Raw genomic sequence first — 57,671 nt, 5'->3', positions numbered from 1 at the left:
ATCACCGGCACAGCGGGTTTCGGGTTCCGCACCGGCGAAGTGTGGTCGGTGCACACTGCCTTCAGTGGCAACCACGTGCACCTCGCCGAGCGACTTCCCGAGCGGGCCGGGCAGGCGTCCGGGGTGATCGGCGGCGGTGAACTGCTCGAACCGGGCGAGATGGTGCTCGCTCCGGGCGCCACCTACACCGGGCCCGCCGTGCATTTCGTGTACTCCGCCGACGGCCTCGACGGCTCCGCCTCGGCTCTGCACCGGTGGCTGCGCGCGCGGCCGACGCACCCGTCCACGCCGCGGCCGGTGGTGCTGAACACCTGGGAGGGCGTGTATTTCGACCACGACCTCCCCCGCCTCCTGCGGCTGGCAGAGGCGGCGGCAGATGTGGGCGTCGAGCGGTTCGTGCTCGACGACGGCTGGTTCCGCGGGCGACGCGACGACACCGCGGGCCTCGGCGACTGGACCGTGGACCCCGACGTGTGGCCCAACGGGCTCACCCCCCTGTTCGATCACGTTCGGGCGCTGGGCATGTCGCCGGGACTGTGGGTGGAGCCGGAGATGGTGAACCCGAACTCGGATCTCGCCCGTGCCCACCCCGACTGGCTGCTGTGTGCGCCCGGTCGCGAGCCGCTGCTATGGCGGAGCCAGCACGTGCTCGACCTGGCGCGGCCCGAGGTGACGGAGTACCTGCTCACCCACCTGGACGCGGTGATCACTGCCGAGAACCCGGAGTACCTCAAGTGGGACCACAACCGCGACCTTCTGGTTGCGGTCACCGTCGGCGGTCGCGCGGGTGTCCATCGCCAGACCACGGCGTTGTACGAGCTGCTCGATGAACTGCGGGCCCGTCACCCCGGCGTGGAGATCGAATCGTGTGCATCCGGTGGTGCGCGGATCGATCTCGGCGTACTGGGGCACACCGACCGTGTGTGGGCCAGCGACACCAACGATCCGCTCGAGCGCCAGCGAATTCAGCGGTGGACGGGGCAGCTGATCCCACCGGAGTTGGTGGGATCGCACGTCGGCCCCGCGCTCTCACACACCTCCGGCCGGCAGTCGACGATCCAGTTCCGCTGCCTGACAGCGCTGTTCGGCCACGCGGGCATGGAACTCGACATCACCGAGGTGTCCGCGGACGAACGCGACGTGCTGCGGCGGTGGACCGCGTTGTATCGGCGGCTGCGTGGGCTGATCCACACCGGCGACGTGGTGCGCGCCGACCGTCCCGACGACAGCGTCTGGGTGCACGGTGTCGTCTCGCCGGAGAAGGATCACGCCGTGTTCGCGGTGGTGCGCATGGACACCTCCCCCGAGGACCGCACCGACCGTATTCGCTTCCCCGGTCTCGACCCCGCCGCGCGGTACCGCGTGACCGTCGAGCCGCAGATCAGCGAACTAGGACACGGCATCGGCCTTCCCGCCTGGGTCGAGGGCGGCGAGGTCGCACTCTCCGGAGCGGCGCTCGGATACGCGGGCCTGGCCATGCCCGTGCTCTACCCGCAGACGGGATTGCTGGTGGAGGTTGTCGCCGTCTGAACCGTGCCGGCGGCTCCACATGGCACACTGCACTCCATGGTCGGCGACTCACCCGGGGAGCGATCCGGACACCATCGCCCGACACCCGAGGACGGTCCGTTCACCCTCGAGGTCGATGGCGAAAGGTTCATCGTCGAGTTCCGCCCCGGAGACGCCACAACGATCGAGTACTCCTGGGTCTCCGGCCCGAACAAGGGCTACGGCTTCTCGAGTTCGCAGCGCGTCGCGTTCTTCAGCGTCGTGGACAAGGCGATCACCCCGTCCCCGATCCGGCTGCCCACCCTGGACGAGCACAGGGACAGCGTCCGGGACTTCCTCGGCGGCATCGACCCCGACACCGGCTACCTCGGTGACTGACCTGCGAGAACAGACCCACCGCAGCCCCGCGCCTACAGTGCGGGAGTGACCGCCTTCGCCCCGTCCTCCGGCCGCCTGCCGAACCTGCGGCTGCTGTGGAGCTACGTGCGCCCGCACCGCCGCGTGCTGTTCGTCGGTCTCGGGCTGGGGCTGGTGGTCACCGGGTCGTCCCTCGCGACACCGCTGGTGACCAAGCGCCTGCTCGACTCCTTCGGCGTGCCCGGCGCCACCACCTCCGCCGTCGCCCTGCTGATCGGACTGCTGGTCCTCGGGGTGCTGGTCGGCCTGATTCAACGGCGACTGCTCGGCGCCATGGCCGAACGCGTGGTGCTCGACGCGCGCACCTCGATGGTCGACCGCTTCTTCGGCAGCACCATCCGTGCGGTCACCGCACGGCCGACCGGTGAACTGCTCACCCGCGTCACCTCCGACACCCTGCTGCTGCGAGAGGCGTCGTCGTGGGCGCTGGTGGAGATAGTCAACGGCACCATCGCCATCATCGGCGTCATCATCGCCATGGCCACGCTGGATCTGCCCCTGCTGGGCACCGCGGTGGCGGGAGTTGCGCTCATCGCCGTCTCGGCCGGCACGCTGATGCCGAGGGTGGGACGCGCCCAATCCGCCTCGCAAGCGGCCATCGGTCGACTCGGCGCCATGCTCGAGGGTGCGCTGCGGGCGGTGCGCACCGTCAAGGCCAGCCGCGCCGAAGGCCGAGAGGGACAGCGCATCTCGGCCGAGGCACGAACGTCGGCGGAGTTCGGCATCCGCGCCGTCAAGCTCGAGGCGTGGGCGTGGACCATCACCGGCAGCGGCATCCAGCTCACCATCATCGCGGTGCTGGGTGTGGGGGCGTACCGGGTGAACGCAGACCTCCTCGAGGTGTCGAGCCTGGTTGCGTTCCTGCTGTTCTCGTTCCAACTCGTCGAACCCATCGCGCAGGTCACCCTCTACGTCTCCCAACTCCAGCGCGGCATCGCCGCCGCCTCACGCATCCGCGAGGTCCAGGGACTCGAACTCGAACTCCCGGCGCCCGCCGTCGTCGCCGACGTACCCGGCCCCCTGCCGTCGTCCGGTGCGGCGATCACCTTCGAGGCCGTCACCGCCGGCTACGGCGACGGGCCCGCGGTGAGGTCGATCGACCTGGCGATTCCCGCGCGGGGCCACACTGCGATCGTCGGCCCGTCCGGGGCGGGCAAGACCACACTGTTCTCACTGATCCTGCGTTTCCTCGAGCCGAGCGAGGGCCGACTGACCTTGGGCGGGGTGCCCTACGAGCTGCTCTCGCACAGCAGAATTCGCGGGGCCATCGGCTACGTCGAGCAGGCCACGCCCACCCTGCCCGGCACCATCGCCGCCAACCTCCGCCTCACCCACCCCGACGCCTCCGAGACCGAACTCTGGGCCGCACTGCGCCGCGTTCGCATGGAGCAGAAGGTGCGAGAACTGCCCGAGGGTCTGGACACCGAGCTGCGCGACTCCTCCGTCTCCGGTGGTGAGCGTCAGCGGATCGCATTGGCACGAGCGATCGTTCGCCAACCCGAGATCCTGCTGCTCGACGAGGCGACCGCGCAGGTGGACGGACGCACCGAAGCCGCGGTGCACGAGGTGATTCGCGACCTGGCCACCACCGGCGCGGTGATCACCATCGCCCACCGACTCTCGACCGTCATCGACGCCGACTCCATCGTGATTCTCGACCAGGGGCAGGTCCGCGACAGAGGCACCCACACCGAACTGCTGGCGCGCGACGACCTGTACGGCGAACTCGTTGCCGCACTGCGCATCGCCGTCTGATCGAGCGCACTTCGGTCGAGGCGGGCCCCGACTGAACACTTCAGTCGAGGCGGGCCTCGACTGAACACTTCAGTCGAGGCGGGCCTCGACCAGCAGAAACAGCGGGCGAGGGAAACGCTCAGTCCACGAGGGATCGTCAGCGATCTGCTCCGGCGACGGTCGCGGCTCGGAGACTCCGGTGATCACGAATCCCGCGGCGGTGATCATCCCGAGGTGCGCTTCGAGCGAGTACACCATCTGCACCGATGCCGCCGGTGACCGAACGGAGTCGACCTCGAAGTGCTGCTCCACCACTCGCCCTCCGACGTAGTCGGCGACGGTCGGCGCCGCTGACCGGGTGCGGTCCGCGCGTGAGGAGTAGAAGCACGGATGCTGACCGAGAACGATCAACCGTCCCTGCGGGCGAAGTACCCGAGCGAACTCGACGAATCGTCCTCCCGCGTCGGTCAATCCGTGGGGTAGCCGATTCGCCACGACGAGGTCGATGCTCGAATCCGGAAGCGGCATGTCCGCGACATCGGCGTGCAGGAAGGTGCACCGCGGGGTCGCCATGCGTGCGGCCGCGTCGACGAACGCGGCAGTGGTGTCCACTCCGACCACACTCGCCGCGCCGGTACCGCTGAGTCGGCGGGCGAGATACCCCTCGCCGCATCCGGCGTCGAGTATGTCCAGACCCTCGACCGACCCGATCGAGCGCATCAGCGCCGGGTCGGTGATCCCGGTGCGGAAGGGATCGGAGTCCGACCGGATCACCTCGATCCAGTACTGCGCGTTCTCGTCGTACGCCCGCGTGATGCGCTCGTCGCCGAGAATGCGCGTTTCTCGTCCGTCGTCTCGTCCGTGCGATGCGGGCATCGCTCGACCCTACGATCACCGCGGGCTCACCGGTGGGCGGCTCCGAATGCAGGCGGCTCCGAATACTGCAGGCAACAGACCCGGCCGAGAGGTACGACATGAGCTCTCTACCCACTCCCCCGCCCCCCACCGATGGCGACGCCGTGGTGGCGTGGGTGGCCGAGCACCTGGGCGACCTCACCCTGGAGGGGCCTGCCGACATTGCACGCGGCGGGTTCGTCGGTGGCCAGAGCGCCGCCGACACCGCTCTGGCCACCCTCGACATCACCGGGTACGCCCGCGATCGCAACAACGTACTCCCGGTTGCTCGCCGAGGTGCGTCCCGCATGTCGCCGTACATTCGCCACGGGCTGGTGAGCCTGCCGCAGGTGTGGGACGCGGTGGCCGACGCCCCGACCCGCGACCGCGAGAAGTACCGCGACGAGCTGCTGTGGCAGGAGTACGCCCGTCACCTCTACGCCCGCGTGGGCACCGCCACCGGTGCGGCCCTCGCCTACGACCAGCCGCCGAGCGGGCGCTGGGCCGGCGAGCCCTGGCGCCGCGACATGAAGTGCATGGATGTGGTGATGGCCGAACTCGAGGACGACGGCTGGCTGGTGAACCAGACCCGCATGTGGCTGGCCTCGCAGTGGTCGGTGCGGGCCGGGGCGCCGTGGCGCGACGGCGAGGACGAGATGTTCGCGCACCTGCTCGACGGCTCCCGCGCGGCGAACCGGCTGGGGTGGCAGTGGACTGTGGGCACCGGCAGCGGCAAGCCCTACGGGTTCTCCCGCTGGCAGGTGAGCAAGCGGGCCCCGAAACTGTGCGGCACGTGCCCACTGAACTCGAGGTGCCCGATCGACGGGTGGCCGTCGGCCGATGCGGGTGGGCGGATCGACGGCCCGGACCTGGGCACCGGGCCGATCCCCGCGGGCCCGGCGGAGCCGTCGGGGTCGGCCGAGACGGTGTGGGTGACGGCGGAGTCGCTGGGCGATACCGATCCGGCGTTGGCCGCCGATCCGGCGCGTGGGGCGGTGTTCGTGTTCGACGAGCCGCTGTTGGACCGACTTCGCCTGTCCGGCAAGCGGTTGATCTTCCTCGCCGAAGCGCTCGGGGAGATGGCGCAGAGCCGACCGGTGGAGGTGCGGCGCGGCGTGGTCGCCCGCGAACTGGCGGGAAGGTCACTGGCGGCGACGTGGACCCCCGTCCCCGGGTGGGCACGCATCTCCGCTCAGCTCCGTCTGGACGAAGTGCACCCGTGGCCGTGGCTGGTGCGACCGGGCTCCTCGGCGCTGCGCTCGTTCAGCGCATGGCGACGCGGGCAGCGCGTCTGATGGCACACCGGGCCCGCACGAGCACGTCCGCACACCCCCCGGACAAGGTGTGCGCGACATGCGGTCGACGCATCGAGTGGCGAAAGAAGTGGGAGCGGGACTGGGACTCGGTGAAGTTCTGCAGCACCGGCTGCCGCCGCAACGCCGTCACCGATCGCGACCGCGACTATGAGGCCCGCATCCTCGACCTGCTCGATCAGCGGGCCGGTGGGGCCAGCATCTGCCCGTCGGAGGTGGCGCGAGCGGTGGCCCCGGAGCAGTGGCGGCCGCTGATGGAGCCCGTGCGCCAGGCGGCTCGGCGTCTGGTGGCCGCGGGGCAGGTGGAGATCACCCAGAAGGGGGCGGTGGTCGATCCGTCGACGGCCAAGGGCCCCATTCGCATTCGACGGGTGCGCTGACCTCAGGCCTTGTCGCGGGCCCGGTCCACCGCCGCGGCGAGCGAGCCCCGGTGCACGGGTCCGTGGCCGGGAAGAACCGTCTCGGCCGGCAGGTCGGCCAGGTGTGAGAGGGCGGCGATCTCACCGGCACGATCATGGGCGAAGAACGACGGGACCAGCTGCGGGCCGACATCACCGGACAGCGCGTGCCCGGTGATGAGTGCGTCTCCGGTGGCGACGACTCCGAGCTCGGGGAACAGATATGCCGTGTGTCCGGACGTGTGGCCGGCAGTGGCGACCGGAACCGGGCCGCCCGGGAGATCGAGTGGTCGGCCCGCAGCGGTATCGAACGGGCCGGCCGAGGGAATGCCGCCGGTGTTGGTCCCGCCCGCAGCAGTGATGCGCAGACTCCACGCCAACGCCCCGCGACGCCACAGGTTGCGCACCACGTCGGCCGGGCCGGCCTGCTCGAGGACGGTGCGGTGCGCGTGGGCGACCTCGGTGGGCGAGGTGAGGACCTCGGTGCCGAACTCGCTCGCGAACCGTATCGCCCCGCCGAGGTGATCGACGTGCGCGTGGGTGAGCAGGATCGCCCGGATGTCGGCCGGGGTGTGACCGAGTGCATCCAGCGAGGCGATCACCTGATCGGAGTGGGCGGGATAACCGCTGTCGATCAACGTCACGTCGGACCCCTCGGACACCACGATCCAATTGACGTCTCGACCCGACACCAGGGCGACGCCGTCGGCCACGGGCGTGATGGTGGGTGCACTCACCCGGCAAGTATCGCCTGTCCTCGCTCAGTGGGGTGCCGAACCCGCGCAGGCGACGATGACGGAGATCACACACCGACACCGGGCGGTGGGCCATCACCGTTGGGGGGTAATGTTATTGGACGTGATCGACGCGTGTACCAGCCCCTCGTCCCACTCCCATCGACCCGACCGGTTCGCTCGCGCCGAACTGCCGTGCGACTGGTGCGGTAGCACCGACGACGTCGTCGAACACGAGGGCCGCGAGCGGTGCGCGACCTGCCGCGACCACGAGGACACCGTGGCGGCGGCGCGCCGATTCATCGGGATGTACGGGCTGCGACCACTCGGCGGTTCCACGGCCTCGGACGACGACGAAGAGCTCGCTCATCGCGTCGCCGCCCGCTCCGCCCGCGCCGAACTCGATCGCACGCGACTGCCCGAGCGGCCCGCGAGATCCCGTCCGCGCCCTCGCGCCGACCAGCCCCCGGCGAAGGCCTCCGCGCCGTCGGGTCGGGGCCGGACCGTCACCACCGGCGTCGATCCCGTCGCCGCCACTGCGCGGGTGAGCGCGCTGCTGGCTCAACTGGGTGCTCTCGAGTCCGAACTCGACCAACTCGACGGCGCGCCGGGTCTGCCGGCGCGTGCTCGCCGCAGCGACCTCCAGCGCCAGCGCGCCGGCGTGCTGAGCACACTCGCCGCGCTCGAGAAGGCCCGCCGAGTCGGGCGCTGAGGGCCTCGCTCACGCAGGCACCGACCACGGCCGGAACCCTGCCAGACGGTCGGTGGCCACCTCGGTTCCGATCTCGACCCGCGCAGCCGGGTAGCGCACGTAGAAGTCGATCCAGGCCAGTAGGGCACCCGGATGAACATCGACCATGCGGCAGTCGATCCTGATGGCGCACGTCGGTGCGTGGTCGAAGCCGGACCTGCGCACGAACGTCTGGTGAACGATGCGATCGGAGCGGCGCGGGGTCACCGACAGAAGCGGAACCTCGGGGTGCGAGATCATCACCTGGCGAACGTCCTCCCACGCGATGACGGTGCGGAACGTCCAGCCCTTGTGCTCGATACCGGACCGCGTCAACCGCACGTGGCCCGCGGTGACCCGACCGCGCGCCACATCCGCCAGATGCCACAGCGACAGCGCCGCCGCCACCAGCGCAATACCCGCGAAGTGCACCTTCCCGGTACCGGCCACGCACATCGCACTCAGGACTGCGGAACCGTGCAGCACGATCAGGACGACGCGATGGCGCGGCTGATAGTGCAGGGTGGACCCGTCCTTCGGTGACCACGTGAGCGCGGAGCGCACCTCGTCGCCGACAGCGGTGGACGGGTTCACCGCGACGGCCGCGATCAGGACCATCCCGAACAACACGGCGACCGACAGCGAGCCGAGCAGGCCGAGCACGCTGCCGAGCGAGATACTGACCGCCACGGCGATGAGGGCGCAGAGTTCCAGCGCCGCCACGAACACGACCTTCAGCGCGTATGCGGCGCTCGAGTCACGCACCCCGAAGGTCAGCTGCGGGCGGATCTCAGAAGAACGCATCCCACGCCCCCTCCGCCAGATCCGCGACGGCGGAACCGGTCTCGACCAGCGCGGACCCGGCCCCGTCGAGCGCCCCGCCCAGTCCCTCGGTGAACATCGCGTCGACACCACCGGAGACGCCGATCCCGACGACGGTTCCGCAGACCGCGCCGACGAGCGTGCCGGGCCCGGGCAGCGCGCTGCCGAGTGCGGCACCCACGGCGACGGACGCACCGAACCCCGACAGGCCGGAGGTGACTGCCTGCACGGGAGGTGTACCGCGGGCGATATCGACGCCGATCCCGAGCGCCGCGGTGGCAGCACCGAAGCGGGAGGCGGCCCTGGTGGCGCGCGATGCGAGATCCTCTGCGGCCGTGGCGACCTCGTCGGCCGTGCGGGTCAGTGATCGCGCCAGGTCGACCGTGCGGTAGGCCTCCGCCGTCCCGGTCGGCGCAGTGCGAGCCGCCTCGAGCAGGTCGTCGGCGCGGGTGGCCAGCGACTGCGCCGCGGTGCTCATCGCGGCGGCATGCCGCACGGCGGCGTCCTCGAGCACCGCCCCGAGAATGTCGGCCAGGTGGAAGGCCCAGTTGTCGACCAGGTTGTTCCAGGCGGCGACCAGAGTCTCGAGTGCACGGCGTCGTTCGGCGTCGACGGCGTCACGAACACCCTCGAGTGCGGTCAGGGCGTGCCGCTTCGCGTCGTCGAGATGGTCGTCGATCGGATCGAGGACGACGCCGTCGATCACCGACAGCCCCGCGGCGATCGCATCGGCGCGAACCTGCTCCATCCGCTGCTGCTGCGACGCCAGTGCGGCGGCGAACCCCTCCAGCGCCTCGGCTGCGCTGCGCGCGCCGTCGGAGAGGGTCGTGGCGGCCCGTGCGGTGGCATGCAGTCGGTCGAGAGCCTTGTCCGAGGCGGGACCGTCCCATCCCGAGTCGACATCGACGCCGGCGCGGCGAACCGAATCAGCAGTGGCAGCAACGACTCCCACGTACCGGTCGCGAATCCAGGCCGCCACGGCCCGAATCGACTCAGGATCGCCCGGAACTCGTGTGTCGATGCTCATCTCGTCACCTCCCATTGCGCGGCATTGAGGGCGTCGGCCGAGTCGAGATCCTGCTCGCGGTAGCGCGTACTGCTCGCGGCCACCGCATCGGCGAGAGCGGCCAACCCACAGGCCAGATCACTCCCGGCGCGGGTGTAGGTCGCGAGAACGGTCGCGATCAGTGCGGTGGCGTCGCCGCCGTCGTACCCGCTGGGAATGCTGGGGGCCAGGGATTCGATATCGCCCGCCAGGGTCGCGAGAGTGTGCGACTCCGATTCCAGGACAGCCGAATCCACGCGGATGCTCATGACCTGGCTCCCGGTGGTCGACCTCGATGGTGTGCCGCCCTCATGTCGATCCCCCCTGACGTGACGATGCTGTCACTTGGGTTGGACGCGCCCGGCGCCCGATCGGTTCCACCCGAATCGACGTCGGCGGTTCTGCCCGTGGTCTACCGGGCGCGCACGAGGTGTACGGAGGCAGGTCCCACGCCGAGAGCGAGTGCACGCAGCAACACGGCGCAGCCCACGATCGAGAGCACCATGCTCACGGCGAACATCACCGGATAACCGAAGCTCTGCGCCACCACGGCCGCGGCCACACCCGCAATACCCTGCGAGAACACCACCGCGCAGGCGAGCAGCGTGTAGTCGGCACCGGCGTGGGCGCGCTCGGCGGCGTCCATCATCAACGAGAACACCACGACCGTGGCCGCGCCACCGAGAACATGCTCGGTGACGTTGGCGGCCACGATCATCGTCAGCCCACCGATGCCGAGCGCAGCCGCGACGTAGAACGCCAGCGCGGCGGACTGGCCGATACCGGCCACGAGCAGTGCCCGTCGACGCCCGAACCGGAAGGCGAACAGCGCTCCCACCGCCGCCCCCACCAGCGCGCCGATCGAGGACAGGGCTCCCTCGATGAACGCGATCAGACCGAGCGAGAGACCGGTATCGGACAGGAACGGGCCCACCAGTGCCGAACCCATCGAATTGCCGAACTTGTAACCGGCCACCAGCAGAACGAACGCGATCATCCCCGGCCGACGAAGACGCCGCCACCACATCGTGGCCAGTCGGCCGGGCTGCTCGGTGTGCCGGCGATCGACGTCGGCCGCGTCGAGATGGGTTCGATACAGCCACAGCGGAATCGACGACAGGAGCAGCAGCACCGCCATCACGACGAACAGCGCTCGCCACCCCGACCACGCGTACATCCACAGCAGCCCTCCACCGCCGACGATCATCCCGACGCGGTAGGCACCGACCTGGATGCCGTTGCCGATCCCGCGGTGGCGGGTGTCGAGCAAGCGCACGGCGACCCCGTCGGTGATCACGTCCTGGCTCGCGGCGAGTGCATTGACGATCGCAATTCCGACGAAGAGCAGAACGAACGTGCGGGAATAGTCGAGTGTCGCCAGGAGCAGTGCCACCGCGGCGGTGGCCGTTTGCAGTGTCAGGAGCCAGCGCCGGCGCGTGCCGTACCGATCGAGGTAGGGCGCCCACAGGAATTTCACGGCCCACGGCAGGAACAGCAGGCCCGTTGCACTGATGGACACCAGCGAGAAACCCGAGCGACGCAGCACCACGGGCAGCGCCTGGGTGAAGAACCCGAACGGCAAACCCTGCGCGAAGTACAGGCCGGTCAGGATCACGAAGGTCCCACCCACGGCGGGAGCAACTCGCGTCACCGTCGCGGCCGTTCGAGATCCGATCTCACCGGGGACACGGTAGAGCGTGCTCGCGCCCGGCGCACGATGCGACGGGCCGAACTCACCGCTCAGGAGCTGCAGGAATCGAGAACCCGCGCAATGGCGTCCTTCTCCGCTGCGGTGACCCACAGTCCGTACCGCGCCTTCACCTGCACCTGCCGGCTGACGAAGGTGCAGCGGTAGGACCTGTTGGGCGGCAACCATGTTGCCGCATCCCCGTCGCCCTTCGCCTGGTTCGTCGCGCCGACGGTGGCCTGAAGGTTGAGCGGGTCGTTCGCGAAGTTGCGGCGGGTGTCGGCGTCGAGTTGTGCAGCGCCCTTCTGCCACGCATCCGAGAGGGAGACCACATGATCGATCTGCACGTCGTTCGACGTCGCTTGCCCACGGGTGAAGGGGATTCGGGCTCCGGTGTACGGGTCGTCCAGGACTCCGGAGAGCACCACGCAGCCCCTGGTACCCGCCTTGATCACGGTATCCCTCAGATCGCGCCGCAGAATGTCGTTTCGTGTGTCGCATCCGTTGCGGCCGCCCTCGACGGTGACGTCGTCGGACCAGGTCTGGCCGAACTGCGCCCGGTCGTACCCGGTTTTCGGGGCCCGCCCCTTCACCGCAAGAGTGTCGAGGAGAACGCGAGCATCTGTTGCCGGTCCCGGCGCGGGAGCGGGCGGTGGCGGGGGTGCGGGCGGTGGCGGGGGTGCGGGCGGTGGCGGGGGTGCGGGCGGTGGCGGGGGTGCGGGTGGCGGCGGAGTGGTTCCGGGAACCGACTGGGTCGTTGCAGTCGACTCGGTACTGCGGCCGGCGGCCGTCCGATCCGGTGACGGGCCCCCGCACGCTGTGAGCACCACCACGAGCGCGAGGACCGCCACGAGGACGGGGGCGAGCACCTCGCAGCGTCGAACGGACCGCCCGACGTGGACATCTCGCTGCATGCAGGCGCCTTCCATGGATTCGACGCGCCCTCCTCGCGTAACCCATTCCTACCAGCCCGATGGGCCGTGTCCGACCTTTCGTCGATACGAGCGTCGCGCCCGTTTTGTCCGTTTATTTTGGCGCATCGACCAATTGCACATGGAAATCATTGGGACGCAGCACTTTGCGTACACTGGCTAACGGCACCATCTGCCCGGCCGGAACCCCATGGTCGCGCCGCGGGACATCGCGATATTCGGCGGATCGGAAACATGCCATGACTCCGGGGGAAACTCATGTCAGTCAGAACGAATAAACGGCGCGGTCTCATTTCGGCGGTCTCGGTTGCGATCGCCGCCGCACTCGTCCTCGGGACCGGTACCGCGTCTGCCGCCACCGACACTTCCGTGCCCGCCACCCCGCTGCCCACCCCGGTGGGCACGTCACCGGTGGCGCGTGGCGCCATCATCGGGCCCGCCCAGGATCTGACCTGGATCGACAAGAACACCGTGGCGCTGGCGAAGTTCGCCACCTACAGCTCGACCGACGCGACCCGCGGCTCCGCGGTGACCGTCACCGGTTCGTTCGTGATCCCCAAGGGCACCCCGCCGCCGGGAGGCTGGCCGGTGGTGGTGGTCGCTCACCCCACCATCGGGCTTACCAACAACTGCGGCGTTCCCAACCTGCCCGCGGCCGCGTCGCTGGCTCTGCCGATCGTCACCCCGTTGATCGCGCAGGGGTACGCCGTGGCGATCCCCGACTACGAAGGACTGGGCCCCACCGGAACCCATCGATACCTGGACCCACGATCGGTGTCCTACAACGTGATCGATGCCGTGCGAGCGATCGGCAAACTCTCACCGGCAGTGTCGAAGAAGTGGTTGGTCCTCGGGAACTCTCAGGGCGGCCATGCTGCCTGGGCCGCAGCCGAGAACAACTCGTTCTACGGTCAGGATCTCACCATGGTCGGAGCGGTGGCCATCAACCCCGCGGCCAACGTCACCGCCTTCCCCGCTCTGGCTGCGACGGGTCGCCTCTCGGCCAACCAGCGCGCCCTCGCGGTGCCACTGGCATACGCGGCGGTTCAGGCGTCGGGCGGAACGCTGACGCTCCAGCAGCTCGTCCCGGGCGTCACCCGGGATCAGATCAACTCGTTGATCGGGTGCGGACCTGATCGTCCCGCCGTGGGGGCCGCCATCACCGCTGCGCAGGTCACCCCGGTGAATTCGGCTGTGACCACCCAGTACCAGGCGGCGTTGAGCAACCTGGCACTGCCCCAGCGCCGTCTGTCGGTTCCGCTACGGGTCATTCAGGCCGACCGTGACGACCTCATCCTGCCGTCCTGGAACGCATACGCGATCCGCGCGGCGCAGGCTGCCGGCGGAACGGTGTCGCAACGGGTCGCGGTGGGCGCCGACCACAACTACTTCGCGCTCGATGCCTCCGACTTCGCCTGGATCAAGGGCGCGTTCGGAACGGGGTAACGGCGAAGAAACTCGGCACGGGGCCCGAGGTGCATCGCACCTCGGGCCCCGTGCCGATCAGTTGGCGGGTACGGGTCCGTCGTCGGGGATGGCTCCCACCTTGCCGGCCTGCCCCGGCAGGAGCGGGATCACGGCGAACCGCCCGTACTGTGCGTCGGCGGGTAGCGCCTCCACGGCCCGAACCGACGGGGACGTGGCAACTCTCTCGAGGTCGGCCACGGGTGCACGAACCAACAGGGCGGCCACGCACGCGCAGTCGGCGGCAAGGCGTGAGCTCGACACCGACAGAACCCTGCGTGCTCGTTCGACATCGGGATCGGTAGCAGGCGAGGGTAATTCGGGCTGCATGGACGCCGCAGCACGCACCGAGTCCGCGAGTGCGATCGCGTTGTCGGGCACCGAGACGGGGATTATCGGTGTCTGCACCCGATCGATCGGGACGTGGGCGTACACCCGCGATACCCGAACCCCACGGGTCAGGGCGACAGTGTCCGCCGCAGTGATGTGTACCCGCAGGGACACCAGCGCCCATCGGGGCCCGGGCGCGGAGTCGTCCAGGGTCGTGGCGGACTCCGCGAAGTACTGCGACACATCGGTGCCCGCCAGCGGTCCGAGCGTGTCCGTCGAAAATCGTTGAACCGGAACAGGGTTGGCCGCGCCTACCGCTACCAGCGCGAGGATCGACGCGGCGATCACGCCCACGCCGACGGCGAGGCCGAACCCACCGCGGGTCGGCTCCTCGGACACCGGCATCGTCACTGCGCCCTCAGAACCTCGAGGGCATGGGCAAGATCGGCAGGGAACGGGCTCTCGAACTCGACGCGGCGACCGTCGGCCGGGTGGACGAAACCCAGGAACCGGGCATGGAGCCACTGCCGATCGAGGCCGAGCCGAGCGGCCAGCGTGGGATCCGAACCGTAGAGCGGGTCGCCGCAACACGGGTGGTGGAGCGCCGAGAGGTGAACGCGGATCTGATGGGTTCGACCGGTCTCGAGGTGCACATCGAGCAGGCTCGCGGCCTGGAACGCCTCCACCGTGTCGTAGTGGGTGATCGACGGCTTGCCGTCGGCCCTGACCGCGAACTTCCAATCATTGGATCGACTCCGACCGATGGGGGCGTCGATCGTGCCGCTGGACGGGTCCGGATGTCCCTGCACCAGAGCCGAATAGCGCTTGTCGACCGTGCGTTGCTTGAACGCGCGCTTGAGGGCTGTGTAGGCGCGTTCGGACCTCGCGACGACCATCACGCCGGATGTCCCCACATCGAGGCGGTGAACGATGCCCTGTCGCTCGTGCACACCCGAGGTGGAGATCCGGAAGCCTGCCGCTGCCAGGCCACCGAGAACCGTCGGGCCCGTCCACCCGACGCTCGCATGTGCCGCAACACCCACGGGCTTGTCCACCACCACGATGTCGTCGTCGGAGTACAGGACATCCATCCCCTCGACGGGCTGCGCCTCGATGGTCGGTGGGCGAGCAGGCTCCGGCAGTTCCACCTCGAGCCACGCGCCGCTCCCGAGCCGATCGGACTTACCGACCACCCTGCCGTCGACATACACGGCACCCTCGTCGGCCAGCGTTGCCACCACGGTGCGCGAGAGGCCGAGCAGCCGCGACAGACCCGCGTCCACACGCATCCCCGCGAGCCCGTCGGGGACGGGCATCGACCGGGTCTGCCTCACTCGGTGGACCCGGTGTCGGCCGCGGCGCGGTCGCGAGCGCGGGTGCCGTCGGTCTCGATCCCGAAGATGGAGAGGGCGACCAGAAGGACCGCGCCGACCACGATCGAGGAATCGGCGACGTTGAACACCGGCCACCACCCCACCGACACGAAGTCGACCACGTGACCCTGCAGTGGGCCCGGGGCGCGGAAGAACCGATCGACCAGGTTGCCCAGTGCGCCCCCGAGGATCAATCCCAGCCCCAGCGCCCACCACGGCGACCGCAGCGTGCGACCCACGCGGATGACGCCGATCACCACGCCCACCGCGATCAGGGTCAGCAGCCACGTCATGCCGGTGGCCATCGAGAACGCCGCGCCGGGATTGCGCACCAGGCGCAGCGTGACGGTGTCTCCGATGATCTGCACCGGTCGGCCGGGGTCGATGGTGGCGACCACGATCACCTTCGTCACCAGATCGAACAGGAAGACACCGGCTGCGATCAGCAACAGCATCCTCAGACGCAGGGGTTTGCGGACTTCGCTCACCGGTCCATCATCCCTCACGCCGCGCCCGGGCATCCCCACCCGGGCACGACGCTAACCTGAACAGCGTGATCGACACCGTTTCGACGACGCGCCCCGGCGGCAGGAGAACCGGTGGGGCACCCCGCGCCGCAGCACTGGGTCTGGTCCTGCTGTCGCTGATCGCCATCGGCGGATGTGGGACGGGCGGGACGAACACCGCTGGGTCGAACACCGGCGGTGCGTCGTCGACCGCCGCTGCGGTTCCCATCGAGGTCACGCCCGTCTCCACGGCTCTGCTCGATCCCGGCGCGCAGCCGCGCCGCGTCGTGGTGGTGGCACCTCGCCCCGACTCGCCACAGCAGATCACGCTGGTCACGGAATCGAAGATCGTCCAGACCATCGCAGCCGCACCGGCACAGGACTTCTCGAGCCCGCCGCTGACGATGCCGCTGACCGCCACGAGCTCGTCCGCCGGCAACGGCGCGCACACCGTCTCGATGACGCTCGGCAAGCTCACCACTCCCGACGGGAGCCTGCAGAGTCAGCTCGGACCCACCGAGAACTCGTCGGCAACCCTGACCGTCGCCCCGACCGGCGCGATCACCGGGTTCGCCATCGCCCCCGCGGCGGAGGCGGCAGACGTCGCGCGGTCGGCCGTGGAGCAGGCTCTCAACCAGGCCGTCTATCGCGCGGTCACGTTCCCCGCCGACGCAATCGGGGTCGGCGCTCGGTGGACCATCACACAGGAGATCTCGAGCGCCATCACCCTGCGTCAGGTCACCACGGCAACCCTGCGATCGCTCGACGGGTCGATCGCTGTGGTCGACGTCTCGGTGACGCAGACACCCGACAACCCGGTGTGGGTTCTGCCCGACCGGCAGGGAACGCTCAACATCGTTTCCTACGCGATGACGGGCAACGGCAGCTTCACCGTCGATCTGGCGGCACCGCTGCCCACGGGCGGTTCGCTCACCGTCGGCGGCGACCAGCTCTACAAGGATGCCAACAGCGACACCGAGCTCCGCCAGACCACCACCACGTCGCTGACATGGCAGCGCTGATCTCGGCCGGCGCGCGAGGACGAGCCACGACGATCCCGGCTGCGCTTCCCGGGGTGGTTCTCGCCGGTGCACTGATCGTGAGCCTCACCGGGTGCGCAGGCGACGCACCGAGAGGGAGTTCCGCCACGGACCTGAGCGCCCTGCCGACTCCGGTCACCGCAGCACCACCGCCCGACGCGGTGCCGGTCGGCGATTCGCGTGTTCTGGCGACGGCGCTGCTCGATGCCCGGGATCTACCCGCCGGCTACAGCGCACTCGATCTGCCGCCCGCTGCCGACGACGCGCCCGGTCCTGGTGCAACAGGCCAGGGATCAGCAGGGTCGTCGCCGACCGCGCAGCCGGACAGATCCAGCACCACCCCACCCCGCTGTGCCGGGGTACTGGCGCCGCTCGTGTCGCAGGCGGCCGGTGCGGTGGCGAACGCGTCGATCACGTTCACCGGGCTGGACTTCTCGTCGATCGACGAGGACATCGCCTCCTATCCCGCGGGCGGAGCGGAGCGCGCGTTCGCTGCCGTCCAGGACACCGCTGCGGCGTGTCGGACGTTCACCGGTACCGACGCCGACGGCGTGGCCGTGACCTACGAGGTGGGCGGACTGAACCATCAGCCGGCCGGCAACGGATCGGTGGGGTACCGGGTTCGTGCCACCAGCAGCGGGGTCGCGCTGACCTCCGACGCGGTGATCGCGGTGGTGGGCGCGAGCGTGGTGCAGGTGGTCTTCACCTATCAGCAACCGCCGAACCCCGCGACCGTCACCGCGGTGGTCGGTGCCGCCGTACAACGCATACGCGGCGTGAGCCGCTAGGAGGTCCTAGCCGCTCACGCCGCGAGTGGGCGCTGCCTGCGCGGGAACTACGGGGTGCAGGCGGGGGTGGAGATCTGCGCCAGGTTGACGATCTGGCAGGCGTTCTCCTTGGAGAGCTTCCACTTGCCGTCCTCGGCCACGAAGCCCACCTGCAGCGGGTTGCTCTGACCGTTGACGTTCAACGTTCCGCTCGCGCTGAGGGTGCCGTCGCCGAGGTCGGTGACATCGGTGACCACGATGGTCGCACCGGCGGCGCGGGCAGCGTCGGCAACCTTGTTGATCAGCTCGGGGTCGGCCTCGGCGCCCTGGACGAGGGCGACCTTCTCGGCGAGCGGGACCGAGGGATCGAACCCACGCGCGAGCTCGGCGTTCAGATCGGCGGCAGTCGGAACGGGAGGCAGGTTGCCCGCAGGAGCTGCAGCCGTGGTGGTTGCGGCGGCCTTGGTGGCGGTCGCGGGGGTGCTGCTGTCCGAGCCGCAGGCGGTGAGAGTGAGCGCGGCGGCGATGGCGACACCGCCGACGAGCAGACGTCCGGAGTTACGAAGCTTCAACAGTTCGTCCTTTTCCCTGGTTCAGGTTCCCCGGGTCGGGAACGCGTCATCGGGGAACCTTACCGACCGCTTCTGTGGAAAGCCTAAATCCACCGACACCCCAGCTCCGCGGCCTAATCGAGCGAGCCGAGGGGGTCCGCCTCCGACAACGACGGATCATCGTGGGCGAACGTGCGGGCCACTCCCGAACCCGTGCTGCGGGTTTCGAAACGGACCGTGACCACGTCGTGACCCGCCCCCTGAACCCAACCGTGACCGAACTCGGTGTGCGAGACGTCCATACCTGCGCGCCAGCGCACCGGGCCGCCCGACGGCGCAGCCGGGTCGAGGTCGGGGGTGTCGGGGTCGGGGGTGTCGGGGTCGGGGGTGTCGGATACGCGGGAGCGGTCGAGTTCGGGGAAGAGGGACTCCTGCCGCACCGAGGTCAGCCCGCCGAGCCCGACGCCGACCAGGCGCACCGCCCCGAACTCCGCAGGGTCCGGTGCCATGCGCTCGGCGGTTGCGGAGATGGTCTCGACGTCGGCGGTCGCGTACGGCAGCGTCATCGAGCGCGTGGTGATGCTCATGTCGGTTCGTCGCAGTTTGAGCACGACGGTGCGTGCGCCGCGCCCGTCGGCGAGCAGCCGCCGGTGAGCCGACTGCGCCACCGCACCGATGACCACGACCAGCTCGGACCTGGCGACGAGGTCTGCTTCGAGGGTGGTCTCGGCGCTGATCTGCTTGGCCTCGGCGCGCTCGTGGACCGGCCGATCGTCGTGGCCGCGGGCGAGGCGATGCAGCGTCGGGCCCACGGCCGAGCCCAGCACCGAGGCAACCTCGGATTCGGGCATCGCCGCGAGGGCGCCCACGGTCTCCACGCCCAGCCGCCGCAATCTCTCCTGCGCGACGGGTCCGATACCCCACAGTGTGCGTACCGAAAGCGAGGCGAGGAGCGACGGTTGACGGTCCGGTGCCACCACCGCGATGCCGTCGGGCTTGGCCAGTCCGGAGGCGATCTTGGCGATCTGCTTGCCCGACCCGGCCCCGACCGACGCGACCAACCCGCTGGCCGAGAGCACCGCGGCGCGGAGCCGCGTGCAGTACTGCTCGACCTGTGCGGCCGTGGCGCCGACCAGTTCGCTCGGCTCGCCGAACGCCTCGTCGAGGGACAGTTGCTCGATCACCGGGATCATCTCTCGCACGGTCTCGAACACCGTGGCGCTCAACGCCGAATACAGCACGAACCGCGGCGGCAACACCACGGCAGCGGCGCCGACCAACCGCACGGCCTGGTGCATCGGCATGGCGGATCGGGCTCCGAAGCGTCGGGCCTGGTAGCTGGCACCGGCGACGACGCCCCGGCCACCCACACCGCCCACGAGGACGGGGCGATCGCGCAGTGTCGGACGGGTCAGTTGCTCGGCGGAGGCGAAGAACGCGTCCATGTCCAGGTGCACCACCCACCGGCGGCTGCGGCACTGCGGTGACCCCAGCACCGATCCAGCGCCAGTGCCGCTCACGCAGTCAGATCTCGTCGTCCGACCCGAACCCGAGTTCACGCGCCGCGTGCTCGGCGGTGGGCTGACTCCACAGCCGCTGATACGACTCGTTGGTGGCGAGCGAGCGCATCTCGGCCTTGTCGACGTAGAGCGTGCCGTCGAGGTGATCGGTCTCGTGCTGGACGATGCGGGCGGGCCAGCCGTCGTAACGCTGGCTCACGGTGCGACCCGAGAAGTCGAGCGCATCGAGCCGAATGGACGCATGACGGGTGACGACGGCCTGGTAGCCGGGCACGCTCAGGCAGCCCTCGTAGAACGAGCGGGCTCCCCCGATGGGCGTGTACCGCGGATCGATGAGGATCTGGAACGGCTGCGGAGTGCGGTCACGAGCCTCGACGATCTCCGAATCGACCGGATACACGTCCTCGATCACCGCCAACCGCAGCGGGATCCCGATCTGGGGCGCCGCCAGACCCACCCCGGGTGCCTCGTACATCGTCTGGCGCATCACCTCGATGATGCGGTCGAACACCTCGATGGGGTAGCTGAAGTCGTACGACACCGCGGGTCGGCGCAGCACCGGATCGCCCGCGTGGACGATGGGCGCCACCCCGTCCACCGCCGTGGCCAGAACCTGCTCGACGATCTCCCGCACGTCGGCACTCATCACGAGATCTCCCCTGTTGTCGTCCCGGCAGCCGTGTTCCCGGCCACCGTCCCCCCGGTCAGCGCTCCCGACACGCGAACGAGCCGGGCACGCACATCGTCGCCCAATTCCACCGCATCCGCGCCCACCTCGCCGACTTCGAGGGCGACGGCCAGGATCTCACCCGCGATCAGCTCACGGTGGGCGTCGAACCAGGGCCGGCGCGCAGCGGGCACATCGATCCGCACCTCGATGCGGTCGGAGACGTCGAATCCGGCGGCGCGACGGGCATCCTGCAGCTCCCGGATCCGATCCTTCGCCCACCCCTCGGCCTCGAGGTCCTCGGTGAGGGTGCGGTCGAGTACCACCAGGCCCGCATTGCCGGGCAGCGCGGCCGTCGACTCGGGCTCGGCGGCAACCAGTCGGCGAGTGAACTCCGAATCCAGCAACTGCACACCGGCGGCGGTGACCACGCCGTCGTTCTCGCTCCACTCACCGGCCTTGACGGCCTTGATCACCGCCTGGACCTGCTTGCCCAGGCGCGGACCGGCCGCCCGTGCGTTGACCACCAGCTCGAAGACGCCGTGCGCGTCGACGTCGGAGGTGAGCACCACCTCCTTGACATTCACCTCGTCCTCGAGAAGGTCGACGAACGGCCGCAACCTCTCGGCGCCCTCGGCGGCGACGGTCATCGACGGCAACGGCAGGCGCACCCGCAGGTTCGCCGCCTTGCGCAGGCTCAACGCCGATCCGCACACCGCGCGCACCTCGTCCATCGACGACACCAGGGCGGGATCGGCCGGCAGATCGGCAGCGGTGGGCCACGACGCCAGGTGCACCGACCGCTCCCCGGTCAATCCGCGCCACACCACCTCGCTGATCAGCGGCAGCAACGGGGCGGTGAGCCTGGTGAGCACCTCCAGCACGGTGTGCAGGGTGTCGATGGCATCGGCGTCCTCGTCCCAGAACCGCTGACGCGAGCGCCGCACGTACCAGTTGGTGAGCGCGTCGCAGAACAGTCGCACCTGCTCGCACGCCCCGGAGATGTCGACGACCTCGAGCGACTCGGTGACCGCCGACGTGGTCTCGGCCAGCTTGGCCAACACGTACCGGTCGAGCACGTGGGTGGAGTCGGTGCGCCACGTTCCGGGCGTCGAGGCGTAGAGCTGCAGGAAGCTCCAGGCGTTCCAGATCGGCAGCAGCGCATGGCGAACACCCTCGCGGATCCCCTGCTCGGTGACCACCAGGTTGCCCCCACGCAGGATGGGCGAGGACATCAGGAACCACCGCATGGCGTCGGACCCGTCGCGGTCGAACACCTCGTTGACGTCCGGGTAGTTGCGCTTGGACTTGCTCATCTTCTGGCCGTCGTCGCCGAGGACGATGCCGTGCGCGGCGACGGTGGCGAACGCGGGGCGGTCGAACAGCGACGTCGCCAACACGTGCAGGGTGTAGAACCACCCGCGGGTCTGCCCGTTGTACTCGACGATGAAGTCGCCCGGATTGTGCCCGGACACCGTGGGCGTGCCGTCGAACCAGTCCTTGTTCTCGAACGGGTAGTGCACCTGGGCGAACGGCATGGCCCCGGACTCGAACCAGCAGTCGAGCACCTCGGGCACCCGCCGCATCACCGAGCGGCCCGTCGGATCGTCCGGGTTGGGCCGAGTGAGCTCGTCGATGAACGGCCGATGCAGGTCGGTCGGTCGTACCCCGAAATCCGCCTCCAACTCGTCGAGCGAGCCGTAGACATCCACCCGCGGGTAGGCGGGATCGTCGGAGACCCACACCGGGATGGGGCTGCCCCAGTAGCGATTACGACTGATGTTCCAGTCGCGAGCGCCCTCGAGCCACTTGCCGAACTGACCGTCGCGAATATGTTCGGGCACCCACGTGATCTGCTGGTTCAACTCCACCATGCGATCGCGGAAGCTGGTCACCGCGACGAACCACGACGGCACCGCCATGTAGATCAGCGGTTGCCCACTGCGCCAACTGTGCGGGTAGGAGTGCTCGATGGTCTCCTGCCGGAACAACCTCCCCGACCGCTTGAGGTCGGCGATGATCACCGGGTTGGCGTCGAAGATCATCAACCCCTCGTACGGCGGCACCATCGCTGTGAACCGGCCCCCCGGGTCGAGGGGCTGGACCACCTCGATGCCGTTGGCGGTGGCCACGTCCATGTCCTCCTCACCGAACGCCGGCGCCAGGTGCACGATCCCGGTGCCGGAGTCGGTGGTGACGTAATCGGCTGCAAGCACCCGGTGGGAATTGGCGTGTCCGAGGAAGAAGTCGAAGGGCGGGCGGTAGCTCAGCCCGACCAGATCCGCGCCGGTGTGCTCGGAGACGACCGTGGGCTGCTCACCGAGTTCACGGGCGTAGTGCGCCAGCCGATCGCGCGCCAGCACCACCCGGCCGCCGTCGGCGTCCTCGACCTGCACGTAGTCGATGTCCTCGCGCACCGCCATCGCCAGGTTCGACGGCAGGGTCCACGGCGTGGTGGTCCAGATCAGAGCATCGGCACCGTCGAGTGCGGACCCTGGCGCGCTCAGTGTCATTCGGACCGTCACGGCCGGGTCCTGGCGCATCTTGTAGGCGTCGTCGAGGCGCGTCTCCTGATTCGACAGCGGCGTCTGTTCGTACCAGGAGTACGGCAGCACTCGGAAACCCTGATAGATCAGGCCCTTCTCCCACAGCGCCTTGAACGCCCACATGACCGATTCCATGTAGTCGAGGTCGAGCGTCTTGTAATCGTTGTCGAAGTCCACCCAGCGGGCCTGGCGGGTGACGTAGTCGCGCCACTCTCCGGTGTAGCGCAGCACGGATTCGCGGCAGTAGGCGTTGAACTCGGCCATCCCCATGGCCTCGATCTGGGACTTGTCGGTGATCCCCAACTGCTTCTCGGCCTCGAGTTCGGCGGGCAACCCGTGGCAGTCCCACCCGAAGCGTCGCTCGACTCTCTTGCCGCGCATGGTCTGGTAGCGCGGGATCAGATCCTTGACGTAGCCGGTGAGGAGATGGCCGTAGTGCGGCAACCCGTTGGCGAAGGGAGGACCGTCGTAGAAGACGTACTCGTCGGCGTCGGCCCGCGCATCGATGGACGCCTGGAACGTGCCGTCCTGCGCCCAGGTGGCCAACACCTGCTGCTCCAGATCGGGGAATCGCACCGGGCCCCGGCCATCGGAGCCCTCACCGCTCTGCTCGGCGTAGCTCACCCGTGGGTACGAATCGGTCACCGCGCACTCCTGTGCCTGTAGAACTCGGCACGGGGACGACCCTCACGCTGGTGCGTGGGTGCCGCGGTACCACCCCGTTTGTCCGCGCCGCGTCGGGCAGCGAACCTCTCTCGCGGGCTGTGACGGGCCCACCCGTTCGGTTCTACTGAGAACGGGGCCCACGGGCACCCGCGCTGTTCTTCCGAAGACTCCCCGGTGATGGCCGGATCAACGCCGCTCGTGTGAAGTCTAGCTGTCGATGGTCCCGGACTTCTCCCGCTTACCGTCCAGCGCATGGACCAGGAGCAGAACCGCTCCGATCACACAGACACCGATACAGCCCCACGCCCACGCCACCGACCCCGTGGTGACGGCGAGTACGAGAAGGCCGAAGCCGATGCCGGCCAGAACCAGGATCAGGACCAGCACGGTCGATCAGTTGCTGCCCTTCGCGAACGACGACGGCCCGAAGCTGTTGGAGTTCGGGGTCGCGCTCGTGGAGTTGACCGTGGACGCGGAGTCCTTGGGGAAGCTGTCGGCGCCGGTGTCGACGGGCAGCGCGGACGAGCGCTGGTCGAGTTCCTGCAGCTGAGATTCCAGGTAGGACTTCAGACGCACCCGGTACTCGCGTTCGAAGGTCTTCAGACGCTCGATACGGTCCTCGAGGACGCTGCGCTGCTGGTTGATGGTCGCCATGATCTCGGTGTGCTTGCGCTCGGCGTCGCCTTCGAGCGCATCGGCCTTCTCCTTGGCTTGGCGCAACTGCGTCTCCGCGCGGGTCTGGGCGTCGGCCAGGAGCGCCTCCGACTTCTGCCGCGCCTCGGCGACCATGGCATCGGCACGCGTGCGCGCGTCCGCGACCATGCGCTCGGAGTTGGTGCGAGCGCTCCCGAGGAGCTGTTCGGACTCGCCCTTCGCGTCGCTGGTGAGGCGATCGGCCATCTCCTGGGCGAGGCCGAGGATCTTCGCTGCCTGCAGATTCGACTCGTCGGTGGACAGCCCGCCCGATGTCGGGGCCGCGGCGACGACGGGCGCGGGCTTGGGCGTTTCGACGACGGGACGAGCCTGCTCGACGACCGGGCGGGGCGCGACCACGGGTGCGGCGACGGTGGCTGCGGGGGCTTGGCGAGCTGCGTTCTTGGCCTCGGCCAACTCCTGGTCGAGCTCGCCCACTCGCTGCCGGAGGTCGGCGTTGTCCTCGATCAGACGGGAGAGCTCCTGCTCGACCAGGTCGAGGAACGCATCGACCTCGTCCTCGTTGTACCCGCGCTTACCGATCGGGGGCTTGCTGAACGCGACGTTGTGCACATCGGCGGGAGTCAGCGGCATGGAAGGTTCCCTTCACGCGGTGGTGTGTTCCGGTCGAGCGGTGATCGATCGAATTGTGCTCGGTCGAACACTGTTGCAGATTCGTTATACGAGATAGTTGCATCCCACAGGGCTTCGACACCCTGCATCGTGCGAATAGTAGTCCATTCTGTCACACCAGACACGTCCGTTGTCCGAGTGCTCACGCGGCACCTGCGGTGATGCGCATCCCGATGAACACCAGGAACAGCAGAATCATGATGGACAGGTCCAGTCGGACGCCGCCCAGATTGAGCGGCGGGATGAGCCGCCGCAGCAATTTCACCGGCGGGTCGGTGATGGTGAACACCGTTTCGAGAACCACCACGACGAAGCCCGTCGGCTGCCAATCACGGGCGAATGTACGCACGAACTCGACGATGATCCGGCCGATGAGCAGCAGCCAGAAGATGAACAGGGCGAAATAGAGCACTTGCAGGACGATCACGAGTTCACTCTGCCAGGTACCTCAGCACCGGGCCACCACGGCACGCCCGGCCGTCGCGTCACTTCTGACCGTAGAACCCTGTTTCGACGATTCGGCGCCGCTCTTCGGCCGAGACGTCGATGTCGGCGGGAGAGAGCAGGAACACCTTGGTGGCCACCTTGTCGAATGAGCCACGTAGCGCGAACGCGAGCCCGGCCGCGAAGTCGACCAGCCTCTTGGCGTCCGCGTTGGACATCTCGACCAGATCCATGATCACCGGTGTGCCGTCACGAAAGCGCTCGCCGATCACCCGTGCCTCGCTGTAGTCGCGGGGGCGCAGGGTGGTGATGGTCGAGGCAGGGGCGTCGTCGTACGCCGGTGCGCGACGCGGCTCGTCCCGGAGCTCCGTGCGGGGGTCCACTGCGAGCGCTCCCCGAGTCGAGGTGCGCGAACCGCCGCCCGAGGTGCGAGCGCTCGAACGGCTCGACCCACGCAGCGGCGCCACACCCGAATATGCTGGTTCGCGCTTGCCGTAGTCGGCGTCGCCGTACTCCCCGCCGGAGTAGTCGCGCCCGGCATGTTCGCGGTCGTCGTAGTCGTGGCCGCCGTACTCGTGATCGTCGTACCCGCGCCCGCTGTACCGGGACCGACCTGCGCGCGGCGCATCGGTATCTTCCAGGTAGTCGTCCTCGTACTCCGCGAGGGGCACCATGCCGAAGTAGGCCTTGACTTTGTGCAGCGTACTCATCGGTCTAACCTCCGTGACGGGTGTGGCGTACGGCGAAAAACGTGTCTGGTGTGACTGATGTTGTTCGTCGCTGTTACGGCGAGGCTATCGGCCGTCGACCCATGATGGCGGTTCCGACACGCACACACGTGGATCCGTGACGGACCGCCTGTTCCAGGTCACCGGTCATTCCGGCCGACCTCTCGACCGCCTCGGGGTGATCGACCAACAATCGTCGATGCAGCTCGGCGAGCAGCGCGAACTGCTCGTTCGCGTCGGAGCCGAGCGGTGGAACCGCCATCACCCCGCGCAGCCGCAGCGACGACGCGGTGGCGACCAGATCGGCCAGCGCCGGGAGCTCGTCGGCAACCACTCCCCCGCGGGCGACGTCGCCATCGAGGCTCACCTGCACCAACACGTCGACGGGCGCGGATCGGACGCCGTCGTCGAGGGCCCGCGTGGCCGCCGTGTCGAGTGCCGCCACCAACCGTGGGGTGTCGACCGAGTGGATCGAACTCGCCCACGCCGCAACCGCTCTCGCCTTGTTGCGCTGAACCCGTCCGATCATGTGCCAGCGCACCGCGTCGGTTCCGATCTCGGCCACCTTGGCCGAGGCCTCCTGTTCGCGGGACTCCGCGACGTCCGTACATCCCAACTCGATCAGGATTCGCACGTCCGACGCCGGGAAGAACTTGGTCACCGGCAGCAACGTCACCTCGCGCCGACCACGACCGGCGGCGTCGCACGCCGCATCCACTCGTGCCCGCACCTCCGCGAGCGCGGTCGACAGCTCGTCGCGCCGGCGTGCGATGGCGTCACTCGACACGGGAGTCGGTCCAGATCACGCTGGCGAATCGGCCGGTGGGGTTGGCCCGACGGTGGCTGTAGAGGGTGCGATCGGCCATGGTGTCCCGCGGATCCTGCGCCACGCCCGCGATCCCCGCCTCGAGCAACTGCCGACGGATACCGGCGCGAATGTCCAGGCCGGGTGTACGGGACCGCGTGGTGGTGGCACTGCCGGGCAGATGCGCCTCGACGTCGCGCTGCATCGCTGCCGGCACCTCGTAGTAGTCACCACTGGCAGCAGGACCGAGGAACCCCTCGATCCGCTCGAGTGTCGCCCCGGCGCCCACCATCACCTCGAGCACCCGCGGGACGATGCCGATTCGAGCGCCCACCCGCCCCGCGTGACACGCGGCGATCACTCCGCTGTCGGGGTCGGAGAGAAGAACCGGCACGCAGTCCGCGGTCAGGACGGCCAGAGCCAGATCGGGTTCGGCGGTCACGACGGCATCGGTGGCCTCGAGGGGACCGTCGACCGGACCGTCGACCACCGCGACCGTGCGCGAATGAATTTGGTCCATCCACACCATCCGGGCCGGGTCGACACCGATCTCCTGCGCCAACCGCCTGCGGTTGTGGGCCACCGCCGACGGATCGTCGCCGACGTGGTCCCCGAGATTGAACGACTCGTACGGCCCACTGGAGACCCCGCCCGCGCGGGAGGTCACCACACGCCTGATGCGGCTCACGAGCCGACCGTCACCGCCGCATGAACGACGGGACGTCGACGTCGTCGTCACCGTCGTCCTCGGTCACCGGCACACGCCGCGAGGAGGGCTCACCGAGCGGCGGCAGCGATGAGCCGTGCGCGTGCGCGGGACGAGAGGCCGGTGCGGGTTCGGTGTCCCGGAACACGGCCGGTCCCGGATCCTCGGAGATCGAGCCGGCACGGCCGCTGGCAACGGACGTTCGCGAGGCCGGGGCCTCGATCGGGCGTCGCGTCGGGCCGTTGCCGTCGAAGCCCGCCGCGATCACCGTGACACGCACCTCGTCGCCGAGCGAATCGTCGATGACCGTCCCGAAGATGATGTTCGCATCGATGTGGGCCGCCTCCTGCACCAGCGACGCAGCCTCGTTGATCTCGAACAGCCCCAGATCGGACCCGCCGGCGATCGACAGGAGCACCCCGCGCGCGCCTTCCATCGACGCCTCGAGCAGCGGTGAGTTGATCGCGGATTCGGCGGCCTTGATCGCCCGACCCTCGCCGCGCGCGGACCCGATGCCCATCAGCGCACTGCCGGCTCCCGACATCACACCCTTGACGTCGGCGAAGTCGACGTTGATCAGGCCGGGGGTGGTGATGAGGTCGGTGATGCCCTGGACACCGTTGAGGAGTACCTCGTCCGCGCTACGGAACGCGTCCATGAGGCTGACCGCGGCATCGCCGAGCTGGAGCAGACGATCGTTGGGGATCACGATGAGCGTGTCGCACGATTCGCGCAGCGAGGAGATGCCCGTGTCCGCCTGACCGCCGCGCCGCTTGCCTTCAAACGAGAACGGGCGGGTGACCACACCGACGGTGAGCGCACCGAGTTTGCGGGCGATGCTGGCCACCACCGGGGCACCACCGGTTCCCGTACCACCACCCTCACCGGCGGTGACGAACACCATGTCCGCACCCTTGAGGACCTCCTCGATCTCGTCCTTGTGGTCCTCGGCCGCGCGACGACCGACCTCGGGATCGGCACCGGCACCGAGGCCGCGGGTGAGTTCGCGTCCGACGTCGAGCTTGACGTCGGCATCCGACATCAGCAGAGCCTGCGCGTCGGTGTTGACGGCGATGAACTCGACTCCCTTGAGTCCCTGCTCGATCATGCGGTTGACAGCATTGACACCGCCGCCGCCGATACCGACGACCTTGATAACCGCGAGGTAATTGTGCGGGGGCGTCATGGGCTCTCGCCTTCCGTGGTGATGGTGCAGGTGCCGTGATGGTGCAGGTGCCGTGATGGTTGAGGTGTCGTGATCGGGACCGAACTCTCGACCTCAACTACAGCTTCATAGTTATGTCAAGTTGTCGACCACTCGAACGCTAGAGACCGATCCCACCGGGTTCCGTTAGGCGCGCCGATGCGGCGAGAACTGTTTTCGCGGTGGATCAGCGCGTGGTGGGAAGGTCCGGACTCGACACGTCGAACACCCCGCCCGGCTGAGTGAGCAGGGGCACGGCGACGGCCGCTTTGCGCTCGACGTCGCGAGCAGCGCCCATGATCACCGTGCGCCCGTCGAGCAGGGTCAAGGTGACCGCCGACGGACTGGGCGCCGCAACCGATCCCACCTGCGCCCGCAACGGCATCGGCAGCGAGGTCAGCACGGACAGAGCGGCCCGCGTTTCGAGGTTGCCCTCCCCCGGCGCCCCGACAACCAGACGAACCACGCCCGGCGGGGGCGGCGCCACCGCGAAATCAACTCCGGTGGCGTCCATCAGATGTGTGCCACCGGGGCCGTCGAAGAACACCTCCGGCACCCGTTCGACGACCGTCACCCGCACCGTCGACGGGTACGAGCGCCGCACCCGGACGCTGGCCACGGGCGCAATTCCCGCCACCCGCTGCGCGGCGGCGGCGGTGTCCACCCGCGGCAGCGGGGTCCCGAGGGCGATGTCGGCAGCAGCCAGGATCACCTCGGTGGGCACCGCGACATTGCCCTCGACCTGCACCGAATCCACCGACAGCAGCGGCCCGGCGTAGGCGAGGCCGGTCAGTACCGAGACCGACACCAGGATCCCGGCGACGATCAGTCGAGCGCGGCGGCCACCGAATCGGGCGGTGCGTTCTCCTCGCCGCCCGCGCCCACGCTGCGACGGTCGCCGAGTTCGGGTGCGTGAGCCCGGACGAGACACCCCGGCGCCGGTCGCTCTCGACCCGCCGCTCCTGGTGCGCCCGCCTCTCGTGCTCCCGCTTCTGGTGTCCGTGCTGCGCGCTGCGCGGCCACCGAGGGTGCGTGTGCTCATCGGCCGACCTCCGGCACGCCGGGTGATGCGCGAAGGGCATCGAGTATCAAGGGACCCTGCATGGTCACGTCACCGGCTCCCATCGTCACCACGATGTCGCCGGCACGGCACAGAGCCGCGACCTGGCGGGGGACCTGCGAGAGGTCGGGCTGATAGTGGACCGGCCTGGTGACCAGCCGGGCGATCGACGCGCCACTGATCCCGGGCACCGGCTCCTCGCGGGCACCGTACACGTCGAGAACGACCACCTCGTCGGCCAGATCGAGTGCCGCGGCGAACTCGGCGGCGAAGGTCTCGGTGCGCGAGTACAGATGCGGTTGGAAGACCACCACCACCCGTCCGGATCCGGCGCCGGTGGCCACGATGTCCGCGGCGGCGGTGAGCACCGCTGCCACCTCGGTGGGGTGATGGGCGTAGTCATCGAACACTCGCACACCGCGTTCACGTCCGCGCAGCTGGAAACGGCGGTGGACGCCGGCGAAACCTGCAAGTCCCTCGATGGCCTCGTCGGTGTCGGCGCCCAACACCCGTGCGACCACCAGAGCTGCCAACGAGTTCAGCGCCATGTGCCGTCCCGGCACCGCCAGCCGTACCGTCCGCACGCGGTCCTCGTCGCCGAGTCGGAACTCGAGAACCCCGCCCACATCGCCGGGCTGCCACCCGAGCAATGTCGCGGCCCTCTCGACGCCCGCGACATCTGGATCGGCGCCGTACCCGAGCAGCGTCACGCCCTCGGGCGCACGTGCGACCACCCGCTGCGCCAGGGCGCGCGAGCCGGGGTCGTCGAGGCATACCACCAACACCCCGCCGGGTGTGAGTCGAGCGACGAAGCGGTCGAACACCTCGGTGTAGGCGGCGACGGAGCCGAAGTGATCGAGATGGTCTGCTTCGACGTTGGTGACGATGACGATGTTCGGGTCGTACTGAAGCAGCGAGCCGTCGCTCTCGTCCGCCTCGGCCACGAACACCCCGCCGCTGCCGTGGTGACTGTTGGTGCCCGCCTCGTTGAGTTCGCCCCCGACCGCGAACGACGGGTCGAACCCGCAGTGCTGCAGCGTGACAACCAGCATCGAGGTTGTCGAGGTCTTGCCGTGGGTGCCCGCGACGAGGACCGTTCGGTAGCCGGACATCAGCGAGGCCAGGACCGCCGGGCGCAGCACCACCGGGATGCCGCGCTCGCGGGCGGCGACGAGTTCGGGGTTGGACTTGGGGATCGCGGCCTCGGTGGTGACCACGACGGTCGGCCCACCGTCGAGCAGATCGAGAGCGTCGGCGTGGTGCCCGATCCTGATCTCGGCACCACGTGCACGCAGTGCGAGGACGCCGCGACTCTCCTTGGCGTCCGAGCCGGATACACGGGCACCGCGCGAGAGGAGGATACGAGCGATCCCGGACATCCCGGCTCCACCGATACCCACCATGTGCACGCGCGCGAGTTCGTCGGGCAGATCGGTCACGATCGACTCCGTCCCGCCCGGGCCACCTCGAGCACGATCCGTGCCACCTCGTCCGCGGCGCTGCGGTGACCGGCACCGGCCGCCGCCGAACTCATCGCTGCCACACGCTCGGGGTCGGTTGCCAACGCGGCGATGGTGGTTCCGACGTACTGCGGTGTGAGGTCGGCGTCGGCGACGATCACTCCCCCACCGGCCGCGACCACGGGTCGGGCGTTCAACTCCTGCTCCCCGTTGCCATGGGGCAAGGGTACGTAGAACGCGGGCAAGCCGACGGCCGACACTTCGGCGACGGTCATCGCACCCGACCTGCACACCGTGACGTCGGATGCGGCGTAGGCCAGATCCATCCGACTCAGGTAGGGCACCGCGACGTACGGCGCGCGAGCATCGTGCTGGGCCACCTCGAGCTCGTTCTTGCGCCCGTACGCATGCAGCACCGCCACACCCGCGCGAGCGAGGTCGGCTGCGGCGCCGGACACCGCGGCGTTGATCGAGCGCGCACCCTGCGAACCACCGGTGACCAGGAGCACCGGCCCCTGTGCGGGCAGACCGAAGTGCTCACGGGCATGCGCCCGCAACGCGGCCCGATCGAGACCCGTGATCGACGATCGCACAGGGATCCCGACGATCTCGGCATCCGAACCACCACGACCACCGATGCCCGAGTCGGGCACGGCGGCGAGCACGCGGGCGGCGACGGCGGCTCCGACCTTGTTGGCGATGCCCGCGCGCGCGTTGGCCTCGTGGACGACGATCGGGATCGCACGGGAGCGACGCAGCAGACGTGGTCGCGCGGCGAGGTACGCCGGAAGCGCCACGTAGCCACCGAAGCCGACGACCACGTCGGCGCGCACAGCTCGCAGCACCTCGCCGGTCCGGGCAACCGACGAGACAACTCGCGTGGGAAGTTTCAGCAGATCCACCGAGAGCGAGCGGGGCAGCGGCACCGGTGGGATCAGCTCCAGGGGGTATCCCCGCTCGGGTACCAGACGTGTCTCGAGACCACGGGAGGTCCCCAGTGCCGTGACGACGGCGGTGGGATCGAGAGCGCGGACGGCATCGGCGACGGCGAGCGCCGGTTCGATGTGCCCCGCCGTCCCTCCGCCGGCCACGACGACCGAGATCGGGGCCGATCTGTCGGTCATCGGCGCCGGCCCCGGGTGCGCCGTTCGGTGCGCGCCGGCTGCACCCGCGTGGGCAGCGGGCGGGCGCGCATCGAGGATCGCACTGGTGAGAACGGCTCGGGCGCAGGCAGTTTGAGAATGCGTCCGAAGGCACCGTCCTGTCCGGCCTGCAGGGCTGCGACGGCCTCGGGTTCGTGGCGCGCAGCGTTGGCCATCAGCCCGAGCACCGCCAGGGTGATGGCCGTCGACGTCCCGCCCGCCGAGATCAGGGGAAGCTGCAGGCCGGTCACCGGGAGCAGTCCCACCACGTAGCCGATGTTGATGATCGCCTGCGAGAAGATCCACACGGTGAAGGTGGCGACGAGAATCTTCACGAAGGGGTCGACCGAGCGTGCGGCGATTCGCAGACCGGCGAACACCAGCAGTGCCAGCAGGCCGATCACCGCGGCGCACCCGATGAAACCGAGTTCCTCGCCGATGATGGCGAAGATGAAGTCGTTGTGCGCGTTGGGCAGATAGTTCCACTTGGCTCGGCTCTGGCCGAGACCGCGGCCGAATATGCCGCCGTCGGCCAGCGAGTAGAGCGCTTGACGCGCCTGATAACCCGTGCCCTGCGGATCTGCGTTGGGATCGAAGAACGCCTTGATGCGAGCCGAGCGATATCCGGCGGTGAGTGCGAGCACCACCGCACCGATCCCCAGGCCACCGACCACCGCGCCGAAGATCCTGACGGGCAGACCGGCGAACCACAGCAAGGCCATGAGGATGATGCCCAGTGCCACGGTGGTACCGAGGTCGGGCTGCAGGACGATCAGCAGGAAGACCAGCAGCGCCGCCGGGACCAGCGGGATCAGCATGTCCTTGAGGTCGGCGCGTTCGGCGCGGCGCGATGCGAGCAGGTGCGCGCCCCACACCGCGAAGGTCACCTTCGCCATCTCCGACGGTTGAAAGCTCACTCCGGCGACGACGAACCAACCGCGCGTGCCCTGAGCGAGGGTGCCGATACCCGGGATGAGCACCAGGACCAGCAGCACCACCGACAGCACGAAGAACGGGAAGCTCGCGCGGCGAAGAAGCCGGATCGGGATGCGGAGCGCCACGAGGAACAGCACCAGCCCGAAGACGGTGAACATCGCCTGCCGAGTGAACATCGAGTAGGCGGAGCCGTCCTCCGCATAGGCCTCGACCGACGACGCCGAGAGCACCATGACCAGTCCGAGGATGGTCAGCAGAGCGGAGATGGTGACGATGAGGTGGAAGGAGGCCAGCGGGCGATCCATCCAGGTGCTGATGCGAACCCTGGCCGTTCCGGTGCGGTCGGGTGTGGTGGTCACCGACGGCCGCCGATGTCGGCGGCGGTCAGGGCGCGCGCGGCCGCGGCGAAGCTGTCGCCGCGGTGGCCGAAATTGCGGAACTGGTCGAACGAGGCCGTGGACGGAGCCAGCAGGACGGTCGAGCCGGCCACGGCCCGTGCAGCCGCGGCACGCACGATCGAGCGCATCACTTCATCACCTTCAGCCACAGAGGTATCAGACGCCACACCCGTATCGTCCCCCGACGGCACCCGAACCACGGGAACATCCGGCGCGTGTCGCGCGAGAGCCGCTGCGATCACATCCCCGTCACGTCCGAAGACCACCGCCGCGACCAGCCGCGATGCCACATCGACGACGAGATCGCTCACGTCGGCGCCCTTGAGGAGCCCGCCGGTGAGCCACACCACCTTCTCGTGCGCGAGGATCGACGCCCGCGCGGCGTGCGGGTTGGTGGCCTTGGAGTCGTCGACGAATCGAACCCCACCCACCTCGCAGACCAGCGCCGCCCGGTGCGGACCCACGGAGAACGAGGTCAGACCCTCGCGCACTGCGTCGGCGCCCACCCCGATCGCACGGGTCACCGCGGCCGCGGCCAGTGCGTCCTGCAGACCCGCCGGGCCGGGCGGGGTGATGTTCGATGCCGCGACCAGCGCGATCGGCTCGTCGGCCGTGTGATCGACCAGGTCCCCGTCGATCACACCGAAGCCGCCCACCGAGGGCTCACCAGCGGTGTAGCCGACCACCACCGGCGCCCGTACGCGCGGTGCGAGCGCCGCGGCACCGGGATCGTCGAGTCCGAGCACCGCGATCGAACCCGACACCGCGCGCAGTTTCGCCTCGGCGTAGGCGTCCATACTCCCGTGCCAGTCCAGGTGGTCCTCGGCGATGTTGAGCAGCACACCCGCATCCGGGCGCACCGACGGCGCCCAATGCAGCTGGAACGAGCTCAGCTCCGCCGCCAGCACCTCGACGCGCGGGCCGTGGCGGCGCAGCGCGTCCATGATCGGCAGGCCGATGTTCCCGCACGCGAGCACCGATCGACCCGACGCGGCCACGATGGCCTCCACCATCGACGTGGTGGTGGTCTTGCCGTTGGTGCCGGTGACCACCACCCAGGTTCGCGGCGGACCGAACACCTCGGCGCGGTCGATCCACCACGTGAACTCCACATCACCCCACACCGGCACGCCCGCCGCGGCGGCCGCGACCAGCACCGGCGTCAACGGGCTCGGCCCCGGGCTGGTGATCACCAGGTCGACCTCGCTCACCGCGGCGATCGCCTCCGGCGAGTCGATCTCCATGGTGTGCGCACCGAGCGCGCGGCACTCGGCCCGCGCCGTCGGGTTCGAGTCCGCCACCGTGAGATCGGCGCCCAGGTCGACGGCCACCGGAATCACCGCGCGGCCGGACACTCCCCCGCCGACGACGAGGACCCGTCGGCCGGCCAGATCGGCCGGCAGGGTGGGCCCCGCCATCGTCAGCTCCCGCCGATGGCGGCGAGATACTCGTTGTAGAACAGCGCGAGACCGACCGCGGACGAGATCGCTGCCAGAAGCCAGAAGCGAATGATCACGGTGGTCTCCGCCCACCCCGCGAGCTCGAAGTGGTGGTGGAACGGCGCCATGCGGAACACCCGTCGGCGTGAGGATCGGAACACGGCCACCTGGATCACCACCGACGCGGCCTCGGCGACGAACAGCGCACCGATGACCACCATCAGCAGCTCGGTGCGCGTCACGACGGACAACCCTGCGAGCAGACCACCGAGCGCGAGCGAGCCGGTGTCACCCATGAAGATCTTGGCCGGAGCAGCGTTCCACCACAGGAAGCCGATGCACGCGCCAGCGGCCGAGGCGCAGATCAGTGCCAGGTCCAACGGGTCGCGAACGTCGTAGCACCCGGGGCCCGGGGCGGTGGAGCACGCCTGTCGGTACTGCCAGAACGTGATGACGGTGTACGCGCCGAGCACCAGGGTCATCGAACCGGCGGCGAGACCGTCGAGGCCGTCCGTGAGGTTCACCGCGTTGGACCACGCGCTGACCAGCAGGTACACGAAGAAGATGAACACCACCGAACCCATCGAGACGGTGGCGATGTCGCGGACGTACGACAGCTGCACACTGCCGGGGGTCAGTCCGGTGGAGCCGCTGAACTGCAGCGCGAGCACACCGAAGAGCACGGCGGCCACCAGCTGACCCACCAGCTTGGCCGTCTTGTTCAGCCCCAGATTGCGCTGCTTGCGGATCTTGATGAAGTCGTCGAGGAACCCCACCAGCGCCAGCATCGTGGTCAGGCCCAGAACGAGCAGTCCGGACACCGACGGGCCGTCGGCGTCGTACGCGGTGCCGATCAGGTGCGAGCCCCAGTACCCGGCCCATAGCCCGGCCATGATCGCGACGCCACCCATGGTCGGGGTTCCGCGTTTGGACTGATGACTCGCCGGACCGTCCACCCGGATCTCCTGGCCGAATCCCTGCCGCGAGAAGACTCTGATCAGCACCGGCGTCAGCAGAATTGCCACCGCCAGGGCGATACCTCCCGCGAACAGGATCTGCCTCACGCGTCATCCCCCCGATCGACCGGCACGTCCCGGCCGATCACTGCTTCGGCCACGGTCCACAGACCTACCGACTGCGATGCCTTCACCAGAACCACGTCCCCCGGCTCGAGTTGCTCGTCGAGGATGTCGATGGCGTCCTGAGCGCTGGCAACCAGAACCGACTCGTCACCCCACGACCCTTCCATCACTGCACCCTGATGCATCCCGTGCGAGGGACGCCCCGTACCGACCACGATCAACCTGCCCACGGCCAGCCGGACGGCCAACCGCCCGATGCGATCGTGCTCGATCACCGACTCCTCACCCAGCTCGGCCATCTCCCCGAGAACCGCCCACGATCGCCGACCCCCCGCGCGAGAGCTGCGCGCCATGGTCACGAGCGCCTTGAGCGCGGCCCGCACCGAGTCCGGGTTGGCGTTGTAGGAATCGTTGATCACGGTGACGCCGTCGGCTCGCGTTCGCACATCCATCCGGCGACCGGAGGCCGCCTCCGCACCGGACAGCGCTGCCGCGACGTCCGCGATCGACGCCCCGCACCCCAGCGCCACCGCGGCGACGGCGAGCGCATTGGAGACCTGATGTTCGCCGTGCACACGCAGGGTCACCGGGGCAGAACCGACTTCGCTCACCAGATCGAACGACGCACGCGCAAGTTCGTCGAGTGTCACGCTCTCGGCACGGACATCGGCGTCGGCCGCGAGGCCGTACATGACCACCTTCGCGGTGGTGGTCGACGCCATCGCGGCCACCAGTGGATCGTCGGCGTTGAGCACCGCGATGCCACCGTCGGCGGCCGACGGCAGGGCCCGCACCAGTTCACCCTTGGTCTCGGCGATCACCTCGCGCGAGCCGAACTCCCCGAGGTGCGCGGTCCCCACGTTCAGCACGACACCGATGCGCGGCGGCGCGAGCGCGGCGAGTTCGGCAATGTGGCCGGGTCCACGGGCAGAGAGTTCGAGAACCAGGAAGTCGGTGTCGGCATCGGCGCGCAGCGCGGTCCAGGGATGGCCGAGTTCGTTGTTGAACGAACCCGGCGGGGCCACCACCGATCCGCGGGTGGCCAGCACCGTGCGCAGCAGATCCTTGGTCGAGGTCTTGCCCGACGATCCCGTCACCCCGATCACCGTCAGACCGGATGTGGCCACCAGATCGGTCACCGAGGCATGGGCGAGAGCTCCCAGCGCGGCGAGCACGGCAGCACCGGAGCCATCCGAATCGTGTTCGAGCGCCATGGCATTGGTGATCTGCGGGGCGGGCTCGACCACCACGGCGGGCACACCGACTGCCCTGGCGGCGAGCACGGCGACCGCACCCGCGGCCACGGCCGCACCGGCGTGATCGTGCCCATCGGTGACCGCGCCCGGCAGTGCCAGGAACAGATCTCCCGCCCCCACGCGTCGCGAGTCGAACTCCACCGACCCCGTCACCAGGACGGACGGATCATCGACGTCGTGCAGCGTGCCGCCGGCGATCTCGGCGATCTCCGCCAGGGACAGGGCCTTCATCGCTGAACACCGCTGATCACGGCGTCGATGGCCTCGGCGAGAACCGTGCGGTCGTCGAAAGGGTGCTTCACTCCGTCGATCTCCTGCCCTACCTCGTGACCCTTGCCGGCCACCAGGATCGTGTCACCCGACCGCGCCCAGCGCACGGCCTCGCTGATCGCCTCGCGACGATCACCCACCACCCGAACCTCGCCGCGACGATCCGGCGACACGGTCGCGGTGCCGGCGAGCAGAGCCTGTCGGATCGCGGCGGGATCCTCGGTGCGCGGATTGTCGTCGGTGATCACCACCAGGTCCGCGCGTTCGGCCGCGGCCGCTCCCATCAGGGGTCGCTTTGCGCTGTCACGATCACCACCGGCGCCGACCACCACCGCGATGCGCCCCGTCGTCTGGCGCCGAAGGGTGTCGATCACGACCTCGAGCGCCGCCGGTTTGTGCGCGTAGTCGACCACGGCCAGAAAATCCTGTCCACGCGAGATCCGCTGCACTCGGCCGTTAACGTCCACCTCGGCCATCGCGGTGAGCGCCTGCGCGGGGTCCACCCCCACGGCCGCGCACGCCGCCGCCGCCACCATCGCGTTGGCCACGTTGTAGCGACCGGGTAGCCGCAGACTCGCGTGAACGTCGGCAGTTCCGAGCGGCCGGACGGTGAAGGACTGTGCACCGTCGACGTCCACGGCCCACTCCACCACGGACCAGTCCGCCGCCCCCGAGCCGGACACGGTGACCACCTCCGATCCGGCGCCGCGCGCGATGGCGGCCATACGTCGACCCCAGTCGTCGTCGACACACACGACGGCCGACCGCGCGTGGACGCTCGAGTCCGCTGCGAACAGTCGAGCCTTGGCTGCGAAGTAGTCCTCGAACGTCTCGTGGAAGTCCAGGTGGTCCTGCGAGAGGTTGGTGAAGGCGCCCACGGCGAACCGGGTGCCGTCGACTCGGCCCAGTGAGAGAGCGTGCGAGGAGACCTCCATCACGACGGTGTCGACACCTCGCTCGACCATCGCGGCGAAGACGGCGTGCAGGTTCGGTGCCTCCGGAGTGGTCAGTGCGCTGGGCACCGGCTCGTCCCCGATACGAGTTTCGATGGTGCCGATCAGCCCGGTGGTTCGCCCACTGGCCCGCAACGCGGCCTCGGTGAGGTACGAGGTGGTGGTCTTGCCGGAGGTGCCGGTGATACCGACGACGGACAGCGTGTGCGACGGGTGACCATAGATGGTGGACGAGATCACACCGAGTACGCCGCGCGGATCCGGATGCACGAGAATTCCGACGTCCACGCCTGCCGCACGCGCAATATCGAGACCGGCCGGGTCGGTCAGGACGGCAACCGCTCCCCGCGCGACGGCGTCGGCCGCGAAGGTGGCGCCATGGGCGCGGGCTCCGGGCAGCGCGGCGAACAGATCACCGGCCGCGATGGCCTGTCCGCGCAGTTCGATCCCGGTGATCGATGCATCCCACGTCGGGTCGCCCGCTCCGGGACCACCGGCTCCAGGACCACCGGCTCCGGTGTCCCCACCCGCTGCGGTATCGACCATGGCGCCCACCTGCTCGGCCAGGGAACGAGCCGACGTGATCGGCGGTCGTTCGGGTCGGAACGTGGGCTGCTCTGGCACGAGTAACGGGCTCCTTCGTCTGCTCTCTGCGCGCTGTGGCACCGGATGGCACCGTCGGCGTCGGTGTCGGGCACAGCCGGTCGTTGAGGTTACCGGCGAGCACCCGGTCAGTCCGCCTGCAGGGTCAGCCGGGGAGCGGGCGGCGAGAGGGGGACGGCGTCACGCTGGAGCATCCACGCGGCAATGTTGTGGAACAGGGGGGCCGCGGATTGCCCGCCCGAGCCGTCCGTGCCGCGTTGCGGAGCGTCGAGCATGATGCCCACGACGTATCGCGGATTGTCGGCGGGGGCGATGCCCGCGAAGGTGATCCAGTAACTCGAGTTGGAGTAACACTTGCAGACCGGGTCCACCTGCTGCGCGGTACCGGTCTTGCCGCTGATCTGATAGCCCTCGATCCCCGCGGCGACGCCGGTGCCGCGCTGGTTGCCGGTATCGGACTGGGTGACCGCCCGGAACATGTCGCGCACGGTTCGCGCCGTCTGTGGGCTGACCACCCGCACCGGCTCCGGCGGCGCGGGTGTGCTCTTGGTGCCGTCCGGAGCGATCGTGTCCTCGACGATGCGCGGCGGGATCCGCACGCCGTCGTTCGCGATCGCCTGATACATGCCGGTCATCTGCAGCAGCGTCATCGACAATCCCTGTCCGATCGGCAGGTTCATGAACGTCGATCCCGACCACTGATCGCGGCTGGGTACATCTCCCGCGCTCTCACCGGGCAGACCGACGTCGGTGCGCGAACCGAGCCCGAAGCGGGCCAGCATGTCCGCGTATCGGTCCTCCCCCACTCGCTGGGCCAGCATGAGCGTGCCCACGTTCGAGGACTTTCCGAACACACCGGTGGTGGTGTACGGCGCAACGCCGTGCACCCATGCGTCGCTGACGGTGACTCCGGCGCCGGAGATGCTGCCCGGCACCTGCAGCACCTCGTCCGGTGTGGTGAGCCCGTACTCGATCGCCGCCGACGCGGTGACCAGCTTGTTCACCGACCCCGGCTCGAACGGGGTGGAGATCGGCAGGTTGCCCATCTGGGCCGAGGACGGGTTGTTCCCCACGCCGATCGCAGGGTTGAACGTACCGTCGTTCGTCATCGCGAGCACCGCGCCGGTCTTCGCGTCGAGCACCACGGCCGAGGCGTTCTTGGCACCGGATGCGACCTTCGCGGCCTGAACCTGCTGCTGGACGTAGTACTGGATGTCGGAGTCGATGGTGAGCTCGACCGAGGAGCCGTCCACTGCGGGCTGCTGATCGCGCCAACTACCCGGGATCACCGCCCCGTCCGAGCCTCGGTCGTACGTGCGCGACCCATCGGTACCGGCAAGGGTCGGGTCCATCGACGCCTCGATGCCGATGAGCCCGTGGCCGTTCCATCCGGTGGCGCCCACCAGGTTGGCTCCCAGCGAGCCGCCCGGGTACTCCCGGATGTCCTGCCGCTCCAGACCCACCTCGGGGAACTGCTGGTTGATTGTGGCCGCCACCGCCGGATCCACGCTGCGCACCAGGTAGACGAAGCTGTCGGTGGAGTTCAACTTGGTGATCATCGACGACCGGGTGACCACCTTCCCGAGCGCCGCGACCAACCCGTCGGCGATCTGCCCGATGCGCGTGTCGGGATCGGGCTTGCTCGGGTCCTTCGCGTGGGCGTCGGCGAGGTCGGATCGCACCTTCGCGGGCTGGAAGGTCAACGCCTTCGCCTCCATGGTGAAGGCGATCGGCGTGCCGTCACGATCGAGGACGGCGCCACGCTTGGCAGGATCGACGATGGTGGTGGTTCGCTGATTCGCCGACTCCGCCGACAGCGACGGTGCCTCCACGAGCTGAATCCACAGCAGTTGCAGCGACGCGATCAGCAGCGCCGCGAACATCACCAGCCGACCGAGACGGAAGCGAAATGCGAAGGAATCCCCACCCGGGCGCGTCCGACGCGGACGACGAGCGGGGCGGGGGTGCGGACGTGCGGTGGTGCTCGACCGTGGCCGGGCGGTGGTGGGAGCGCTCATCGTGCACCTGTGTTCGGAGGTGAGAGGGGGACCAGCTGTTCGTTCGTTCCCACCGCCGCGGTCCGCTGGGCGGGTGCGGGTGCGGGTGCGGCGGCCGGTGCGGGTGCGGGTGCGGCGGCCGGTGCGGGTGCGGCGGCCGGTGCGGGTGCGGGTGCGGCGGACACGGCATCGAAGTCGGGCGGGGGTGGGCCCGCGGCAGGAGTCGGTTTGCCGACCACGGTGACCGTGCCGTCGGGTGCAACCAGCAACCTCGGCACGTCGCGAGTGGGGATCATCCCGAGCGCCTTGGCCCGCTGCGCCAGTTCCGGTGCGGAGTTGGCTGATTCGACGTCGCGCTCGAGCGCAGCCACCTGCTCACCGAGACGCTGGTTGACCTGGCGCTCGGCGCTGAGACGATAGGAGTCCTCCGCGGCACGCGTGGTCAGCAACAGAGTCGAGGCGAGTCCCACGGTGAGCAGTCCGAGAACCAGCGCGACGAAGGGCACGCGGGCCGCCACGCCGCGCTGGGTGGGCCTGGATTTCTCGATCGCCGACCGCAGTCGCGCGCGACGTTGCCTCTTGTCGTAGGCACGCGCTGCAGCGCCGGTGCGGGCAGGTCGCGCTACGGGCTCCACCCTCGGCACCACAGCTGCCGCGACCGCGGCACCGCCCGAACCGCCCGAATCGATAGTGTCCTCGCTCACGCGGTCCTCCTGGAGATCCGTTCGGCCGCACGCAGTCTCACCGGCGCAGCACGCGGGTTGTCGTCGATCTCGTTGTCCGGCGCCTTCTCCGCGCCACGTGTCAGGAGCCGGAAGTGCGCTGCCGTGTCGGGCAGTTCCACCGGCAGGCCCACGGGGGTGCGTGAAGTGCACGCCGCCGCCAGTTCCTGCTTGACCACGCGGTCCTCTAGGGACTGATACGACATGAACACGATGCGCCCGCCGACGCGCAGCGCGTCGAGCGCGGGAGCGATTGCCGCACGCAGAGATTCGAGCTCGGAGTTCACCGCGACCCGCAGAGCCTGGAACGTGCGTTTGGCGGGATGGCCGCCCGTGCGTCGAGTGGCGGCCGGGATCGTCGCGTACAGCAGGTCCACCAATGCTCCGCTGGTGGTGAAGGGGGCCTGCTCGCGGCGTCGGATCACAGCGGACGCGATCTTGCCCGCAAACCGCTCCTCCCCGAACGTCGAGAGAATCCGCGCGATCTCACCGTGGGAGTAGGTATTGAGGATGTCGGCAGCAGTGATCCCCGATGTGGGATCCATCCGCATATCCAGCGGCGCGTCCACCGAGTAGGCGAAACCGCGATCCTGTGAATCCAGTTGCATGGACGACACTCCGAGGTCGAACAGCACCGCATCCACCGAATCGGACGGCTCGAGGCCGGCGTCGGCAAGCGCCTGCGCGAACCCGTCGTACCTGGTGTGGGCCAGATGAACTCGATCGCCGAACTCCGCCAACCGTTCACCGGCACGCTCGAGCGCGTGCGGATCGCGGTCCAGACCGACCAGACGAGTCGAGGGATACGACGACAGGAAATGCGCCGCATGTCCACCCAGCCCGAGCGTCGCGTCGACGTAGACCGGATCAGAGGCGGCGGCGAGGGCGGGACCGAGCAACTCGTCGGCACGTTCGAGCCGGACCGGGATGTGGGAGAAATCCACCACCGTCTGTCCTCCGAACGCTGCCGACCTTCTCATGTGTACTTCCAGTGCAAGTCCATCGGAGTGGCTCATGCCGTGTGGTCTCTGTCCGGTGAGGTACCTGGCGTCGGGGAAGTACGTCAGGGCCCTGCACCGAAACCTGGCGTCGGGGAAGTACGTCAGGGTCCGGGTCGGACAGAGGCCACGCGGCACAGCCGGCGGTGGCCGATGGGTCAGGTGGTTGCGCTCACGGGTGTTCCTTCGAGACCGGTGGGCAGACCGCGCGAGAAGTCCTCCTCGTGCTCGTTCTGGTAGTCCGTCCAGCGCTGCGCGTCCCAGATCTCGATGTAGTCGTGCAGGCCGACCACCACGCAGTCCTTGGTCAACCCGGCGTAGGTGCGGTGCTTGGACGTGATCACGACGCGGCCGGCCGAATCGAGGGCGGTGTCCTCCGCAGTACCGGTGAGCAACCGGAAGTACGCCCGCTTGGCCGCACTGTCGTTCCGAAACGGTGCGAGCGCAGCAACGATCGCGTGGTAATCCGCGGTGCGGAACACGGCCAGAGTGTGGTCGTTGCTCTGCGCGATCATGACGCCTCCTCTCAGGTGCTCGCGGTACTTCGCCGGCAGGGTGAGTCGGAACTTGTCGTCGAGCTTGGGCGTGTGAGTGCCGTAGAACACGCGGCACCTCCGACCGGTCGACTTCTGGTTCGTCCTCCCCCGTTGCCCCACAGTACCCCACTTTGCTCCACTATCAACAACACGAACACGGCGTTTTTCCTCGCGGAGAAGGAAAGTGGCAGGTCACTGGGGTAAGCCGACTGACGGAAAATGCCCGGACGGCGTCGCCGCCCCACATACCCAGCGGGAGCGGAAGCACGGCGCCACCCACGTGACGCCCGAAAGCAGCACGTCAGGGGGCCGAATCAGACTCCATAGGACCAAATCTGGGGCGGAGTGGGGCGCTCACCGAACTGAAGTGGGGTGAACTGGGGGGCGGAGTGGGGCGCACCCACGAAAAAGCGCGGCACCCGTGCGGGTGCCGCGCCGTGTTGGCCGATGTCGAGCTACTGCTGGTCGAAGCGGCGCCGGAAGCGCTCCTCCATGCGACTGGTGAACCCGGCGGACCGGCCCTGCTTGTCGCCGCGGCGGCCGCGGGAGGAACCGCCACCGGCGGACTCGGCACCGGAGGCCTCGCCCGCTGCTGCCGATGCGCCACCGCCAGTCCTCAGGAGGAGCATCACACCGGCGCCGAACATCACCACGAAACCCAGCAGGCTGATGATCGGGAAGCCCCCCGGCCGCAGCGGAAGCGCAAGGCCGGACACGAGGAGCACGAGGCCGATGACGAACAGCGCAGCGGCCTGGAAGCGCCGACGAGTCGATGCCGCCCGCATGCGGCCACCGCGCACAGTGGACGCGAACTTGGGATCCTCGGCGTAGAGAGCGCTCTCGATCTGATCGAGCATGCGCTGCTCGTGCTCGGAGAGTGGCACAGTACCTCCCCCGGCGTTCGATGTTTACCGGCCAACTCCGGGCGGAGTTGGCGTGCGCCGCCGTTCGGCGACTGCAATCGATGATACGAGCAGATTGCCGGGTGTACCACCCGCTCGTCCAACGTGTCCGAGATTACCCGGGCATGCTCGAGGTTAACCCTCGCGGTGACCGATCCGGGTCCGGTTCGGCGGACTCGGCCACCACCTGCGAGCGCCTCACGCGGTCATCCCCTCCGCCGACCCCGTCATGGTCGAGGACGACCGCTCGGCCAGACGATCCTCGACGTCGTAGAGGAACGCCCCGACACGGTCGAAGAACTCGTCCGCCGCAGCATCGTCGAGCCGATCGGCGGTGCCACCCTCGATCGCGGCGCGACGGGACGACCAGTCCTCGAAATAGCCTGCCCACAGGTCGAACTCCGGCGCCGCTCGCGCCATGCGTACCCAGGCGCTGCGCGACGCGCCCCTCTTGGGAACCGGATCGATCAGCGCCAGCAGGGCACCGGCCCCGCGCAGGGCTGCGACATAGGCGCCGAGGAACCGTTCCGACGGATCCTCACACCCCGCAGCATCGGAGAGCAACGCATCGGCGCGCGCGAGGACTCCGCGGGCCCGGCTGTGCGCGGCATTCATGAACCCTCCCTGGTTACTCCGCCCGGTGGACCTGTGACTCCTCCGGTGGACCTGTGACTCCTCCGGTGGACCTGTGACGATGGTGGTCCGGCGGAGTCGATGTAACCATTGGGGTCCGACAGGAACCCGGGACGACCGAGATCCGGCGAGCTCGTCCATGCGGCGGGAGGAGGTGAGAGACGTCGGTCCCAGCACCGTAGGCGGTGGCACTCCGCGACCGCGGATCGTCGAGTTCTCCGCACAGGATCTCCGCGTCCACCTGCACCAAGCCCTCGCGATCTACGTCCACGCCATGGGATACCCACCCGGCACCGAGGCCCATCGGGCGCCGATGTGGATCGAACACACCGCGCGGCCGGGGTGGAAGTGTGTCGCAGCACTCGATTCGACCGGCGACCTCGTGGCCGTCGCCTACGGCTATCGCGGCGGCCCCGGTCAGTGGTGGTATCGACAGGTACGGGACGGTATGCGGCGCACGGGGTGGGACAGGCGTGCGGCCGAATCCATCCTCGCCGACTACTTCGAACTCACGGAGATACACGTCTCGCCCCGCGCTCAGGGCCATCGGCTCGGCGAAGCCCTTCTGGTAGCCCTGCTCGCCGGTCGAGACGAGTCGATCGTCATGCTCTCCACCCCCGAGGTGGCGGGCGAGGACAATAGAGCGTGGCGCCTGTACCGGCGCTTGGGTTTCCGGGACATGGTTCGACGTTTCCACTTCGCCGGCGATGCCCGGCCCTTCGCAGTACTGGGCCGCGACCTGCCCCTGACCGACCTGTAGCCGGGCCACCTGCAACCGACCGACCCATCCCCGACCCACCCCGACCCCGACCCCGACACATCGACCAGCAGAACGGGACACCACGCAGTGATAGATGCCGCCGTCATCGGATCCGGCCACAATGCCCTCGTCAGCGCCGCCTACCTGGCCGAAGCCGGGTGGTCGGTCCGGGTGATCGAGCGGGACACCGAGCTGGGCGGCGCCGTCTCCACCGTCGAACGGTTCCCCGGCCACGCCGTCGATCGGGGATCGAGCGCACACATCATGGTGCGGCACACCGGCATCATCGAAGAACTCGGTCTCGACCGGCACGGACTCGCCTACGTGGACTGCGATCCGTGGTCGTTCGCGCCGGCGCCGCCCGGGACCGACGAACCCGGAATCGTCTTCGCGCGCGACCTCGATCGCACCTGCGCCTCGATCGAGGCGGCGTGCGGATCACGTGACGCCGACGCCTACCGAGCCTTCGTCGAACTCTGGGGCCCCCGCAGCGCGAGGGTCATGCGCGCCTTCGGAAAGCCTCCGACCGGACGTGCCCTGCTGTCGTCCTTCTGGGGGCTCGACACCGGCAGCGGTGGCAGCGACCTCTCCCGCCAGTTCCTGCAGTCCGGCGACGCCCTGCTGGACAGCACCTTCGACAACGAGCGCCTCAAGGCGGCGCTGGCGTGGTTCGGGGCGCAGTCCGGTCCGCCGATGTCCGAGCCGGGGACGGCCCCGATGGTGGCCTTCGCCGCCCTCATGCACACCCTTCCACCGGGCCGGGCGATCGGCGGCAGCGGTGGCCTCACCCGCGCCCTCGCGTCGAAGATTCGCAGCGACGGCGGCGAGCTGAGTTTCGGTGACGCGGCCGTGCAGTTGCGCCGCATCGGTGACCACTGGGCGGTGCGCACCGCGAGCGGCGAGGAGATCCTCGCGCGCACCGTCGTCGCAGGCTGCCACGTTCTGACGACGCTCGACCTGCTGGAAGCAGGCGGGTTCGACGCCGCCGCCATCGCGCGCTGGCGACGAACGATCCGTGTGGGTCCGGGTATCGGAATGGTGGTGCGGGCGTCGGTGTCGTCACTGCCCCACTACCCCAGCGCGCCGGACGAGCAGTCGTCCACTCGCGGCCTCCAGCTGCTGGTTCACGACCGCGCGCAGCTGCGCCGTGCCCACGGGAGCGCGCTCGCCGGGGAACTCCCCACCGATCCGGTGGTCCTGGCGATGAGTTTCAGCTCCGTGGACCCGACCATCGCTGCGCCGGGTGAGCACCAGGTGTCCCTGTGGTCCCAGTGGCATCCGTACCAGCTCTCCGGTGGTCGCACCTGGCGTGGCGGACCCGGCCGCGACATCGCCGAAGCCGAAGGCGACCGAATCATCGCCGAGACCAACAGGTACGCACCGGGTTTCGCCGACACGGTGCTCGAGCGCTACACCCAGTCCCCCTGGGACATCGAGCAGGAACTGGGTCTGATCGGCGGCAACGTGATGCATGTCGAGATGTCGCTCGATCAGATGATGATGTGGCGCCCCGTCCCGGAGATGTCCGGACACCGCGTCCCGGGTGCCGACGGGCTGTACCTGACCGGCGCGTCCACCCACCCCGGCGGCGGCGTCTCGGGCTCGAGCGGGCGTAGCGCTGCGCGCGTCGCACTCGCCGACGCCGGCAGCGTGGTCGCGCGACTGGTGGGACGGCTGCGCTCGTGAGAAGCCGTCGTGGGGGGTAGGGCCGTGACCTTGCGACGACTGTCCGTGGGTGCTGCGATCGTCGCGGTTCTCGCCCAGATCCTCTACCCCCTGGTCCATGGCGCGGCGCGTGACGGCGTCACCGTCGTGGTGGTCGCCGCTCTCGCCCTGGCCTGCCTGGCGCACGCCGGGGCCGTGCGCGGAGCGGCCTGGATGCTGGCCCTGATCCCCGTGACTGCCGGCATCGGTCTGGCGGCCGAGATCATCGGCTCGAGCACCGGCTATCCGTTCGGCGCCTACGACTACGCGCAGAACCGGATCGGGCCGTCGATCGCGGGCGTGCCGGTGATCGTTCCGCTGGCCTGGACAGCGGGCATCTACCCGGTCTGGCGGGCCGCGTCGGCCGTTGCCACACGCACCGTGGGCAGTGCCGGTGATGCCGTCGTGTCGGTTCCCGTACGCGCAACCCTGACCGTCGTCGGGGTGGTGGGTTGGGACTTCTACCTCGATCCCCAGATGGTCGCGGACGGGCAGTGGACCTGGCTGTCGTCCGACGGGCTGATGCCCGGCCTGGAGATCCCGTACACCAACTACCTCGGGTGGGTACTGGTGGCGACGATCATGGTCACCGCCATGGAGGCGCTCGACCGCTGGCGCCCGGCGCCGCGGCGCCCGGTCTCCGATGTCGTGCCGATAGCGCTGTTCGTCTGGACCTGGTTGGGATCGTCACTGGCCCATGCGGTCTTCCTGCCGGAGCAGAGCTGGTCGGCGCTCTACGGGCTCGCCGTCATGGGGGTGGTGGGAGTGCCGCTGCTGGTGACGCTGCGTGCCCGCCGCGCCCGAGTAGGTGCGCTCGGGCATTAGGGTGTTGCCCGTGCCCAACACCGCTGTTCGACCACGTACGCGCCGAGTTCTGTCGGTGCTGTTCCTGGCCCTCGTCACCGCACCCCTGCTGACCGGGTGTCTGCGCGCCCAGGTCTCGATGGGCGTCTCGGCCAACGACCGGGTGTCGGGCACCATCGTGGCCGCCACCGTGCCCACCAGCGACGCCGACACCGGCCCGGTGCTGCGACCACCGGACTCCCTGAGTACGAAGGTCTCGGTGGAGACCTACAAGATGGACGGGTATGTGGGAGAGAAGGTCACCTTCACCGACCTGACCTTCGGCGAGGTGCAGCAACTGGCCTCGCTCTCGGACAAGGCGCTCGGTTCCTACGAGCTGACCCTCACACGCTCCGGTGACCTGGTGACCCTCGCCGGGCAGGTGGACCTGACGTCACTTCCCGTGCAGGGCAGCGATGTTCAGTTCACCGTGGCCTTCCCCACCCGTGTGGCCACCACCAACGGCACCCGCGACAACGACAACCAGGTCACCTGGAAACTGCCGGCGGGCGACACCACCACACTGCGCGCCGAAGTGCGCTACCCCGACCCGAACACCCGCACCTTCGCCGGGTGGGCGGGCATCGTCGGCGGGGTCACCCTCGGCGTCGCCGCGATCGTGGCGGCCATGGCGTACCTGTCGAGGAACTCCCCGATAGGCCGCTCACGGGTGTGACGGGCACCGCCATCGGCACGGTCCGCTCCGCGGCCGCCGTGGGTTCCGTGTGCCGCTCCGCGGCCGCCGTGGGTTCCGTGTGCCGCTCCGCGGCCGCCGTGGGTTCCGTGAGCGCCCTCGCGCTGACCGTGCTCAACGCCGCCACGGCGCCCCGGGTCCGACCCGGCTCGGCGGCCGCGGTGGATCCGTCCGAACGCGTCACCGTGTGCATCCCCGCGCGCGACGAGGTGGCCACACTCCCCCGGCTGATCGCCGACCTGCGTGCTCAGCGACCTGCGATGGCGATGCGGGTGATCATCCTCGACGATCGATCCGACGACGGCACGGCTGACGCCGCGCGCGCGGCGATCGACGGCGACGAGCGTTTCACCGTCCTGACCGGGACCGGCCCGCGCGCACCGCAGGACATCGGCAAATCCGTTGCTTGTATCTCTCTCGGGCGCGCAGCGCTGGCGGCCGATCCCGCCGAGAGCGCAGGCGCGCCGACGGTGATCGTCTTCCTCGACGCCGATGTCCGTCTGACACCGGATGCGATCGCCGCAGCCGTGGTGGAACTGCGCCGATCCGCCGTCGCCCTGCTCTGCCCGTGGCCGCTGCAGCGGGCCGGCTCCATCGCCGAGCATCTGATCCAGCCGCTGCTGTGCTGGTCGTGGTCGGCAAGCCTGCCACTGGTGGCGGCCAACAGGGCGACCGGGGCGTCGACGGCCGTGGCCATCGGACAGTTCCTGGTGATGGACGCCGCGGCCTACGCCCGGATCGGTGGACACGAGAGCACCCGCACCTCGATCACCGACGATCTCGCGCTCGCGCGCACCTTCAGGCGCCACGGTCTGCGCACCGCCGTGGCCTACGCCGGAACGGTGGCGTCGTGCCGTATGTACGACTCCGCCGCGCAGGTCCGGGAGGGCTACACACGATGGCTGTGGTCGGCTTTCGGACCCGTGGGCACGCCCGTGGTGGTCGGCGCCGCGGTGATCACGTTCGTCCTCCCTGCCGTGGGGCTGTCGACCGGCGCCGGATCGGGGCGGCGGGCCGCACTCGCGTGGGGCGCAGCGTCCGCCTCGCGTGTGATCGCCCGCCGGAGCGAGGGCTCGTCGACAGGTGCGGACGTGCTGTCGGCACTCGCGCACCCTCTTGCTGCGGTCGCAGCGGCGGCGTTGGTGGCCGAATCAGTGCGCGGACGTCGTCGCGGCACCCTGACCTGGAAGAACCGGCGACTGACCGTGTGAGGACCGCACCCCGAGGCCGAGGTTGGCGAGCACCTCGGCCGTCGCCATCGCGAAGTTGAGGGTGATGAAGTGCAGACACGGGGCGCCCTCGGCGATCAGTCGCTCCCCCAGCTCGGTGGCCATCTCGATGCCGACCTCGCGCACCGCGGCGCGATCCTCCTCGGGGCCGTCCCCGGCAGCAGCGTGCAGGCGCTCGGCGATCGTCGGGGGTAGAGCGGAGCCGGAGAGCTCGGTGGCGCGCTGCACCGAGCGCAGCGAGGTGATCGGCATGATCTCGGGGATGATCGGCTTTCGTCCCTGCTCGGCGTCGTACGCCACCACGCGATCACGCAGGCGCAGGTAGTCGTCGACCTCGAAGAACATCTGCGTGATCGAGTACTCGGCTCCGGCGCGCAGCTTCGAGACGAGGAACCGCGTGTCGTGCTCGAGGTCGGGCGAGCGGTGGTGACCCGTCGGGAACGACGCGACGCCCACGTGGAAGTCACCGAGCGAACACACCAGTTCGACCAGGTCCTCGGCGTACTCGACACCGTCCGGGTGCTTGGTCCAGGGGCCCAGCGGATCGCCGGGTGGGTCACCGCGCAGGGCCAGGATATTGGTGATCCCGCGGTCGGCGTAGGCACCGACCATTGCCCGCAACTCGGCGATACTGTGCGAGACCGCGGTCAGGTGCGCGACCGGCAGCAGGGTGGTCGACTCGGCCACGTCGCCGGTGACCCGAACGGTGCGGTCGCGGGTGGAACCGCCGGCGCCGTAGGTCATCGACACGAATGCGGGCCGCATCTGCTCGAACGTGCGCACCGTCCGCCACAACCGCGACTCGGCGTCGGCGTCGCGAGGTGGTGAGAACTCCACCGAGAACGGCACACGACCCACCGAGCCGGCCCGTAGACGGTCGACCACCGACTCCGTCGCACTGGTTCGTCCGCCCCGGGCGCTCTCGCTCACCGGCTCAGCATAGATTCGACCGCACGACGGTTACCGGCCGGTACGCCGGAGCGAGACTCATCGTCGTCGAGCACTCGGTCCGAATCGCTCACTAGGATCGGGAGAGCCCCCCGAGCCGACCGCTGACCGCGGTCATCGCTCGCACATCGAAACCTCGGAGGTTGCACTGACTGCTGGAGCCCGCGTTCCCACAACCCGGACGGCCGCCGAACCGGTGTCGACCGAGGTGTCGGGCGCCCCGACATTGACCACCCCCGCCGAGTTCGCACACGCGGTCGAGGCCAATATCGCCAGCTTCGTGGCCTCTCGGCGCGATCTGATCGACAGTGTTGGCGGCATCTACGCCGCCGCTGTGGACGAGTTGACCGCGTTCATCCTGCGCGGCGGCAAGCGCATGCGACCGGCTTTCGCGTGGACCGGCTGGGTGGGCGCGGGAGGCGACCCGGCCGGTGCCGCCGCTCCGGCCGCACTGCAGGTGTGCGCGGCCCTGGAGCTGGTTCAGGCGTGCGCGCTGATCCACGACGACATCATCGACTCGTCACTGACCCGGCGCGGGCACCCGACAGTGCACGTGAGCTTCGCCACAGAGCACCGGATCAACGGGTGGGCGGGCAGCCCGGAGCGCTACGGCGAATCCGTCGGAGTTCTGCTCGGCGACCTGGCCCTGTGCTGGGCGGACGACATGATCCGGTTCGCCGAGCTCGACTCGGCCGCCACCCGACGCGTCGCACCCGTGTGGTCCGCGATGCGCACCGAGGTGATGGGCGGGCAGCTGCTCGACATCGCCGTCGAGGCCCGCCGCGACGAGAGCGTTGCCGCTGCCCTGCAGATCGACCGGTACAAGACCGCCGCGTACACCGTGGAGAGGCCGCTGCTGATCGGTGCTGCACTCGCCGGGGCCGACAGCGCCCTCACCGAGGCCTACCAGCGCTTCGGCGCAGACATCGGGATCGCATTCCAGCTTCGCGACGATCTGCTCGGCGTGTTCGGCGACCCGGTGGTGACCGGGAAACCGTCCGGCGACGATCTGCGCGAGGGCAAACGGACCGTGCTGATGGCGGTTGCCCTCGAAGCCGCCGACCGCAGCGCACCCGAGACGGCCCGTTACCTGCGAGCCACGCTGGGCACCGACCTCTCCCCCGCCGACGTCGACGACATGCGTCGCCTGCTGATCGAGCTGGGCGCCGTCGCAGAGGTCGAACACCGCATCACCGATCTCACCACCACCGCTCTGCATGTGCTCGAGGCGTCCACGGCCCGGCCCGAGGCCAAGGAACGCCTGCGCGCCATGGCCTATTCAGCGACACGAAGGGAAGCGTGAACACGCTCATGACCGCAACCATCACGGGACCGAGTCAGAAGGTCGTCGTCGTCGGAGCCGGGCTCTCAGGCCTCGCCGCGGCACTGCATCTACGGGGTGCCGGCGTCGAGGTGACGCTGCTGGAGAAGAACGACACCGTGGGCGGTCGCGTCGGATCGGTGGCCGCACCGGGCTACCGCATCGACACCGGCGCCAGCGTGCTGACCATGCCGAGTCTGATCGCCGAAGCGCTCGCCGCGGTCGGTGAGACCTTCGAGTCGACGACACCGAAGCTCGAACTCGTGCCGCTCGAGCCCGCGTACCACACGCGGTTCGCCGACGGGACCAGCATCGACGTGCACTCCGATCCCGAGAAGATGGTCGCCGAGGTCACCGCCAAGGCCGGGGCCGCCGAGGGAGCGCGGTATCGCCGGCTGCGCGCGTGGCTCTCGCAGGTCTTCGACGCCGAGTTCGGTCGGTTCATCGACTCCAACTTCGACTCACCGCTCGACCTGGTCGCGTCCAAGCCCGCCCTCTCGGACACCCTCGCGCTGCTGCGGCTCGGCGGGTTCGGCAAGCTCGGCAACAAGATCGAGACTCTGGTCAGCGATCCGCGGCTGCGCCGCATCTTCACCTTCCAGGCGCTCTACGCCGGAGTGGCACCGAAGAAGGCTCTCGCGGTGTACGGCGCGATTGCGCACATGGACACCTGCATGGGCGTGACGTTCCCGATCGGCGGCATGAAGACCATCGCCGAATCGCTCGCCGATGCCTTCGTCCGGTCCGGCGGCACGCTCGTCACCGGCAGCGGCGTCGACCGCATCGATTTCGGCGGTGGACGCGCACGGGCGGTGATCACCGACGACGGCACCCGCTACGAGTGCGACAGCCTGATCCTCACCCCCGACCTGCTCGTCGTCGATCGGCTGCTCGAGAACATCGGCATTCGTACTCGGCGCAAGACGCGCGTGTCGCCGTCGTGCGTCGTGGCGCACGGGGTGGTGCCCACGTCGATCACCGCGGGCTGGGAATCGCAGTCCCACCACACCATCGACTTCGGGGGCAAGTGGGACGAGACCTTCGTCGAGCTCACCGCGCCCGCCGGTCGCGGCAAGGTGATGAGCGACCCGTCGTTCCTCATCACCCGGGTCTCGAAGTCCGACCCGGCTCTTCGGGTGATGCGCAACGGCGTCGAGTGCGAGCCGATCTCGATCCTCGCGCCGTGCCCCAACCTCATCAGCGCACCGCTGGACTGGAACAACCTCCAGGACGCCTACGTGCAGGACATGCTCGTCACGCTGGAGGGACGCGGGTACACCGGCCTGCGCGACGGGCTCGAGATCGATCACGTCGACACCCCGCAGACCTGGCTGGACCAGGGCATGATCGCCGGCAGCCCGTTCTCGGCGGCGCACATCTTCCGTCAGACCGGGCCGTTCCGTCGCCGCAACGTGGTGCGCGGAGCGGAGAACATCGTGCTGGCCGGCAGCGGCACCACACCCGGCGTGGGCGTGCCGACAGTGCTGATCTCGGGCAAGCTCGCCGCGGAACGCGTGGTCGGGCCGGTCCATGCTCGGTGAGCCGGTAAGCTTCGCCACGCGAGACACGCACCCCTCGTAGCTGCCGGAACCGATCGGTAGCCGGATCGACACGGAGGATCATGTCGACGTCCTCCCCAGCGCGCGCGACCAACCCTGATCGTCAGCCCTCACGCGCCCGCGCCCTGAGCGAGTTCGCTGCGTCACGGCCGGGGAAGGCCACGATCTACGGGTTCGTGGGTTCGGTGTCGATCACCTTCGGCGGGATGGGCGCCGGTGCTGTGCGCGATCGTGATCCGTTGCTCGAGACACTGCACCTGTCGTGGTTGCGGTTCGGGCACGGCTACGTGCTGTCCTCCATCGCGGTGTGGGTCGGTGTCCTGATGATGATCGCGGCGTGGGTGCGCATCGGGCGCTCCACCCGCAACGGCGAGACCACCGTGCACATGCTGCGCTGGGTGATCCCGGTGTGGGTGGCCCCGATGTTGCTGGCGGTGCCGATGTTCAGCCGGGACGCGTACTCCTACCTCGCGCAGGGGGCGTTGGTCCGCGACGGTTTCGACCCGTACGCCGTGGGCCCGGTGGCGAACCCCGGCGTTCTGCTCGACAACGTCAGCCCCGTGTGGACGACGACCACCGCGCCGTACGGCCCGGTCTTCTTGCTACTCGCCCGCGGGGTCACCACCCTGACCGGCGACAACGTGATCGCCGGAACCATCGTCATGCGGCTGATCATGCTGCCCGGTCTGGCGCTGACCATGTGGGCCGTCCCGCGCATCGCCAGGCACTTCGGGACCGACCCCGCCGTGGCACTGTGGATCTCGGTGCTCAATCCGCTGGTGCTGATCCACCTCATCGGCGGTGTGCACAACGAGATGCTCATGGTCGGGTTCATGATGGCCGGCATCGCCGCGGTGCTCGACCGCAAGCACGTCGCCGGTGTCGCGCTCGTCTCCGTCGCGGTGGCCATCAAGGCCACGGCCGGCATTGCGCTGCCTTTCATGGTGTGGATGTGGATGATCCACGAACGAGAAAAGCATCCGGATGCACCGCCGCCCGGTCGCCGCGAGAGCATCGTGCTGTTCCTGCGCACCGCCGGACCCGGGGCCGCCGTCTTCGCCGCGGTGTTCGTTGCCGCGTCCGCCATCGCGGGCGTCGGCATCGGCTGGCTCAGCGCACTGTCGGGATCGGCCAAGATCGTCAACTGGCTCTCCCTGCCGACCATCCTGGCGCACATCGTCACCGTCTCGACGTCCTGGTTCACCGGGTTCCAACTGGCCGCGGTTCTCGATGTCACGCGAGCGATCTGCGCCGTGATTCTCGTGGGTGTCCTGGGGTGGGCCTGGTGGAGGTTTCGCCGCACCGAGGCGGACGCGATGACCGGCATCCTGGTCGCTCTCGTGGCGATCGTCGTCCTCTCGCCCGCGGCTCTGCCGTGGTACTACTCGTGGCCGCTGGCCGTCGCCGCGGGCACCGCGATGAGTGCCGGCACCCTGACCGTCCTGGTGGGCCTGTCGACCTGGCTGATGTTGGTGTTCCGGCCGGACGGCTCCAACGGTCTCTACAGCTGGGTGCACGTGGGCCTGGCGACGTTCGCCGCTGTCATCGCAGCATGGTCGCTGCGCACCGTGGATCCACTCGGTCTGCGCTCGCTCGAGGAGAAGAACCGCACATGAGCACCCCCACGATCGACCCCGCCCTCGCACCGGCCTACCGGCTGTGCCGATCGATCGCAGCCGAGCACGGCAAGACGTATTTCCTGGCCACGCGGTTGCTGCCGGCCGAGCGTCGACCTGCGGTCCACGCTCTGTACGCCTTCGCCCGGATGGTCGACGACATCATCGACATCGACATGGTGGCCGAGCGCGGCGACCACGACGCCATCGCCGAGGACAATTCGGCACTCGTGGTGATCGAGCGGACGCTCCTCGAGGGCCTCACCGGCTCCGATCGCCCCGTGGTGGACGCGGCCATCACGGATCCGGCGAGACGGATGGTGATGGCGGCGCTGCTGGACACCGCCCGCACCTACGAGATCCCGACGCCGTACTTCACGGCCTTCATGACGTCGATGCTCATGGATGTGCCCGAATCCGTGCACTTCCGCAGCCGGTACGCCACGATGGCCGAGCTCGAGGAGTACATGTGGGGTTCCGCCGCGGTCATCGGGCTCCAGATGCTGCCGATCCTAGGCACGGTGGTGCCGATCGACGAGGCGCGCGCACCCGCCGCAGCACTGGGCAATGCGTTCCAGCTCACCAACTTCATCCGCGACGTGGGCGAGGACCTCGACCGGGATCGGATCTACCTCCCGGCCGACGAGCTGGCGGCATTCGGTGTCGACGAGGAACTGCTGCGGTGGTGCCGGCTGACCGGTAACCGCGACCCGCGGGTGGTTCGGGCGTTGGCGCATCTGGTGGCCCGTACGCGCGGGGTCTACCGCGACGCCAAGCCGGGTCTGGCGATGCTCGCCCCCCGTGCCCGGCCCGGCATCGAGGTGGCCTTCGCTCTCTACGGAGAGATTCTCGACGCGGTCGAGAAGAACGAGTACCGAGTTCTGCAGTCACGGGCCGTGGTGCCCAACCGTCGACGTGCCGCGGTGGCCGTGGCCGCCGCCGGACGCAGCGCGCGGGCGCGGTTGGCCGGTCGGCGCTGAGAGTTCGCTAGAACGCCATCGCCTGGGCGCGGCGGATCACTTCGCGTGCATGCTGCCCGCGGAGTACGTCGATGGGCGTCCCGGGCAGCGACGGGTCGTCGGTGAACAGCCACCGCAGAATTGCCGGGTTGCCGTATCCGCCGTCGAGCATCACGCCGATGAGTCCGGGCAGATGCTTGATCGGCTGACCACCCTCACCCAGGAAGGCCGACGGAACGGCGATCACGCCGCCTCGGCGCACGGCGATGAGCTTGTGGTCGCGGATCATCTGATGAACCCGGGTGACCTCGATGCCCATCGCGGCGGCTGCGTCGGGAAGGGCGAGAACCTCGGTCTCGGCCGGGAGGACGTCGTCACAGTAGGGAATGGCACTCACCCGGACACGGTATCGAGCAGGCGCGGGCGACGGCAGCCCCGGGTCAAGTCGGTGGTTCGTGTCGGTGGGGTCGGATACAGTCGAACACATGAGCGAATCGAGTCGGGCGGAGGCCACCACACGCGCCGGTTCCTCGCGCGTCGGTTCCTCGCGCGCCGGTTCCTCGCGCGGTGGTTCGTCCCTGCCCGGGTCGGTGTGGCCGGGGCTCGATCCGGCGGTGATCGGTGTCGAACCCGACCCCGATGCCGGTGCCGCGGAGTTGTTGGTGGGGTTGCGTCACGCGGGCGCGGGGCAGTCGTTCCTCGAGTGGGTGCGTTTGCGCACCGCGGCGGCGCTGTTCGAGGTGATGGACGCCGGGGCGCCGGCCGAGGATCGGCGCCGCTACGACACCCACAC

General features: G+C 69.2%; 54 protein-coding genes and 3 pseudogenes (1 of these 57 running past the window's edge). 20 read left to right on the top strand and 37 right to left on the bottom strand.

Translation table 11 applies throughout. From position 1 onward, the window contains the following. The 3 genes in view from ACY48E_RS14845 to ACY48E_RS14835 are tightly spaced (at most 45 nt apart) and all read left to right on the top strand, a layout consistent with a single transcriptional unit that may run on beyond the window. On the top strand, positions 1 to 1,530 hold the 3' portion of the coding sequence (locus ACY48E_RS14845; protein WP_462872991.1) for an alpha-galactosidase. Its footprint begins 606 nt before the window's first position; only the last 1,530 of its 2,136 coding nucleotides appear in the window; its start codon lies beyond the left edge, outside the window; the stop codon is at positions 1,528 to 1,530. 36 nt (positions 1,531 to 1,566) lie between these two features. Then, positions 1,567 to 1,887, top strand: a complete 321-nt coding sequence (locus ACY48E_RS14840) for a hypothetical protein (RefSeq protein WP_462872990.1) — start codon at positions 1,567 to 1,569, stop codon at positions 1,885 to 1,887. A 45-nt stretch (positions 1,888 to 1,932) separates the two neighbouring features. Further along, positions 1,933 to 3,681, top strand: coding sequence for an ABC transporter ATP-binding protein (locus ACY48E_RS14835; RefSeq protein WP_462872989.1), 1,749 nt, complete (start codon positions 1,933 to 1,935; stop codon positions 3,679 to 3,681). A 69-nt stretch (positions 3,682 to 3,750) separates the two neighbouring features. Here the strand turns inward: ACY48E_RS14835 and ACY48E_RS14830 are convergent, their stop codons facing one another. After that, complete coding sequence (locus ACY48E_RS14830) at positions 3,751 to 4,536, bottom strand: class I SAM-dependent methyltransferase (protein ID WP_462872988.1); 786 nt, start codon at positions 4,534 to 4,536, stop codon at positions 3,751 to 3,753. Between the two features lie 98 nt (positions 4,537 to 4,634). Here ACY48E_RS14830 and ACY48E_RS14825 point away from each other — a divergent pair, with 98 nt between their 5' ends. From ACY48E_RS14825 to ACY48E_RS14815, 3 genes and pseudogenes are all read left to right on the top strand, one after another. Beyond that, a complete protein-coding gene (locus tag ACY48E_RS14825; RefSeq protein WP_462872987.1) occupies positions 4,635 to 5,849 on the top strand; it encodes an FAD-binding domain-containing protein in 1,215 nt (404 codons plus the stop codon). Next, a pseudogene (locus tag ACY48E_RS14820) lies at positions 5,825 to 5,980 on the top strand (DUF2256 domain-containing protein); the annotation flags it as partial. The gene ACY48E_RS14825 and the pseudogene ACY48E_RS14820, both read left to right, overlap by 25 nt. After that, a complete protein-coding gene (locus ACY48E_RS14815; RefSeq protein WP_462873021.1) occupies positions 5,960 to 6,247 on the top strand; it encodes a DUF3253 domain-containing protein in 288 nt (95 codons plus the stop codon). The pseudogene ACY48E_RS14820 and the gene ACY48E_RS14815, both read left to right, overlap by 21 nt. Before the next feature lie 2 nt (positions 6,248 to 6,249). Here ACY48E_RS14815 and ACY48E_RS14810 read toward each other — a convergent pair whose 3' ends face one another. Continuing rightward, the gene (locus tag ACY48E_RS14810; RefSeq protein ID WP_462872986.1) at positions 6,250 to 7,002 is read right to left on the bottom strand and encodes an MBL fold metallo-hydrolase; all 753 of its coding nucleotides are present in this window, start codon (positions 7,000 to 7,002) and stop codon (positions 6,250 to 6,252) included. Between the two features lie 121 nt (positions 7,003 to 7,123). Between ACY48E_RS14810 and ACY48E_RS14805 the strand changes: the two genes are divergently transcribed. Beyond that, positions 7,124 to 7,711 carry a hypothetical protein gene (locus ACY48E_RS14805; protein ID WP_462872985.1) on the top strand — a complete coding sequence of 196 codons (588 nt, stop codon included), beginning with the start codon at positions 7,124 to 7,126 and terminating at the stop codon, positions 7,709 to 7,711. 9 nt (positions 7,712 to 7,720) lie between these two features. On the opposite strand, the gene ACY48E_RS14800 is transcribed toward ACY48E_RS14805, so the two are convergent. The 5 genes and pseudogenes from ACY48E_RS14800 to ACY48E_RS14780 form a co-directional block, all read right to left on the bottom strand. Further along, entirely contained in the window at positions 7,721 to 8,533 is an 813-nt protein-coding gene (locus ACY48E_RS14800; RefSeq protein ID WP_462872984.1) for a hypothetical protein, read from the bottom strand. Then, a complete protein-coding gene (locus ACY48E_RS14795; protein WP_462872983.1) occupies positions 8,520 to 9,578 on the bottom strand; it encodes a hypothetical protein in 1,059 nt (352 codons plus the stop codon). Before ACY48E_RS14795 ends, ACY48E_RS14800 begins: the two co-directional genes overlap by 14 nt. Next, on the bottom strand, positions 9,575 to 9,865 hold the full coding sequence (locus ACY48E_RS14790) for a hypothetical protein (protein WP_462872982.1): 291 nt from the start codon (positions 9,863 to 9,865) through the stop codon (positions 9,575 to 9,577). The genes ACY48E_RS14795 and ACY48E_RS14790 overlap by 4 nt, the downstream gene beginning before the upstream one ends. A 143-nt stretch (positions 9,866 to 10,008) precedes the next feature. After that, a complete protein-coding gene (locus tag ACY48E_RS14785) occupies positions 10,009 to 11,247 on the bottom strand; it encodes an MFS transporter (protein ID WP_462872981.1) in 1,239 nt (412 codons plus the stop codon). Positions 11,248 to 11,339: 92 nt separating this feature from the next. Beyond that, a pseudogene (locus tag ACY48E_RS14780) lies at positions 11,340 to 12,197 on the bottom strand (HNH endonuclease family protein); the annotation flags it as partial. A 276-nt stretch (positions 12,198 to 12,473) separates the two neighbouring features. Between ACY48E_RS14780 and ACY48E_RS14775 the strand changes: the two are divergent. Beyond that, the gene (locus ACY48E_RS14775) at positions 12,474 to 13,661 is read left to right on the top strand and encodes an alpha/beta fold hydrolase (RefSeq protein WP_462872980.1); all 1,188 of its coding nucleotides are present in this window, start codon (positions 12,474 to 12,476) and stop codon (positions 13,659 to 13,661) included. 57 nt (positions 13,662 to 13,718) lie between these two features. Here ACY48E_RS14775 and ACY48E_RS14770 read toward each other — a convergent pair whose 3' ends face one another. Genes ACY48E_RS14770 through lspA form a run of 3 tightly spaced genes read right to left on the bottom strand, consistent with a single transcriptional unit; the run spans position 13,719 to position 15,837 of the window. After that, on the bottom strand, positions 13,719 to 14,420 hold the full coding sequence (locus ACY48E_RS14770) for a hypothetical protein (protein WP_462872979.1): 702 nt from the start codon (positions 14,418 to 14,420) through the stop codon (positions 13,719 to 13,721). Next, positions 14,417 to 15,343, bottom strand: coding sequence for an RluA family pseudouridine synthase (locus ACY48E_RS14765; protein WP_462872978.1), 927 nt, complete (start codon positions 15,341 to 15,343; stop codon positions 14,417 to 14,419). Before ACY48E_RS14765 ends, ACY48E_RS14770 begins: the two co-directional genes overlap by 4 nt. After that, positions 15,340 to 15,837: a signal peptidase II gene (gene lspA, locus ACY48E_RS14760; protein ID WP_462873020.1), complete on the bottom strand. Its 498-nt coding sequence runs from the start codon at positions 15,835 to 15,837 to the stop codon at positions 15,340 to 15,342. Before lspA ends, ACY48E_RS14765 begins: the two co-directional genes overlap by 4 nt. Positions 15,838 to 15,935: 98 nt before the next feature. Between lspA and ACY48E_RS14755 the strand changes: the two genes are divergently transcribed. Beyond that, positions 15,936 to 16,910, top strand: a complete 975-nt coding sequence (locus ACY48E_RS14755; protein WP_462872977.1) for a hypothetical protein — start codon at positions 15,936 to 15,938, stop codon at positions 16,908 to 16,910. Further along, positions 16,898 to 17,716 carry a sensor domain-containing protein gene (locus ACY48E_RS14750; protein ID WP_462872976.1) on the top strand — a complete coding sequence of 273 codons (819 nt, stop codon included), beginning with the start codon at positions 16,898 to 16,900 and terminating at the stop codon, positions 17,714 to 17,716. The genes ACY48E_RS14755 and ACY48E_RS14750 overlap by 13 nt, the downstream gene beginning before the upstream one ends. Before the next feature lie 47 nt (positions 17,717 to 17,763). Here ACY48E_RS14750 and ACY48E_RS14745 read toward each other — a convergent pair whose 3' ends face one another. The 25 genes and pseudogenes from ACY48E_RS14745 to ACY48E_RS14625 form a co-directional block, all read right to left on the bottom strand. Continuing rightward, on the bottom strand, positions 17,764 to 18,267 hold the full coding sequence (locus tag ACY48E_RS14745) for a WKL family lipoprotein (protein WP_462872975.1): 504 nt from the start codon (positions 18,265 to 18,267) through the stop codon (positions 17,764 to 17,766). Between the two features lie 113 nt (positions 18,268 to 18,380). Continuing rightward, positions 18,381 to 19,691 carry a DNA polymerase IV gene (locus ACY48E_RS14740; protein ID WP_462873019.1) on the bottom strand — a complete coding sequence of 437 codons (1,311 nt, stop codon included), beginning with the start codon at positions 19,689 to 19,691 and terminating at the stop codon, positions 18,381 to 18,383. Between the two features lie 79 nt (positions 19,692 to 19,770). After that, positions 19,771 to 20,412 (bottom strand): peptide deformylase, encoded by a 642-nt coding sequence (locus ACY48E_RS14735; RefSeq protein WP_462872974.1) that lies wholly within the window; start codon positions 20,410 to 20,412, stop codon positions 19,771 to 19,773. Between the two features lie 71 nt (positions 20,413 to 20,483). Next, positions 20,484 to 23,624, bottom strand: a pseudogene (gene ileS, locus ACY48E_RS14730) (isoleucine--tRNA ligase); the annotation flags it as partial. 228 nt (positions 23,625 to 23,852) lie between these two features. Next, positions 23,853 to 24,032, bottom strand: a complete 180-nt coding sequence (locus tag ACY48E_RS14725) for a hypothetical protein (RefSeq protein WP_462872973.1) — start codon at positions 24,030 to 24,032, stop codon at positions 23,853 to 23,855. A gap of 6 nt (positions 24,033 to 24,038) precedes the next feature. Continuing rightward, complete coding sequence (gene wag31 / locus ACY48E_RS14720) at positions 24,039 to 24,932, bottom strand: DivIVA-like cell division protein Wag31 (RefSeq protein WP_462872972.1); 894 nt, start codon at positions 24,930 to 24,932, stop codon at positions 24,039 to 24,041. Positions 24,933 to 25,113: 181 nt separating this feature from the next. Further along, the gene (locus tag ACY48E_RS14715) at positions 25,114 to 25,398 is read right to left on the bottom strand and encodes a YggT family protein (RefSeq protein WP_462872971.1); all 285 of its coding nucleotides are present in this window, start codon (positions 25,396 to 25,398) and stop codon (positions 25,114 to 25,116) included. 58 nt (positions 25,399 to 25,456) lie between these two features. Then, positions 25,457 to 26,125 carry a cell division protein SepF gene (locus tag ACY48E_RS14710; protein ID WP_462872970.1) on the bottom strand — a complete coding sequence of 223 codons (669 nt, stop codon included), beginning with the start codon at positions 26,123 to 26,125 and terminating at the stop codon, positions 25,457 to 25,459. Positions 26,126 to 26,198: 73 nt separating this feature from the next. After that, complete coding sequence (locus tag ACY48E_RS14705) at positions 26,199 to 26,930, bottom strand: YggS family pyridoxal phosphate-dependent enzyme (protein ID WP_462872969.1); 732 nt, start codon at positions 26,928 to 26,930, stop codon at positions 26,199 to 26,201. Beyond that, on the bottom strand, positions 26,920 to 27,636 hold the full coding sequence (pgeF, locus tag ACY48E_RS14700) for a peptidoglycan editing factor PgeF (protein WP_462872968.1): 717 nt from the start codon (positions 27,634 to 27,636) through the stop codon (positions 26,920 to 26,922). The genes ACY48E_RS14705 and pgeF overlap by 11 nt, the downstream gene beginning before the upstream one ends. A gap of 10 nt (positions 27,637 to 27,646) precedes the next feature. Next, the gene (ftsZ, locus tag ACY48E_RS14695; RefSeq protein ID WP_462872967.1) at positions 27,647 to 28,840 is read right to left on the bottom strand and encodes a cell division protein FtsZ; all 1,194 of its coding nucleotides are present in this window, start codon (positions 28,838 to 28,840) and stop codon (positions 27,647 to 27,649) included. Positions 28,841 to 29,045: 205 nt separating this feature from the next. Next, positions 29,046 to 29,900: a cell division protein FtsQ/DivIB gene (locus tag ACY48E_RS14690; protein ID WP_462872966.1), complete on the bottom strand. Its 855-nt coding sequence runs from the start codon at positions 29,898 to 29,900 to the stop codon at positions 29,046 to 29,048. Continuing rightward, positions 29,897 to 31,357: a UDP-N-acetylmuramate--L-alanine ligase gene (gene murC, locus ACY48E_RS14685; protein WP_462872965.1), complete on the bottom strand. Its 1,461-nt coding sequence runs from the start codon at positions 31,355 to 31,357 to the stop codon at positions 29,897 to 29,899. Before murC ends, ACY48E_RS14690 begins: the two co-directional genes overlap by 4 nt. Next, positions 31,354 to 32,502 (bottom strand): undecaprenyldiphospho-muramoylpentapeptide beta-N-acetylglucosaminyltransferase, encoded by a 1,149-nt coding sequence (murG, locus tag ACY48E_RS14680; protein ID WP_462872964.1) that lies wholly within the window; start codon positions 32,500 to 32,502, stop codon positions 31,354 to 31,356. Before murG ends, murC begins: the two co-directional genes overlap by 4 nt. After that, a complete protein-coding gene (gene ftsW, locus ACY48E_RS14675) occupies positions 32,499 to 33,761 on the bottom strand; it encodes a putative lipid II flippase FtsW (protein WP_462873018.1) in 1,263 nt (420 codons plus the stop codon). The genes murG and ftsW overlap by 4 nt, the downstream gene beginning before the upstream one ends. Before the next feature lie 50 nt (positions 33,762 to 33,811). Further along, positions 33,812 to 35,272, bottom strand: coding sequence for a UDP-N-acetylmuramoyl-L-alanine--D-glutamate ligase (murD, locus tag ACY48E_RS14670; protein WP_462872963.1), 1,461 nt, complete (start codon positions 35,270 to 35,272; stop codon positions 33,812 to 33,814). A gap of 2 nt (positions 35,273 to 35,274) precedes the next feature. Continuing rightward, entirely contained in the window at positions 35,275 to 36,357 is a 1,083-nt protein-coding gene (mraY, locus tag ACY48E_RS14665) for a phospho-N-acetylmuramoyl-pentapeptide-transferase (RefSeq protein WP_462872962.1), read from the bottom strand. After that, complete coding sequence (locus ACY48E_RS14660) at positions 36,354 to 37,862, bottom strand: UDP-N-acetylmuramoyl-tripeptide--D-alanyl-D-alanine ligase (protein ID WP_462872960.1); 1,509 nt, start codon at positions 37,860 to 37,862, stop codon at positions 36,354 to 36,356. Before ACY48E_RS14660 ends, mraY begins: the two co-directional genes overlap by 4 nt. Continuing rightward, a complete protein-coding gene (locus ACY48E_RS14655; RefSeq protein ID WP_462872958.1) occupies positions 37,859 to 39,478 on the bottom strand; it encodes a UDP-N-acetylmuramoyl-L-alanyl-D-glutamate--2,6-diaminopimelate ligase in 1,620 nt (539 codons plus the stop codon). Before ACY48E_RS14655 ends, ACY48E_RS14660 begins: the two co-directional genes overlap by 4 nt. Before the next feature lie 107 nt (positions 39,479 to 39,585). After that, complete coding sequence (locus ACY48E_RS14650; protein WP_462872956.1) at positions 39,586 to 41,475, bottom strand: peptidoglycan D,D-transpeptidase FtsI family protein; 1,890 nt, start codon at positions 41,473 to 41,475, stop codon at positions 39,586 to 39,588. After that, complete coding sequence (ftsL, locus tag ACY48E_RS14645; RefSeq protein WP_462872955.1) at positions 41,472 to 42,158, bottom strand: cell division protein FtsL; 687 nt, start codon at positions 42,156 to 42,158, stop codon at positions 41,472 to 41,474. The genes ACY48E_RS14650 and ftsL overlap by 4 nt, the downstream gene beginning before the upstream one ends. Then, positions 42,155 to 43,156: a 16S rRNA (cytosine(1402)-N(4))-methyltransferase RsmH gene (gene rsmH / locus ACY48E_RS14640; RefSeq protein WP_462872954.1), complete on the bottom strand. Its 1,002-nt coding sequence runs from the start codon at positions 43,154 to 43,156 to the stop codon at positions 42,155 to 42,157. Before rsmH ends, ftsL begins: the two co-directional genes overlap by 4 nt. A gap of 176 nt (positions 43,157 to 43,332) precedes the next feature. Beyond that, positions 43,333 to 43,779: a division/cell wall cluster transcriptional repressor MraZ gene (gene mraZ, locus ACY48E_RS14635; RefSeq protein WP_462872953.1), complete on the bottom strand. Its 447-nt coding sequence runs from the start codon at positions 43,777 to 43,779 to the stop codon at positions 43,333 to 43,335. A 386-nt stretch (positions 43,780 to 44,165) separates the two neighbouring features. Further along, the gene (locus tag ACY48E_RS14630) at positions 44,166 to 44,594 is read right to left on the bottom strand and encodes a DUF3040 domain-containing protein (RefSeq protein WP_462872952.1); all 429 of its coding nucleotides are present in this window, start codon (positions 44,592 to 44,594) and stop codon (positions 44,166 to 44,168) included. A 216-nt stretch (positions 44,595 to 44,810) separates the two neighbouring features. After that, positions 44,811 to 45,227, bottom strand: coding sequence for an SAV_6107 family HEPN domain-containing protein (locus tag ACY48E_RS14625; RefSeq protein WP_462872951.1), 417 nt, complete (start codon positions 45,225 to 45,227; stop codon positions 44,811 to 44,813). 157 nt (positions 45,228 to 45,384) lie between these two features. Here ACY48E_RS14625 and ACY48E_RS14620 point away from each other — a divergent pair, with 157 nt between their 5' ends. From ACY48E_RS14620 to ACY48E_RS14600, 5 genes are all read left to right on the top strand, one after another. Beyond that, the gene (locus ACY48E_RS14620; RefSeq protein ID WP_462872950.1) at positions 45,385 to 46,005 is read left to right on the top strand and encodes a GNAT family N-acetyltransferase; all 621 of its coding nucleotides are present in this window, start codon (positions 45,385 to 45,387) and stop codon (positions 46,003 to 46,005) included. An 87-nt stretch (positions 46,006 to 46,092) separates the two neighbouring features. Then, a complete protein-coding gene (locus ACY48E_RS14615; protein ID WP_462872949.1) occupies positions 46,093 to 47,691 on the top strand; it encodes a phytoene desaturase family protein in 1,599 nt (532 codons plus the stop codon). Between the two features lie 30 nt (positions 47,692 to 47,721). Continuing rightward, a complete protein-coding gene (locus tag ACY48E_RS14610) occupies positions 47,722 to 48,534 on the top strand; it encodes a carotenoid biosynthesis protein (protein ID WP_462873017.1) in 813 nt (270 codons plus the stop codon). Positions 48,535 to 48,538: 4 nt separating this feature from the next. Beyond that, entirely contained in the window at positions 48,539 to 49,228 is a 690-nt protein-coding gene (locus ACY48E_RS14605; RefSeq protein WP_462872948.1) for an LppM family (lipo)protein, read from the top strand. Then, a complete protein-coding gene (locus ACY48E_RS14600) occupies positions 49,225 to 50,457 on the top strand; it encodes a glycosyltransferase family 2 protein (protein WP_462872947.1) in 1,233 nt (410 codons plus the stop codon). The genes ACY48E_RS14605 and ACY48E_RS14600 overlap by 4 nt, the downstream gene beginning before the upstream one ends. On the opposite strand, the gene ACY48E_RS14595 is transcribed toward ACY48E_RS14600, so the two are convergent. Further along, positions 50,398 to 51,405, bottom strand: coding sequence for a methylenetetrahydrofolate reductase (locus ACY48E_RS14595; RefSeq protein WP_462872946.1), 1,008 nt, complete (start codon positions 51,403 to 51,405; stop codon positions 50,398 to 50,400). The two genes, ACY48E_RS14600 and ACY48E_RS14595, sit on opposite strands and share 60 nt — an antisense overlap. 214 nt (positions 51,406 to 51,619) lie before the next feature. Here ACY48E_RS14595 and ACY48E_RS14590 point away from each other — a divergent pair, with 214 nt between their 5' ends. The 4 genes from ACY48E_RS14590 (at position 51,620) to ACY48E_RS14575 (ending at position 56,899) form a co-directional block, all read left to right on the top strand. Beyond that, positions 51,620 to 52,726, top strand: coding sequence for a polyprenyl synthetase family protein (locus ACY48E_RS14590; protein ID WP_462872945.1), 1,107 nt, complete (start codon positions 51,620 to 51,622; stop codon positions 52,724 to 52,726). A gap of 8 nt (positions 52,727 to 52,734) precedes the next feature. Further along, the gene (gene crtI, locus ACY48E_RS14585; RefSeq protein WP_462872944.1) at positions 52,735 to 54,285 is read left to right on the top strand and encodes a phytoene desaturase family protein; all 1,551 of its coding nucleotides are present in this window, start codon (positions 52,735 to 52,737) and stop codon (positions 54,283 to 54,285) included. An 80-nt stretch (positions 54,286 to 54,365) separates the two neighbouring features. Next, positions 54,366 to 55,919 (top strand): alpha-(1->6)-mannopyranosyltransferase A, encoded by a 1,554-nt coding sequence (locus tag ACY48E_RS14580; protein WP_462872943.1) that lies wholly within the window; start codon positions 54,366 to 54,368, stop codon positions 55,917 to 55,919. Further along, on the top strand, positions 55,916 to 56,899 hold the full coding sequence (locus ACY48E_RS14575; RefSeq protein ID WP_462872942.1) for a phytoene/squalene synthase family protein: 984 nt from the start codon (positions 55,916 to 55,918) through the stop codon (positions 56,897 to 56,899). The genes ACY48E_RS14580 and ACY48E_RS14575 overlap by 4 nt, the downstream gene beginning before the upstream one ends. A 7-nt stretch (positions 56,900 to 56,906) precedes the next feature. Here ACY48E_RS14575 and ACY48E_RS14570 read toward each other — a convergent pair whose 3' ends face one another. Next, positions 56,907 to 57,275 (bottom strand): Rv2175c family DNA-binding protein, encoded by a 369-nt coding sequence (locus ACY48E_RS14570; RefSeq protein WP_462872941.1) that lies wholly within the window; start codon positions 57,273 to 57,275, stop codon positions 56,907 to 56,909. Between the two features lie 88 nt (positions 57,276 to 57,363). Between ACY48E_RS14570 and ACY48E_RS14565 the strand changes: the two genes are divergently transcribed. Continuing rightward, positions 57,364 to 57,671, top strand: a 308-nt coding sequence (locus ACY48E_RS14565) for a hypothetical protein (RefSeq protein ID WP_462872940.1), incomplete at its 3' end; no start/stop codon positions are given.

Source organism: Rhodococcus sp. AZ1 (assembly GCF_054979605.1).
Note: the sequence above shows the minus strand (reverse complement) of the source record. Positions and strands in the feature narration are given on the sequence as shown.

What these genes read in the sequence shown, in the direction of transcription:
- ACY48E_RS14775 (WP_462872980.1), top strand. Translation starts at nt 12,474, where the DNA reads ATGTCAGTCAGAACGAATAAACGGCGCGGTCTCATTTCGGCGGTCTCG.
- ACY48E_RS14575 (WP_462872942.1), top strand. Translation starts at nt 55,916, where the DNA reads ATGAGCACCCCCACGATCGACCCCGCCCTCGCACCGGCCTACCGGCTG.
- rsmH (WP_462872954.1), bottom strand. Translation starts at nt 43,156, where the DNA reads ATGAGAAGGTCGGCAGCGTTCGGAGGACAGACGGTGGTGGATTTCTCC.
- ACY48E_RS14790 (WP_462872982.1), bottom strand. Translation starts at nt 9,865, where the DNA reads ATGAGCATCCGCGTGGATTCGGCTGTCCTGGAATCGGAGTCGCACACT.
- wag31 (WP_462872972.1), bottom strand. Translation starts at nt 24,932, where the DNA reads ATGCCGCTGACTCCCGCCGATGTGCACAACGTCGCGTTCAGCAAGCCC.
- ACY48E_RS14750 (WP_462872976.1), top strand. Translation starts at nt 16,898, where the DNA reads ATGGCAGCGCTGATCTCGGCCGGCGCGCGAGGACGAGCCACGACGATC.
- ACY48E_RS14660 (WP_462872960.1), bottom strand. Translation starts at nt 37,862, where the DNA reads ATGAAGGCCCTGTCCCTGGCGGAGATCGCCGAGATCGCCGGCGGCACG.
- crtI (WP_462872944.1), top strand. Translation starts at nt 52,735, where the DNA reads ATGACCGCAACCATCACGGGACCGAGTCAGAAGGTCGTCGTCGTCGGA.
- lspA (WP_462873020.1), bottom strand. Translation starts at nt 15,837, where the DNA reads ATGCTGTTGCTGATCGCAGCCGGTGTCTTCCTGTTCGATCTGGTGACG.
- ftsZ (WP_462872967.1), bottom strand. Translation starts at nt 28,840, where the DNA reads ATGACGCCCCCGCACAATTACCTCGCGGTTATCAAGGTCGTCGGTATC.
- ACY48E_RS14690 (WP_462872966.1), bottom strand. Translation starts at nt 29,900, where the DNA reads ATGAGCACACGCACCCTCGGTGGCCGCGCAGCGCGCAGCACGGACACC.
- murG (WP_462872964.1), bottom strand. Translation starts at nt 32,502, where the DNA reads ATGACCGACAGATCGGCCCCGATCTCGGTCGTCGTGGCCGGCGGAGGG.
- ACY48E_RS14740 (WP_462873019.1), bottom strand. Translation starts at nt 19,691, where the DNA reads ATGGACGCGTTCTTCGCCTCCGCCGAGCAACTGACCCGTCCGACACTG.
- murD (WP_462872963.1), bottom strand. Translation starts at nt 35,272, where the DNA reads ATGGCGGGGCCCACCCTGCCGGCCGATCTGGCCGGCCGACGGGTCCTC.
- ACY48E_RS14735 (WP_462872974.1), bottom strand. Translation starts at nt 20,412, where the DNA reads ATGAGTGCCGACGTGCGGGAGATCGTCGAGCAGGTTCTGGCCACGGCG.
- ACY48E_RS14710 (WP_462872970.1), bottom strand. Translation starts at nt 26,125, where the DNA reads ATGAGTACGCTGCACAAAGTCAAGGCCTACTTCGGCATGGTGCCCCTC.
- ACY48E_RS14625 (WP_462872951.1), bottom strand. Translation starts at nt 45,227, where the DNA reads ATGAATGCCGCGCACAGCCGGGCCCGCGGAGTCCTCGCGCGCGCCGAT.
- ACY48E_RS14840 (WP_462872990.1), top strand. Translation starts at nt 1,567, where the DNA reads ATGGTCGGCGACTCACCCGGGGAGCGATCCGGACACCATCGCCCGACA.
- ACY48E_RS14795 (WP_462872983.1), bottom strand. Translation starts at nt 9,578, where the DNA reads ATGAGCATCGACACACGAGTTCCGGGCGATCCTGAGTCGATTCGGGCC.
- ACY48E_RS14580 (WP_462872943.1), top strand. Translation starts at nt 54,366, where the DNA reads ATGTCGACGTCCTCCCCAGCGCGCGCGACCAACCCTGATCGTCAGCCC.
- ACY48E_RS14830 (WP_462872988.1), bottom strand. Translation starts at nt 4,536, where the DNA reads ATGCCCGCATCGCACGGACGAGACGACGGACGAGAAACGCGCATTCTC.
- ACY48E_RS14825 (WP_462872987.1), top strand. Translation starts at nt 4,635, where the DNA reads ATGAGCTCTCTACCCACTCCCCCGCCCCCCACCGATGGCGACGCCGTG.
- ACY48E_RS14620 (WP_462872950.1), top strand. Translation starts at nt 45,385, where the DNA reads ATGCGGCGGGAGGAGGTGAGAGACGTCGGTCCCAGCACCGTAGGCGGT.
- ftsW (WP_462873018.1), bottom strand. Translation starts at nt 33,761, where the DNA reads ATGGATCGCCCGCTGGCCTCCTTCCACCTCATCGTCACCATCTCCGCT.
- ACY48E_RS14650 (WP_462872956.1), bottom strand. Translation starts at nt 41,475, where the DNA reads ATGAGCGCTCCCACCACCGCCCGGCCACGGTCGAGCACCACCGCACGT.
- ACY48E_RS14800 (WP_462872984.1), bottom strand. Translation starts at nt 8,533, where the DNA reads ATGCGTTCTTCTGAGATCCGCCCGCAGCTGACCTTCGGGGTGCGTGAC.